Origin of the sequence: Corynebacterium sp. HMSC05D08, assembly GCF_001807215.1 — a bacterium.
Lineage (GTDB): Bacteria > Actinomycetota > Actinomycetes > Mycobacteriales > Mycobacteriaceae > Corynebacterium > Corynebacterium striatum.
This window is the reverse complement of the sequence record NZ_KV788294.1, coordinates 55,043-98,941: the sequence shown is the minus strand read 5'-3', so window position 1 is coordinate 98,941 and position 43,899 is coordinate 55,043. Positions and strand designations below refer to the sequence as shown.

Sequence of the window (43,899 nt, the reverse complement as noted above, 5' to 3'; positions counted from 1 at the left end):
TACTCAAACGGAACAAAACCTGGGGCACTTCATACGGATTTTTTCCAACGCAGCCATTTCGCTTGTCAGGCGCCCGGCGTTGTTGTTATGGACGTCGACTTCAGCTTGCTTGCTTTCAGAGAGTTTACGGTAGTCGCCTGAATCGTCGAGGACGATAGCGTCACGTTCGATGCCGACGACTCCCAGCTACACACCAACGTCGATGACATTCCTAATTTCCTACCTCAGTGTTGCGGCAGACGACTAAGGTCGTTGTGCTCGTACAGTGGGGACCCGGGAATTGCCTTTGATCCATGTCGCGGCGCGAGGATCAATGAAACTCGCCACCATGTGGATGGCGTTGTCAACGGCGTTGAGATGTGCGACTTCACGGGGGATATTGCGTTGGTGGACGATTGATTCGTGGTGAGAGCACCTGTTTCTCATGTTGTAGACAATGACTACAAGATCTTCGAACTGTTGTCTGCTGGTGGGCTTTTTCTTCAAGGCCTTCTGGACCTGGCCCCCGTTAGGTAGACACCTGATATCCAGCCCGGTTGGGTTGGGAAGAAAGGTAATCTACCATCATGTCCAGGTACTCCGAACAGTTCAGACGCGATGCTGTGGCTCTCTATGAGAACGACTGCTTGGTTGCTGTGGCATTCCGGCCGCATGGCGGACATTCAGCTCGCTGCCCTGATTGGTGAGCCCGAGGCATGGGAGCGCTTTGACATCGCGCTGCCGGATTCAATGGGCTATGGGCAGATCCCGGAGGAGGCGCGGGCGACTATTGCGCCACGCTTTCCGACGCTGCTCTCGACGACATCGTCGACACCAACTGGACTCCGCACGTGAGTAGGGGAGTGCGCTTGGTTTCCATCATCGATGATGCCGTGCAGCACCTTGGCGCAGCCAACCACTTGGCAGGCGTGCCACGAGGGTAGACTAGTCAACCATGACTGAGCAGAACATCTCCCGCGTACTTTCCGGTATTCAACCCACGGCAGATTCCTACCACCTGGGAAACTACTTGGGAGCGCTCAAGCAGTGGATTGATCTGCAGAACGATTATGACGCGTTTTACTTCATCCCGGACCTGCACGCCATCACCGTGGAGCAGAACCCAGAGGAGCTGCGCAACCGTACCGTTGCTGGTGCCGCACAGCTCATCGCACTGGGCATTGACCCTGAGAAGTCCACGCTGTTCGTGCAGTCCCACGTCCCGGCCCACACTGAGTTGACCTGGGTCCTGCAGTGCCTGACCGGCTTTGGTGAGGCCTCCCGCATGACGCAGTTCAAGGACAAGTCCGCTAAACAGGGTACTGACCGCACCACTGTTGGTCTGTTTACTTACCCGATGCTCATGGCGGCGGATATCCTCTTGTACTCCCCGCATTACGTGCCGGTGGGTGAGGACCAGCGTCAGCACTTGGAGCTGACCCGCAACCTCGCGGAGCGTTTCAACAATAAGTACGGCGAGACGTTCCGCGTTCCGGAGCCGTTCATTCCGGAGGACTCGGCCAAGATTTATGACCTGCAGGAGCCGACTGCCAAGATGTCGAAGTCGGGCGCCAACCCGAAGGGCATCATCAACCTGCTCGATGAGCCGAAGACCTCGGCCAAGCGCATCAAGTCCGCTGTGACCGATGACCTTGGTGTGGTGGCTTTCGACCGCGAGACACAGCCGGGCGTGTCCAACCTTTTGGCCATCCAGTCCGCGCTGACGGGTGAGAAGATCGACGACGTTGTGGCCAAGTACGAGGGCAAGGGCTACGGCCACCTGAAGGTGGACACCGCCGATGCTCTGGAGGCCTTCACCGCGCCGCTCAAGGCACGCTATGACGAGCTCATGGCTGACCGCGGTGAGCTGGAGCGACTGCTTGCGCAGGGCGCTGAGCGAGCTTCTGAGGTTGCGGAACCGCTCGTGGAAAAGGTCTACAAGGCGGTTGGTTTCCTCCCCCGCCTGCGTAAGTAATCTGCACGGTGGTGCGTAGTCACGCTAACCTGGGTAGTCCGAACTTATTAGTGACTTATTAGTGAAATTTTGTAAAGGACCGACTGCCCGTGGCTACCTCCACTCAGACAGATCAATCAAAAACGGACGATTACGGCATCGAGCGCGCACACGCCGATGATCCGGGTCCTGTGGACAAGGTGAGAGAGAGATCCCCCTTCGTTGACCACATCATGCGCATGCTGGGGCGCTATGGCGAGCAGGGCGGCAACCAGTTTTCCGCCGGCATTACCTACTTCTCAGTGCTGGCAATCTTCCCACTGTTTATGCTTGCGGTCGCCGGTGCGGCCACGGTTTTGGCCACCCGCCCGGACCTCATGCAGCAAGTGCAGGACCAGATCGCGAACTCCGTGTCCGGCGACTTGGGCGACACCCTCAATGAGCTCCTTGAGACCGCCATCGCCCAGCGCGGCGCTATGTACGGCATCGGTGGTTTGACCACCCTGTGGTCCGGCCTGGGCTGGATGAATAACCTGCGCATCGGCATCTCCGCGATGTGGGATAAGGACCCAAACGAGACCCAGGGCAACTTCTTTACGCAGAAGCTCAGCGACCTGCTGGCCCTCATCGGCCTGCTGGTGGCGCTGCTCATCGCCTTCGGTGTGACCGCTGCGGGTTCCTCTGGACTAACTCAGAAGGTCTTCGAGTGGGTCGGCATTGAGTCCTTCCCTGGGATGGATGCAGTGCTGGTCTTGGCCGGCATCGTGATCGGCTTGGTGGCCAACTTCCTGGTGTTCTGGTGGATGATTGTCTTCCTGCCGCGCACCGACGTGCCGACCAAGTCAGGACTGAAGGGCGCAGCTATCGGCGCGGTGGCCTTCGAGGCCATCAAGCAGCTGTCCACCGTTATCATGTCCTCAGCTTCGGGCAACCCGGCCGGTGCGGTATTCGGTCCAGTCATCGTGCTTATGGTCGTGATGTACCTAATCTGGCGCGTTGTTCTGTACGTCTCCGCGTGGACTGCAACCACCGAGGAATCCATGGAGCTTGCTGAGCCGCCAGTGCCGGAGCCGGCCGTCATCCGCGTGCGCAACGAGGTCAAATCTGGCCCGTCCACCGGTGTGACCTTGGGCGCGGGCGCCGTACTTGGTGCAGCCGCCGCGGGCGTTGCTGCGCTGCTGCGCCGTAAGTAGCATTCCCCGTAGTTCAAATAGTTTCCGATCCCTGACTTAGACTGCTTGCCATGACCCCAGATTCCTTTGCCCCAGACCTGTATGAGCACTTCGACCTTGACCGCCGCAGCACCTCCCGTGAGCTGGGAATTTTATTGGCGGCGAAGGATGCACGTCTGGAGCAGATGGGGTTTGAAATCGGCGATGATCGCCGTCAGGAAGCGCAGATTGCGCACACCATTTTGTCTTCGCCAGAGATTCGTGCGACTTATGATCAGGGACTCGAGGATCAGCTGCGCCCAACGTGGCCGCAGCTGAGCGAGCTAGCGGCTTATGGGGAGTGGCCCTTCAATGTTCAGCACAGCTTCCAGCAGCCCAATCAGCAGCAGTACGGATTCGCACCGACTGCACAGGCCAAGCAGTCACCGTTCGATCCCTTCGCACAGCCCAACCAAGCCTCTGTGCCAGCGCCGCTGGCAAGCCCTTATACCCCGGCAGCCTCCGCGCAGGAGCGCCCTTTGGCCAGCACCCGCGCCATCATGGCTATCGCGGACATCTTCGTCTGCAGCATCATCAGCTCGCCGGTGCTGGCTTTCGCCACCGATACCTCGACTTTTTCTGCCTCGTTTTTGATGGGGCTGTGTGCCATTCTCTATTGCGTAGGCTTCGAGGTGGTTCTCGGCGGAACCCCAGTGAAGAAACTTATGGGCTACGAGGTTCGCGATTCCACCACGGGCGAAAAACTCAGCTGGGTTCAGTCGCTGAAGCGTCAGTGGTGGCGCGCCATCACCATCGTTCCGGGTCTGGGCAGTGTGGTGAGCTTCTTCGCCGCTATCTTCTACGCCACCTCTATCAAGCAGGAAAACGGCCTACTTGGCGCGCATGACAAGCTTGCTAACGCCGAAGTAGTGAAAAAGCAGCGCTAACGATAACTAGCAGGGCCACAATTGCGGCCACGGCCCAGCCAGCCCAGCCTTCGATTCCCTCGAGGGCTGATTTTTTATGGGCAGATGCGCTTGGCGACGTCGTCGGTGCAGGCTCTTTTGTCTTCGTCGCGGTAGAGGTGTTGCTAGTGGGGGCGGCGGCGTCGGAAAGCGTGCCCACTCCCTCGCCTGGCTTTACCTTGTAGGCTTCGTCTAGCAGCATCTGTGCCTGCTGCCAGGCGCGGAAGCCGTGCTCGACGGTGGTGTCGAGGATGACTGCCTGAAGGCGGCGGCCGCCGCGGTCGAGTGCGCCGACGAACGTGTGGTGGGCGTCCTCGGTGTAGCCGGTCTTGCCGCCGATGCCGTCTGGATCGTTGAGGAAGAGGCCGTTATCGTTCCACAGCTCGTAACCGGGCAGCTCGCCCCAGCCGGGGAACTCGACGTGTTCTGTGTCCACGATGCGGGCAAAGGTCTTGTTGCGGAATGCAGCGCGGTAAATGATGGAGATATCTTCCGCGGACGTGGACATGCCTGCGGAGTCGAGGCCAGAGTAGCTGGCGGCGCGGGTGGAGCGGGTGCCGAGCTTCTTCGCGAGGGCGTTGACCTTCTTGGACGCTTCCTCGTCGCCGCCAAGCTGGCCCGCAAGGGCGTGTGCGGCGTCGTTGCCGGATGCCATGAGCAGGCCCTGTAGGAGCTGCTCGACGGTGTATTCGCCGTCCGGGCCGATGCCCACGGCGGAGCCTTCGATGGAGGCGTCCTTCATGGTGGCCTTGACCTTCTTGTCGAGCGGAACCTCGTCGATGACCACGAGCGCCAGCAACGCCTTGATGATTGATGCTGGGCGGTAGCGGCCGTTGGGGTCCTTCATCGCGATGATTTCGCCGGTGTCGATGTCGCTGACCATCCACGCGGAGGCGACGACGTCCTTGTTGACCTCAAAGCCATGGGGCGCGGTGACGCCGCAGCTTTCAGATGACTCCACGGCGGGCAGCGGCGTCGGCGTGGGCTGGCCGGGGGCGAGGCGCTCGGAGGTGGACACCGGTTCGGCGGGCCTGAGTGCGTGGGGGCAGTTATCGGTATTGGGCGCTTCCCTACGGATGGAGGAAGACTCTGCCTCCGCGCTCATTTCTGCGGCGTCGCCCGGCGTGGGCTCGGTGTCCTGAGCCAATGCAAGCGGGGTGCTGGCAACGAGGCAGGCCGAGGCGAGGGCAGTAGCGATGAAGTTTTTCATAACATGACACATCTTAAGCCCGTGCCTAGGATGTTCCTTATGCATGACGCACCATTAATTAGCCCAGAAAACAAAGATTCCGTGCCGGAGCTGGTGGCACAGCTGCCCAAGGTCGAGCTCGACGCGGTCTTTGCGCCGCAGCAGGTACCGGCAGATAGCGCTGCCCTGACCGCAGCGATGACCCAGGCGGTGGAGGAGTTGGCCTCTGCAAACGTGGTGTATGCCGAGATTCGCTTCGACCCGCAGGCCTTCGACTTTGGGGCAGAGACTGCCCTCGAGGCAGCCATCGCGGGCCTGGAGGTACCGGGAATTGATGCCCGGCTCCTGCTCACCAGCGCGCCACAGGCAGCCAGCGCCCGCAAGGGCTCTAGGGTCGTGGGCTTTGTGCTCGAGGGCGAGACCGAGCCACACGTAGTGGCTGATCTGCGCGTGAATTTTGTGCCCTTCGTTGTGGACGTGCGAGACCTCGAGTTCGAGGCCGTGGCCGCGGCGGTGCAAGCAGGTGCCACCCGCTTGGCGCACGCGACGCAGCTTCCCGACGACTTCACCGCCGACCTCGATGGCATCCAGCCGGGCACGGTCTCCGCATGGATTCGTGACCGCCACCTGGCTGCTACCTTCGAGCCTTTGTCCTTCGAGGAGATCAGCGATCACCCGCTGCCCCTTCTGCAGCAGCTCGGTTTTACCTGCGCGGTCACAGCAGGTAGCGCTAGCGAGGGCAACCTCAACGTGGTGTTCTTGGCGCTGAACGAGCACTTTGGCTACGGACTCGAAGAGTTCTTCGACCTCACTGTGAAGGCACTGGAGAACTCCTTCAGCACGGAGGAGGAGCGCCAGCACCTGATCGAGACCGTCATCTTGCCGGCTTATGAGGAGTTCTCTGACCCAGAGATGGCCGGGCCGGATACCGAGGAGTCACTGGCTGAGGAAGCAGAGGAGAACTAAATGCGTGCCTGGCGAACCGGAATCGGCTTTGCCATCGGTTTGGCAGCGGGGTGTGCCTATTACGCGTGGAACCGCCACAAAGTCATGAAGGAGGTTTCGCCGGAGCTGCGCCATCCTGCGCTGTACCTGCCCATGCATCTCCTTCCGGACGGAGGATTCGTGGCAATCAGCAAGCTCATTGCTAACCACGACTACATCCGTGCCGTGGAGCGCGACGTCGACGTCCGCGTAATCCATGGCGAGTTCGAAGGGCAGAAGTTCAGCGCCCGTCTGCTGGCCCCGCGCAACCAAAAGCCGGGCGCGCCAGCGCTGCTGTGGACGCACGGCGGTGGCCACCTCATCGGTAGCCCGGGGTTCTACGATCCGCAGAACTCTCGCATCGCGGACGAGCTGGGGGCGGTGGTGTTGGCTCCGAGCTACCGCAAGTCCACCGCGGCACCTTTCCCGGCCGACCATGACGAGTGCTATGCCGCCCTGCGGTGGCTGCAAGAGCATGCGGAAGAGGTGGGCGTCGACAAGCAGCGCATCGCAGTGGCCGGGGACAGTGCGGGCGGTGGGCTGGCGGCGGGCGTCGTCCAGCGCGCACTCGATGAGGGCCACCCCGTGGTGTTCCAGGGACTCGTGTACCCGATGATTGACCACCGCACCCTGCGCGCACAGTCCGGCAGGGGAGAGTTCATTTGGACGCCGAACTCCAACCGTGGCGCATGGTCGAAGTACCTGGGCGCGGACCATCTGGAGGAGGAGATTGCGCCATATGCTTCGCCGGCGACCCGTGCGGATTTGCGGGGGCTGCCGCCGACGTGGATCGGCGTGGGCTCGTTGGATTTGTTCTATGACGAAGCAAAAGCCCACGCGGACGCCCTGCAGGAAGCGGGCGTGCCGGTGGACGTTCAGGTTTATGAGGGCGCGTACCACGGCTTCGACCACATTCGGCCGAAAGCCCGGGCTTCGCGGGCACTTGTTGACGACCTCATCGCCGCCCTTCGCCGCACCCTGGAGGCTCTTTAGAAGCGGGAGAAGCGCTTGATGAGCATCTCCTCCAGGCCCTTCCATGCCTCGGCGTGGTGGTTATAAGGCTTGGAGGGGATGTAGCCAGCGTGCTCGGTGGAGCCCAGCATATAGCCCAGGTAGTCCTGGAAGCGGGGGTTTTCCAGCATGTAGGAGTTGATGGAGTCGTCGCCAGCCCAGTCTGCGGCGTCGGCACACACCTCGTAGCAGCGGCCCATCTGGTCAGCATCGACGGCCTCCGGGCCCTTCTCGATATCGCGCACGATGCCGTTGAAGGTGTACTGGTTGTCTGGGTGAACGCTGGCCTTCAGCTCGCCGGCGTTAGCTGCTGAGACGAGCTCTTCCCAGGTGGAAACGCGGGCGAGATCGTGGTCGTCATTTTCCATGATCCAGCGCACGAGCGTCTTCAGGGAGTTGAAGGTGTAAATCTCGCCCCACTTGCCCAAGAAGACAGGCTTGCCATCGAGGTAGGTGCGCAGGGTGTACACGGACTTCATGTCCGCGGTGATCTTTACTGGGTCGATGCCAGCAGTGGCCCACGGGGAGTTGTCATAAGGGTCGGCGGCAGCGGACGCAGCCTTGCGCTCTTCCTCGGCCTCCTTGCGGGCCTTTTCGGCAGCCGCGGTGGCGGCGGCGATGCGCTCTTCGGCATCCTTGACCTGCGCGGAATCGAACTCGGAGGAGTCGACGACCTTGACCTGCTTGTCGAGGTCCTCAATGACGCCCTTCCAGTTCGCCAGGACCACGCGGCCCACGCCGGACCACTCGCTCATGCCTTGGTCCCCGGCGTAGTGGCTGGCGCCGCGGGTGACGTTGCGCAGGATGGAGTGAGACGCGAAGAAGATTACGGTGTGCTGCGCGCCGGCGACGTTGGCGAGCGCCTCGGCGATCCCCAGGTTGCGGGCAACAGCGGTGACGTTCTCGTGGCTCGGGCGGCCCGCCAGATGGGAAGGCATGCCGACGAGGTCGAAGTGATCCTTTTTTGCTGGCGTGATGCGATCCTCGCCTTGGGCGCGGAAATCGGCCCACTTGGGGTGGTCGACCAAGTCGTGGTGCTTACCGGACTCTAAGAAGCACAGCATTTCTGCTGCGGAGTTGAAAGCGAGGACGGATTCTTCGTCGCCCAAGAATGCCTGCCACTCGGAGCCATTCTGACGCCACTTTGGTGCCCACAGGGTGTAAAAATCGCCCTCGGTCAAGGAGAGCTGGACTGGAATGATTGCGCGGGTGCTCATGGGTAGACAGTCTAACTTACCCATTTATTAAATCCGCATAAGAGCGTGCTAGCCGGTGGGGCGCCAGAACCCCTTGAATGCCATGCCCATGTTGGTGGTGCGCAATGGGCTGGTTTCCACGGGGCTACCAGCCTCGATCATTTCGCCGCCTCCCTTGTACATGGCCACGTGGCCATCCCACACCACGAGGTCACCGGGCTGTAGCTCGTCGGCGCTGACCTGCCTGCCTACGGTCTGGGACTCGGCGGTGCGCGGGATCTCCACTCCGGCCTGGCGCCACGCCCATTGGGTAAGCCCAGAGCAATCGAAGCCGCCATTGCCCGTGCCGCCCCATACATAGGGAGTACCGAGCTTGCTCATCGCGGCGGCCACCGCGGCCCGCCCCTGTGCCGACCCACTGGACTCATCGCCGCCGATGGCCGTGGAGTGTTTCGCTGAAATTGCGTGGGGCTCTGGAGTCTTAGAAGGCGAAAGCTCGTTCCCGGTTCCTTCTGCGCGTCCTTTTACCGTGGGTTCGATGGCGCGCTGCGCGATGGGTAGCAACGGCCTCGCCACAGCGACCAGTTCTGCCAGCAATTGTTTGACGCGGGCAAAAGCGTTGGCCAAGTGTTCTGTAATGAGACCGTGCAGGCGTGCTCGTGCAGCTGCCTGCACTGCTGGGTTTGGAACCAAGAGCCCAAGCGCCAGGGGTGCGGCTTGGGTGAGCAGCTGCAATCCAATACCGATGAGGTCCTGGCCTGTGGCCTGGATGAGCGTGCGGGCCTTGGCCACCGCGGCGTCGATGGTGTGGCGATCAGCGGCGAGGACACCGGCGGCGTCGAGAAGCTTGCTCGGATCGCCGTGTACGATGTCCGCCAAGGGGCCGATGGTGCTCAGATCCGGCAACTGCGGCAGGCCCACCGCTGGGAGCGCGGGCGGTGCCATCTGGGAAATCTGTTTGACCGCTGCCTCAATCACGAGAGCACACCTCCCAATCCGGCCGCTAGGCCAGAATCAGTAGATTCTGCCTCCTGTGCCATGGCGAAAGACGCGTCAGCAACCATTTCCATGTCAGTACGCAGACTCTCCGTCCGCGCCCCGACGTTGCGCAAGGCTGCGCACAAAGCGGAACCAAAAGCGGAAAGCGTTCCCTCTGGAATCTGGGGCAGTGGTGGAGTGGTGCCCTGGGCAGCGTCATAAAGCTCGCGGGCAAGATGGCGGGTGAACTCAGTATCAATCTTAAAAGTTGTCATGCCTTATTGGACTGGGCAAAAGCGCCCGCGGTTCCCTCACCAACGAGAAAAGTATTGCCCATTGCAGGGGCGGGGGAAACGTTTAGATACCAGAACCGGCAGGGGAGGGGATAGAGTAGGAAACCATGGACATCCACGTAGTAGATCACCCCCTTGCCGCCTCCCGCCTGACCATCATGCGCGATGCTCGCAGCAACAACTCTGCCTTCCGCGCCGCCCTCAAGGACCTGGGCACCATGCTCGTTTATGAAGCAGCCCGTGACCTCGCCGTCGAGCACTTCGACTGCGTCACTCCTGTCGATACTGCACAGGGCACCCGCCTTCTGGACCCGCCCATCATCGTCCCCATCATCCGTGCGGGCCTGGGCATGATCGACCCAGCTCTAGCCATGATTCCGGATGCCCAGGTGGGCTTTATCGGCATGGCCCGCAATGAGGAAACCCACCAGCCGGTTCCTTATCTCGAGGCGCTGCCCGAGGATCTCACCGGCCGCACCGTATTCGTCGTGGACCCGATGCTCGCTACCGGCGGCTCCCTCCTGCACTCCTTGAAGCTGCTGGCCGATCGCGGTGCCACCGACATTACTGCAATCTGCATGGTCTGCGCGCAGGAAGGCGTGGGTGCGCTGGCGAATTCCGGCCTGCCGGTCCGCCTGGTTACCGCGGTTATTGACCCGAGCTTGAACGAAGACGCCTACATCGTCCCAGGTTTGGGCGACGCCGGCGATCGCCTCTACGGACCGCGCAACATCGACCTCTAAAGTGCGCTAGGCTTGCCCCCACGAACGTCTGAATGGGGGGGTCAAGACTCGTGTCCATTTCTTTTGGTGGGTGGTCCGCCTTGGGCCACGATTTCGCATCCCGCTTGCGTGAGACGCGCGAGCGGCGGGGCATGTCGCAAAAGGCGCTCGCGGAGATCTCGGGGGTCTCGCGCAGTCAGATTTCCAATCTGGAGCGCACTGACAAAGCGTTGAATCTGCGGGCCGATCCGCAGCTGTCCACGCTGTTCAAGCTGGCTTATGCACTGGAGGTTCCGCCTTCATTGTTGCTGCCGGGCGGGGTCGGAGATGAGGTCGTTGCAGCGCTTGACGACGTCGCCGCCTTCTCAGCCTCCTATATCGATCGCCGTCGCTTCGCTGCGGCCGATATGGTGCTGGATCGATCACGCGCACGCGCGGTTTCCCACGCGGCTATTAGGTCAGCAAAATGACATGCCGCGCTCCGTACCGCTCTGTATATTACAGCGATGAGCTGCGCGACTACCTGTACCGCTTTGTCTAGTTGTAGACTGCACTGAAAGACAACGACCCCGGTTTCGCATGTTCTGCGGGTGGGTGTGCAGGAGGTACGCAATGATTTCGACATTCGTGAACGCGTGGTTTGATAGCCACCGCGCGGAGGTTATCTCGTGGCGCCGTCATATCCATCGCCACCCGGAGACCTCCAACAACGAGGTGGAGACCACCAACTTCATCGCGCGCACCCTCAAGGAGTACGGGCTGCAGCCGCAGCGCTTCCCCGAGACAGGCCTCATGGTGGACATCGGTCCGGACACGGAACTGGGACGCCTCGCTTTCCGCGCCGACATTGACGCACTGCCGGTCACCGAGGTCACCGGATTGGAGTACACCTCAGAGAACCCCGGCACCATGCATGCCTGCGGCCACGACGTGCACACCACCATCGCCTTGGGGCTTGCCTGTGCAATGGCGGACTACCAGCGCGAACACTCCCTCGAGTTGGGGCTGCGCATCATCTTCCAGCCTGCCGAGGAAGTCTGGGTAGGCGGTGCCACCGACGTTATCGAGTGGGGTGCGCTGGAGGGGGTCAACTCGATCTTTGCCGTGCACGTAGAGCCGAAGCTGCGCGTGGGTCGCATCGGTGTGCGTGCAGGTGCTATTACTTCGGCAACGGACGTCGTGGAGCTGGAGGTCAAGGGGCCAGGGGGCCACACCTCGCGTCCGCACCTGTCCGCCGACGTGGTCTATGCGTTGGGCAAGGTCATCACGGAGTTGCCCGCGTTGCTGTCGCGCCGCGTCGATCCGCGCACGGGCACCGTACTGGTCTTTGGCCAAGTCAACTCGGGCTATGCGCCGAATGCGATGCCGGAGTCCGGAACGCTGACCGGCACGATGCGCACCGCGGACATCGCCATCTGGCGCGACATGCAGAACCTGTTTTCCGAGTTGGTGGACCAAGTTCTGGCACCGGTGGGCGTGGAACACGAGCTGACTTATCACCGCGGCGTTCCGCCCGTGCTTAACGACGACGTCTCTACCGCATTGTTGGCCTCCGCCGCACAGGCCATCGACCCGCAGGCCGTGGTGCAGGCACCTCAGTCCTCGGGTGGCGAGGACTTCTCGTGGTACCTCGAGCATGTTCCGGGTTCCATGGCGCGTTTGGGCTGCTGGTCCGGCGAAGGCGAGCAGCATGACCTGCACATGGGGGACCTCAACGTCGATGAGCGCTGCATCGGTGTAGGCGTGAAGCTTTTCGGCTCCGTAGTGGAGCAATTCGCCAACGTGCAGGAATAGGGGCGCAACTACTACACTGTCAAAAGGATTTACCCCATGTCCTTAACAAACTTTATAAAGGAGCAATAGACAGTGACAAAGGAAGCGCTTGACGCAGTAATCGAGGATGCACCGCGCATCGTTATCATCGGTGGCGGCCCAGCAGGCTACGAAGCTGCGACTGCCGGCGCCAAGTACGGAGCGGACATTACCCTGGTAGAGGAGCAGGGTCCCGGTGGCTCCTCCGTCCTGTTGGACTGCGTTCCTTCCAAGTCCTTCATTGCTGGTGCAAACCTGCGCACCGACTTCCGTCGAGCTGAAGCCATGGGGCTCAACGAGCAGCTCGGCTCTATGCAGCTGAAGCTGCAGGCGCTCAACGAGCGTGTGCAGGCGCTGGCTGCAAACCAGTCTGCTGATGTGCGTGCGGGCTTGGAGAAGATCGGCGTCAACGTTATCGACGGCCGCGCGAGCTTCAGCGAGGACCAGCATGGTGTGCAGGGCGCGGCGCACAAGGTCGACGTCGCCAAGAGCGATGGCTCCACCGAAACCCTCGAGGCAGACCTCGTGCTCGTGGCAACCGGTGCCACCCCGCGTATCCTGCCGGGCGCGCAGCCGGACGGCGAGCGCATTCTGACCTGGCAGCAGGTTTATGACCTGAAGGAAGAGCCGGAGCACCTCATCGTGGTCGGTTCCGGTGTGACCGGTGCTGAGTTCGTGTCCGCTTTCGCGGAGATGGGCGTCAAGGTAACCATGGTGGCTTCCCGCGACCGTATTCTGCCGCATGACGACGCCGATGCTGCCGACGTCCTCGAGACCGTGCTGGCTGAGCGCGGTGTGGAGCTGGAGAAGAATTGCCGCGTGGAATCCGTATCCCGCACTGAGGACGGCAATGTTGTGGTCAAGACGCAGGACGGCCGCGAGATTCATGGCTCGCACGTCATCATGTCCATCGGCTCCATCCCGAATACCAAGGACCTGGGCCTAGAGTACGTGGGCGTGGCTACTCAGAAGTCCGGCCACATCAAGGTCGACCGCGTCTCCCGCACCAACGTTGCTGGCATCTACGCAGCCGGTGACTGCTCTGACCTCTTCCCGCTGGCTTCCGTGGCGGCTATGCAGGGCCGCATCGCGATGTACCACGCGCTCGGTGAGGGTGTGTCCCCGCTGCGCCTGAAGACCGTGGCCACCGCGGTGTTCACCCGCCCGGAGATCGCCGCCGTGGGCTTTACCCAGGCTGAGATTGAAGCTGGCGAGGTTTCCGCGCGCACCATCACGATGCCGCTGAACACCAACCCGCGCGCGAAGATGCGCTCCCTGAACCACGGTTTCGTGAAGCTGTTCTGCCGCGCCACCTCCGGCCGCGTTATCGGCGGCGTCATCGTCGCGCCGACCGCGTCCGAGCTGATTCTGCCGGTCGCCGTTGCCGTGACCAACCAGCTGACCGTAAACCAGCTGGCTGATTCCTTCGCGGTCTACCCGTCGCTGTCGGGCACCATCACCGAGGCAGCACGCCGTCTCGTGGCACACGACGACTTGGAGTAGAACCGAGAAGTTCTTCCTACATGCCCAGCTGGTCTACGGCCTGCTGGGCTTCTTCGTAGGTGAACTTCTCGCCGTAGTCGCTGGTGAGCTGGTCAATCAGCGCGGCGCCGGACATGCCCATGGTGTCCTGGTAGTTGCGCGCGGACTCCGCGGCCTCGGCGTTCCAGTCGGCTTCGACGTTGTCTACAGCGTACTGCGCCTGCTCCGCAGTGAACTTCTCGCCGTAGTCACTGGTGAGCTGGTCGTAGAGCTTGGCCTTAGAAAATGCCATGGTCTTGATGTAGTTCTTCGCGGAACCTAGGGCCTCGGCGTTCCAGTCCGCCTCGACGTTATCGATGGCGTACTGCGCAGCATCGGCCGGGAACTTCTCGCCGTACTCACTGGTCAACTGATCGTAGAGCTTGGCCTGGGAGAAGTTCATGGTCTTGATGTACTGGTTGGCCTTGCGCAGTGCGTTGCGGTGCTCTACGGGAGCGTTGGGGTCGCCCTCGTCGCCGCTCATGTTTGCTAGGGCGTCGGAAAGCTTGGCGAGGTCACCCGAGGTATCGGAATCTTGTGCAACGTTGCTTTCGGGGACAACGCTGGTCGGATTGTCTGCCGCGGTGTCTTCCTTGTCGCCGCCAGCGCCGGTAGCGACACCAATGATGACGAGCACGGCCAAGGCGCCAGCGCCCCACTTGAAGCAGCCGCCCTTCTTCTTTTTCTTCGGTTCCTGTGGCGGTACAGCACCTGCGCCGTAGGTACCGTCAGCGGCGGGGAAACCTGGTTGTTGGCCAGGTTGTTGGCTGGGTTGTTGACCGGGCTGCTGCAGAGGGTTTGCGTATGGATTGTTTGAGTTGGTCATGGAAAACCTCCAGAAAGAAACAGTTGAGGAGGATGCCTCCCCAGCGAGAGAAATGCTGGGGTGCAACCTTGGGAACACAAGCAGTTTCGCAAAGGCGCTGGACACGGCTTCCGTGCGTTTCGAACGTACGCGCTATCTGGTTTGGTAAGCGTTCTCTGGAGTGGCGTTGAGCTCGAGCTTTACCGGGCGGCTGGCTAGTGGGAAAGCGCGCTGGGCGCAGTTTTCGCGCGGGCAGGCGCTACATCCGGGGCCAATCGGCGTGGCTGCCGACGCCGTGAGCGTCAAAGCATCCGCGTACACCAAGCGGTCGGCTTGGGAGATGTCGCAGCCGAGGCCCACCACAAACTCCTTACGCGGGGTACCCCAGGCCTTGGCTTGGCCTTGCACGAAACGTGCAATCCACAGATAGGTGTGGTCATCCGGCATGGAGGCCACCTGGCGGGTGATGCGGTTGGGGGTTTCGAAAGCGCGGTGGACTATCCACAGCGGGCAGGAGCCGCCACCGCGGGCGAAGTGGAACGCGGTGGAGGACTGGCGCTTGGAGATATTGCCCGCGCGGTCAGTGCGGATGAACGAGAAGGGGACGCCCTTGTTGCCGGGGCGCTGCAGGGTGGATAGACGCTGCGCGGTGGTCTCAAAACCGGTGCCGAAGGTGCCGGCGATGATGTCGATGTCGTAGCGGGTTTCCTCGGCTGTCTCCAGGAACTGGCTATAGGGCATCGTCACGGCCGCGGCGAAATATTGAGCCAGACCAAGGGTACCGATGCGCTGGGCGTCGCCAAGCGGCAGCTCCGCCACGAGCTTCTCGCACAGCTCAGTGTGTGCCAACAGGCAATACTGCAAAGCCATCTCAAAGACGAGTTGCGACTCCGTCAGTCCCGCACGCAGGTGCAACTCCCTCGTCTGTGGGCGAAACTCACGCCGGGTGACCGGGCTGGAAAAGCGCACGCTCACACCCAACTCCTCCTGCAACTTCGCCGCCAGGCGCCCGCGCCGCAGGACGCGATCGCCCAACTGCAGCGCCAGATCCTCGGCAGCGACGTCGAGTGCGTGGATGTAGTTGTGTGCATCGTAGAAGAAGTCACGCACCGCCTCGAATGGGCCCTCCTGCTGCTGCGGTGCGGCCGCTGCGGCCTCGAGGAAGCGCGGCATCAGCTCTGGGAAACGCGTGACGAGATCGGAAAGCGTGGCCTCGCCGGCGTCGGGAAATAGCCTGCGCAACTCGGTGATGGTGCGCACGTCCTTGTCCGCGGAGAAGTACGTGGGGTCCACCCCAAAGCGTTGGGACAGCTGCATGAGGACGGTGACGGTGAGCGGGCGCTGATCATTTTCCAGCTGGTTGAGGTAGCTCGTGGACAGCTGCAGCTGCTTGGCCATGGCCACTTGAGTGAGTCCTTGTTGCTTGCGAAGCGCGTGGATTCGTGCCCCCGCGTAGTGCTTGCTCATTGTCCAGTCAACCTCTTTATTGCTCTTGAGCAGCTGTTTCCACATGTTTTGCAAAACGGAAAGATAGCTACAACAGATTTACACATTTTACACATGTGGCGCTCGACACGTTCTGGAAATTAATGTGATTTTGCAAACGCAGCACCGTGAGGCGAGAAACCTCACGTTGAAGTCAAGGCACCTCACGTTGAAATGTCCCAAAGGAGCACCTGTGATCAACCACGAAGTCCGCACTCACAAGTCCGCCGAGAATTTCCCTATCGAAGAGCACCTGGCCTACAAGATCGCCAAGGTCGCCGCCGACCCAGTTGAGGTACCGGAGGAGACCAAGGAGATGATCATCAACCGCATCATCGACAACGCCTCCGTCGCAGTGGCTTCCGTGGCCCGCCGCCCAGTGACCTCCGCACGCGTCATCGCAGAGGGCCACCCACACGCGGCCGACGCCGCACGCACCGGCAAGGGCGCCAAGATTTTCGGCATCGAGGGCGACTACTCCGCTGAGTGGGCTGCGCTGGCCAACGGCACCGCGGTACGCGAGCTCGACTACCACGACACCTTCCTCGCAGCCGAGTACTCCCACCCAGGCGACAATATCCCGCCGATGATTGCCGTGGCACAGCACAAGGGCCTCGATGGCAAGACCCTCCTGCGCGGCATCGCGACCGGCTACGAAATCCAGGTCAACCTCGTTAAGGCCATCTGCCTCCACGAGTGGAAGATTGACCACGTGGCCCACCTCGGCCCATCCGTTGCAGCAGGTATCGGCACCATGCTCGACCTGCCGGTCGAGACCATCTACCAGGCAATCGGCCAGGCTCTGCACACCACCACCGCTACCCGTCAGTCCCGCAAGGGCCTGATTTCCTCCTGGAAGGCCTACGCGCCGGCATTCGCGGGCAAGATGGGCATCGAGGCCGTCGACCGCGCCATGCGCGGTGAGGGTGCACCGGCTCCTATCTGGGAAGGCGAGGACGGCTTCATTGCATGGATGCTCCACTCCCCAGAGCGCACCTACACCGTGCCGCTTCCTGCCGACGGAGAGGAAAAGCGCGCCATCCTGGACACCTACACCAAGGAGCACTCCGCGGAGTACCAGGCACAGGCACCAATCGACTTGGCACGCCGCATGAAGCAGACCATCGCCGATGCGGGCAAGTCCACCAAGGACATCGAGTCCATCGTGCTGCACACCTCGCACCACACCCACTACGTTATCGGCACCGGCGCTAATGACCCACAGAAGATGGACCCAACTGCCTCCCGCGAGACCCTGGACCACTCCATCATGTATATCTTCGCGGTGGCCCTCGAGGACGGCACCTGGCACCACGTTGACTCCTACGCTCCGGAGCGCGCACAGCGCCCAGAGACCGTGGAGCTGTGGCACAAGATCTCCACAGTGGAGGACCCAGAGTGGACCCGCCGCTACCACTCCCTCGACCTCACCGAGAAGGCATTCGGTGGCAAGGCAGTCATCACATTCACCGACGGCACCGTCATCGAGGATGAGGCAGCTGTTGCCGACGCCCACCCGCTTGGCGCCCGCCCATTCGGCCGCGCTGAGTACATCAACAAGTTCAAGACCCTGGCCACCGGCATCGTCTCCGAGGAGGAGCAGGAGCGCTTCCTCGCAGCGGTACAGAACCTGGAAAACTTGACCGACCTGAGCGAGCTCAACGTCGTTGTCACTCCGGAAGCACTCGCTTCCGCACCTAAGACCCCGGAAGGACTGTTCTAAATGGCTGGACTATTCGGTTCCATCAAGACCAACGCACAAAAGCGCGAGGAGTTCCGTGCCGCCCTCGAGGGCCCCGGAATCACCAAGCTGCCGGGCGCATTCAACCCGCTGACCGCGCGCCTGATTCAAGACCTTGGCGGCTTCAACGGCGTCTACGTGTCCGGTGCCGTGCTGGCCAACGACCTGGGCCTGCCGGACATTGGCCTGACCACGCTCACCGAGGTGGCCCAGCGCGCCGGGCACATCGCCCGCGCCACGGATTTGCCGGTGCTTGTCGACGCCGACACAGGTTTCGGTGAGCCCATGTCCGCCGCCCGCACCGTGGCCGCCCTCGAGGATGCCGGCCTGGCTGGCTGCCACCTTGAGGACCAGGTCAACCCGAAGCGTTGTGGTCACCTCGACGGTAAGGAGGTCGTGCCCACCGACCTGATGGTGCGCCGCATCTCCGCTGCGGTCAACGAGCGCCGCGATGAGAACTTCATCATCTGTGCCCGTACCGACGCTGCTGGCATCCACGGCATCGATGACGCCATCGAGCGTGCCAAGGCCTACGCCGATGCAGGTGCGGACCTCATTTTCACAGAGGCTCTCTACTCGCCGGCTGACTTCGAGAAGTTCCGCGCTGCTGTGGACACCCCGCTGCTGGCGAACATGACTGAGTTCGGCAAGACCGAGCTGCTGTCTGCCCAGCAGCTAGAGGACCTGGGCTACAACGCGGTCATCTGGCCGGTGTCCACCCTCCGCGTGGCTATGGGCGCGACCGAGGATTTCCTGCGGGACTTGCAGGAGACCGGCATCCAGACCGACTGGCTTGAGCGCATGCAGCACCGCTCTCGCCTCTACGAGTTGGTTCGCTACAACGAGTACAACGCCTTCGACCAGGCCGTTTTCACCTACTCCAAGGACGCTTACAAGGCCACCTTCGAGTAAACACCTGGTCCGGGCGAGCAAGGCTCGCCCGCTCCGCGGCGTCGTCAAGCGCCGCCCAAGCAAAGAACAATCTTTCCAAGTAAAAGGAGAACATCATGTCCGAGAACACCCCAGAAATCCGCAAGGGCCTTTACGGCGTCGTCGTTGATGAAACCGCAGTCTCCAAGGTGGTCCCAGAGACCAACTCCCTGACCTACCGCGGATACCCAGTCCAGGAGCTGGCCCGCTACTGCTCCTTCGAGGAAGTGGCCTACCTGCTGTGGAACGGCGAGCTGCCGAACCAGGGTGAACTGGTCCGTTTCTCCGCTCGTGAGAAGGCGCTGCGTCACATCGACCGCCACCTCATCGACCTGATTACCTCGATGCCTAAGTCCTGCCACCCGATGGACGTGCTGCGTACCGCCATCTCCTTCATCGGTTCGCAGGACCCGGAAGAGTACACCAAGGACTCCGAGCACATCCGCCGCACCGCTCTCGAGCTGATGGCCAAGATTCCGACCATCATTGCGCTCGACATCCGACGCCGCCGTGGCGAGGGCTACATCGAGCCAGACCGCAAGAAGGGCTTTGCCGAGAACTTCCTGTGGATGGTCTTCGGCGACGAGGAAGGCTCGCCGGCTAACTCCCGCTCCGATATTGAGGCATTCGACAAGTCCCTCATCCTCTACGCTGAGCATTCCTTCAATGCGTCGACCTTCGCGGCTCGCGTGGTCACCTCGACCATGTCGGACACCTACTCCGCAGTGACCGCCGCAATCGGTGCTTTGAAGGGCCCGCTGCACGGTGGCGCAAACGAGGCCGTCATGCACAACTTCTTAGAGGTTGGCGACCCAGCCAAGGCAGAGGAGTGGACCCTCAATAAGCTCAAGAACAAGGAACTGGTGATGGGCTTTGGTCACCGCGTCTACAAGAACGGTGACTCCCGCGTGCCGACCATGGAGGCAGCATTCCGCGAGCTGGCTAAGGACCATGGCCAGGAGCAGTGGGTTGCAATGTACGAGAACATGTCCAAGACCATGTATGAGAACACCTCCATCAAGATCCAGCCGAACCTGGACTTCCCGGCTGGCCCCGCGTACCACATCCTGGGCTTCGACATTGAGTTCTTCACCCCGATCTTCGTGATGGCCCGCATCACCGGTTGGACCGCCCACATCGTGGAGCAAAACGAGAACAACTCCCTGATCCGCCCGCTGTCTGCCTACAACGGCAAGGAGCAGCGCTCCGTTCCGCCGAAGCAGATCTAATGAGCCGCTGTGCTTGACGACGGGCGCTGCACGTAGCGAAGGCATGACATGCCAACGCCACTTGCAGCGCCTAGTGCTATTGCGCCTGCAGCAATAAGAAGTGCCTTCCAATCGATAGCAAAGGTGAGGCCATCTCCCATTGCGTAGACCATTCCGGCAAGCGGGAGGATTCCAGCAATACAGCCAGTAATGATCGCAGTACATGCCAGTGTGGCCGTCGTGAGTACAACGATTCTTAGGTGCCAGGAAGAATCGAGGCCAAGTACTTTGAAGGTGGTCTCGATTGCTTCGGTAGCGCGAGCAAGTTGCCGCGAGAAAACAAAGGTTACGGCTAACGCGCTGAGCAGCGCGGCTGCCAAACTGATGTAGAACGCCCGCGGTGTCGAAGAGGTTTGAACCAGCGGCAGTAGTACGAGCTCGTGGGGGATACGGGCTTGCGCAGCGCTATCAAGAAAGCGCTTTTCTTGGTCTTCCTGGAGACCCGTAAAGACCCATTGTGTCCTACCTGCCGGTGCATCTAGTTTCTGCGCCGTGGATTCGAGGATAATTCCTCCAGCCAGCTTCTCCCAGTGAGGTCCGAAGTCGATACTCACCGCTGGAAGGGTTGTGGGACTGGGATTTCTGCTCGTGCTGATTGAAGCATGGTCATGGTCGATGAATCTGTTATCGCGGACCAATGCTCCGGTCGCAAGGACATCTTTTTCCGAGGCAGTAAGCTCTCGGTCTAAGAGCCGTTCTACGTCATGAACGGATTCGACGCCCAGTACACCAAAAGTCCCCGACATCTCCGTGGGCATTTCCAGCGTGGCTTGGACATAAGAAATACGAACTGGGGCGGGCACACCCAACGCAGTGGCGACGTGCTGAACGGAATCAGCGTTTGTAGCTAGGCCATCATCTGTCTTCTTTAAAACGTGTGCCTGGTTTGGGGCGATTGTTGACGTCAAGCTGTCGTTCTCACTGGCTGTAAAACTGGCTGACATCGAACTACTGAACACCGCGGTTCCCATGCACAGGACCAACAACACCAGACCCGTACCAATGAGTTGACGGTGTTTTTCGGCAAATCTCAGGGCCACGCCTGCTGGAGTGTAGGGCCGGCTGGTTCGCGGACAGCGTGCGAGAAGAAGAGAAAAGACGATGCACATCGCCACGGTTGGCGCTGGCGCCCATGTTTCGAATACGTCGGGCCCCAGCAGTGCTGCAGCGAACGTGAAGAGGACAGCGACAAGGACAATAACGACTGCACCCCAGCGTAAGAATGATGCCGATGGGGTCGGTGTCGGGAAGTCCTTCCAGAACGGATGAGGTTGAGCCGACGGCGCGGTGGCAATAGCACCAATCAGGAGTGCTGCTAGCGAGCTAGCGAGAAGAAGCACTAACCATTTCCATGGAATCAGGACTCCAGGATCAGGCAAACCTCCAAGTCCAGAAATGAAAGGGCGCGCACATTGTGCCAGACCTGCACCCAATACGAGTCCTGCGACGGAGTACATCAAGGCTGAACGAAGCAGGATGAATGCGCTGGACTTCCACAATAGGAAGGGCGAGATTCCTAGCTCGAAAAACCGCTGGCTCAACGGGCGAAGTACCTGGTAGGTAATCCGCCACAGGAAGAAGATCAAAGCGCATGGGATGACAACGGCGAACAGGCCGAAGAAGAAGGAATAGCTATCGGCGAATCCTGAAGGCGGCGTTGCGAGCAAGCTTTCTCGGGTGAGAAGCGATGCCGAGAAGGCGTCGTCAAGCGCTGCACGATCGACGAGGTCTGCATCCCCGATCTGACTCCTAATGAACTCGGTGAGGGCTGCAGGAGTCTTTCCTTCGGAACCGAAAACAATTGGCCGGACCGAAGCGGAGGTCATGGAATAAGCGTCAGCGTCGATGGTGTTCCACGTTCCCGACGCGCCGTACACAGCTTCTTCATGCTTGTGGAAGGAATTCGATGCAACGCCAACGATACGGAGAGGTAGCGTGCCGTTGAATGCAGTTGTGTTCTCTCCAAGACTAAGGTTCACGTCCTCGGTGACTACTACCTCGCCAGGAGCGCTAGGCCAATGGCCCTGAACCAATGCCAACCCAAAATCGGGAGCTTGATCTTCCCAGTGAGACTCCTTGTAGACAAGGGAATTTGAAGGATCGCTATCGACATAGAGATCGTAAGTCTCGAGCTGGGCAGTAAATCCCCGCTCTGGGGAATCAAGTTGTGGCAGCGTCTGCTCAACCACGCCCGCCCGCGTGTACACAGGCACGTCCACGCGCACGGCGTTGTTTCCCAATTCTGACTGCGCCTTCTGCTGCGGGGACAACGTCATGAAGAGATCGGCCGAGACAGCAAATGCGAATAATCCTAAGCACACTGCGATTGCCGCTGCGCCGAAGCGGTACCGTTTCGAAGAATGCACGACTTTCGTAATCAGTTCATTGAGCATGCGGGGCTGCTTTCCCGATCTGGCCGTCGATCAGCGTGTAGGCCGTGCTGCAATAGTCGAGCATGATGGGATCGTGGCTGGTTGCTATCACGGTTGTGCCAGTTGATGCGAGCTTTTTGAAGAGTCGAAAAATGCCATGGGAGTTCTCGGAATCGAGCGCAGCAGACGGCTCATCAGCCAAGAGAATTCGCCGGTTCCCAGACAGTGCTCGGGCGATTCCGACTCTTTGACACTGGCCGCGCGACATCTCTGCGGGAAATCGTTGAGCAAGTTCTGCTAGTCCTACCTGGGCTAATGCCTCGGAAGCCTTGTTGTGTGCCGCCGTTTCATCGACACCCGCTGCGGCAAGCACAAGCATGACATTTTCGAGCGCGGTGAGTTCATTCATTAATAAGTCGTCTTGATGGACGAAACCGATTGTGTTGCGGCGCAAGGCGAGTAGTTCCTTGGGAGCAGCGGTGGATACACAGGTATCGAAGACCGAGATTGAGCCTTCATCGATAGGTAGAAGACCTGCAACCGCGCGCAGGAGAGTGGTTTTGCCGGAGCCGCTCTTTCCTGAAATTCCGAGAAACTCACCTTCATCAACCTCTAGGCTTGTGCCTTTGAGAACATGCGTGCGCTGGGCGCCTTCGCCTAAATACTTGTGGACGTTAGAAATGGTGACTGAATTCATGAGCTCTTTGCAGCAGAGAGGCTCGCGTCAAGGTCGTTGACCGAGGCTTGAGCGGGAACAGAATGGCTGGTGGCGAGACCTCAGCTTAAAGCTGGTATCCGTCTTCATTATGAATCCTTCAGAAGTGAAAGACGAAGTTGGTTTGTTAACTTTATCGAAGAATAGCAACCCTGAAGAATGTATGTCACGAGGTTTATATCTTTGCGGCAGAGGGGTAGGTTCCGCCCGCTTTGATTCTGAAACGATATGGGTTGGGGTGTTTAGAGGTATGCATGGTGAGTTTAGTGAGAAACTGAACAATTTCTGTTGAGCTATATGTCGAATTTCGCCCGCGTTGTCGCCTCGGACACTATCCTTGTCTTCGTATTGTTCCTATCTGAAAGGACCACTCCTAGTGTCTGATACCGCCCACAAGCCCTTCTCCAAGATCTTGGTGGCCAACCGCGGTGAGATTGCCGTGCGTGCTTTCCGCGCGGCCTTTGAGGTTGGTGCCAAGACGGTCGCCATTTACCCCAAGGAAGACCGCAACTCCTTCCACCGCGCGTTCGCTAATGAGGCAGTGCGCATTGGTACCGAAGGCCAGCCGGTCAAGGCTTACTTGGACATCAATGAGGTGATTCGCGCCGCCAAGAAGTCCGGTGCGGATGCCATTTACCCAGGCTATGGCTTCCTCTCTGAGCGTGCGGATCTGGCCCGAGCCTGCCGTGACAACGGCATCAAGTTCATCGGCCCCACGGCTGAGACCCTCGACCTGACCGGCGACAAGGCTGCCGCTGTGGCTGCAGCTGAGGAAGCAGGGCTGCCGACTCTGAAGGACTCGAAGCCCTCGACGGACGTCGACGAGCTGGCGGAATACTCCAAGGACTTCGAGTTCCCCGTCTTCGTAAAGGCAGTTGCCGGCGGTGGCGGCCGCGGTATGCGCTTCATTGAGAACGAAGCAGAACTGAAGACCAAGTGTGCGGAGGCATCCCGCGAGGCGGAGGCCGCCTTCGGTGACGGCCACGTCTACCTTGAGACCGCGGTGATTCGCCCGCAGCACATTGAGGTGCAGATTCTGGCTGACTCCCAGGGCAACGTCATGCACCTGTACGAGCGCGACTGCTCCGTGCAGCGTCGCCACCAGAAGGTCGTCGAGATCGCCCCGGCGCCGACCCTGGACCCGGAGCTGCGTGACCGCATCTGTGCGGACGCCGTAAAGTTCTGTGAGCACATTAACTATGAAGGCGCCGGTACCGTCGAGTTCCTCGTCGATGAGAAGGGCAACCACGTCTTCATCGAGATGAATCCGCGTGTGCAGGTTGAGCACACCGTGACCGAGGAGGTCACGGGGGTGGACATCGTGAAGTCCCAGATGCAGATTGCCGCGGGCCTCTCCCTGGAGGAGCTGGGCCTGAAGCAGGAGGATATCCACATCACCGGCGCAGCGCTGCAGTGCCGTATTACCACCGAGGATCCCTCCAACGGCTTCCGCCCGGATACCGGCACGCTGACCCAGTACCGCTCGCCGGGCGGCGCGGGCGTGCGTCTCGACGGCGCAACGGCCGTCGGCGCGGAGATCTCGCCGAACTTTGACTCCCTGCTGGTGAAGATGACCTGCCGCGGTGTCAACTTTGAACAAGCCGTGGCACGTGCGCAGCGAGCGCTCAATGAGTTCACCGTGGCCGGCGTGGCCACCAACATCGGCTTCCTGCGTGCTCTGCTGCGCGAGCCGGACTTCGTCAACACCCGCGTGGACACCAGCTTCATTCCGGAGCACCCGGATCTGCTCAAAGCTCCGCCGGCCGTGGACGAGTCCGGCCGCATCATCGACTACATCGCTGACGTGACCGTTAATAAGCCGAACGGCGAGCGTCCGACCATCCTGCGCCCCTTCGATAAGCTGCCGGATTTGGACTTTAACTCCGAGTTGCCGCGCGGTTCCCGCGACGACTTGCTGGAGCTGGGCCCGAAGAAGTGGGCAGAAAAGATCCGCAAGCAGGATGCCCTGGCCGTCACCGATACCACCTTCCGTGACGCCCACCAGTCCCTGCTGGCCACCCGCGTGCGCGGTACCGACTTGGTCACCGCTGCTGAGGCTGTCGCGCGCATGACCCCGGAGCTCTTCTCCGTCGAGGCGTGGGGCGGCGCAACGTACGACGTCGCCATGCGCTTCCTCAAGGAGGACCCGTGGGTCCGCCTGGATCTGCTGCGTGAGGCAATGCCGAACCAGAACATCCAGATGCTGCTGCGTGGCCGCAACACCGTGGGCTATTCGCCGTACTCCAACGATGTGTGCACCAGCTTCGTGCAGGAGGCCGCCAAGTCCGGCGTGGATGTCTTCCGCATCTTTGACGCGCTGAACGACGTCACCCAGATGCGCCCGGCTATCGACGCCGTCCTGGAGACCAACACCACCGTGGCCGAGGTTGCCATGGCCTACTCGGGCGACATGTGCTCGCCGGGGGAGAAGCTCTACACGCTGGACTACTACCTGAAGCTGGCTGAGGAAATCGTGAACACCGGTGCACACGTGCTGGCCATTAAGGATATGGCTGGCCTGCTGCGTCCGGAGTCCGCTTCCAAGCTGGTCATGGCGCTGCGCAAGGAATTCGACCTGCCGGTCCACGTCCACACTCACGACACCGCGGGCGGCCAGCTGGCTACCTACTACGCTGCGGCGCTCTCTGGCGCGGACGTCGTCGACGGTGCTTCCGCACCGCTGGCTGGCACCACCTCGCAGCCTTCGCTGTCCGCCATCATCGCGGCGTTCTCCAACTCTTCGCGCGACACCGGCATCGAACTGCAGGCCGTCTCCGATCTCGAGCCTTACTGGGAGGCTGTCCGCCAGCTCTATCGTCCGTTTGAGAAGGGCATTCCTGGCCCGACCGGCCGTGTCTACCGCCACGAGATTCCGGGCGGCCAGCTGTCTAACCTGCGGGCGCAGGCTACCGCGCTTGGCTTGGAGGACCGTTTCGAGGTCATCGAGGACACCTATGCCGCCGTCAATGAGATGCTGGGCCGTCCGACCAAGGTGACCCCGTCCTCCAAGGTTGTTGGTGACTTGGCTCTGCACCTCGTGGGTGCGGGCGTGGACCCAGCCGACTTTGAAGCCAACCCCACCAAGTACGACATCCCGGATTCCGTCATCGCGTTCCTCCGCGGTGAGCTCGGTAACCCTCCGGGTGGCTGGCCACCGCTGCGCGACAAGGTCCTTGAGGGCCGCGCGCCTGGCGACGTCTCCGTCAAGCCAGTACCGGAAGAGGAGAAAGCTCACCTGGTCTCCGACAACTCTGACGAGCGCCGTGCGTCCCTGAACCGACTGCTCTTCCCGAAGCAGTTCGAGGAGTTCAATGAGTTCCGCCGCACCTTTGGCAACACTGAGGCGCTCACGGACACCGTCTTCCTCTACGGCTTGGAAGAGGGCAACGACTACATCGTCCACTACTTCCCGGAGGGCTCTAACGACCGTGCGGATCTCAAGACGATCACGCTTCGTCTCGACGCCCTCGGCGAGCCGGATGAGAAGGGCATGCGCAACGTTGTGCTCAACGTCAATGGCCAGATTCGCCCGATGAAGGTCCGCGACAACAACGTGGAGTCCTCCGTGGCCACCGTGGAGAAGGCCGACCCGTCCAACGACGGCCACGTGGCCGCGCCGTTCGCGGGCGTGGTCAACGCCACCGTGAAGGCTGGCGACGAGGTCAAGGCCGGCGACCAAGTCGCCGTCATCGAGGCCATGAAGATGGAAGCCTCCATCTCCGCAACCAAGGACGGCAAGGTCGAGCGCGTAGCCATCGGCCAGGCCACCAAGGTCGAAGGTGGCGACCTCATCGTGGTCATTAACTAATCGGCTATAAGCTGTCAACAGAAGAGCGCCCCTCCCGCTGACCTTTGAAGCGTCGGCGGGAAGGGCGCTCTATTCTGCGCGGTTGCAACCTAGTGGGCGAAGTACTTGACCATGGTGGGCGCCTCCGAATTACCGGGGACGGTGATGTCTTCGAAGCCTTCGGATTCGTAGAGCTTGCGGGCGCCAGGGTTCTTGGGGTCGACCCACAGTGCAATCGCGGGGGCCTCTTGGGCCGCAGCGAGGTCGCAAATGTTGCGCAGCAGGCGGCGGCCTACGCCTAAGCCACGGTAGCGGTATTCCACCGCGATGAATAGCTCGGGGATTTCCTCTGGGTCAAAACGGGTTGCCCACTGGGATTCGTCGAAAGGCTCTGCTTCCGGGTTACCCAGGTACGCCGCACCTTTGCGCGCACCGGTGTAGTAGCGCAGCCACGCACCGCCCATCGGTACGTTATGACTGGAAACGGCGATGCAGCCGCCGTCGACAAGCGGCGACCATTCGTCGATGTACAGGCCCACGTCTGCCGTGTGGAAGTCAGGGACGGCAGCCTCTTCGTCACCCAAAACATCAGCGAGGAAGAGCAGACGGGACAGGTAGGTCCGGTCTGGCTCCTTGGCCAGCCGGACCCCATAAGCAGAGTCGTTGGCAGTCATTCCACCGACTCTAGTGAGCTATTTGATCTCCAGCAATGGGGTGCCCTTGTTGATCTGGGCGCCCTGCTCCACAGCGAGGCCGGTCACGGTGCCGGACTTGTGGGCCTTGACTGGGTTTTCCATCTTCATGGCCTCGAGGATGAGCACGACGTCGCCTTCTGCGACCTCCTGGCCCTCCTCGACGTTGACCTTGATGACGGTGCCCTGCATTGGTGCCACGACGGCGTCGCCAGACGCAGCGGCCTTGGCGCCGCCACCGCGACGCTTCTTGGACTTCTTGCGCGGAGAACCGCCACCGAAGATGAGGTTGGACGGCAGCGCAATCTCAATGCGGCGGCCAGCGACCTCAACCACGAACTTCTGGGCTGGGTCTGCATCGTCCTCAGCCGGAGCATCTGGGTCGACGTACGCAGGCAGCTCGCCCACCCACTCTTCTTCAATCCACTTGGTGTAGACATCGAAGGACCCGTTCTCAGCGGTAAACGCAGGGTCGCTCACGATGGCCTGGTGGAAAGGAATGACGGTCGGAAGGCCCTCGACGGTGTACTCCGACAGGGCGCGGCGTGCGCGCTGCAGCGCGGTCTCGCGGTCTTGACCCCAGACGATGAGCTTGGCCAGCATGGAGTCGAACTGGCCACCGATGACGGAGCCTTCACGCACGCCGGAATCCACACGCACGCCTGGGCCTGCTGGCTCTGCATACTTGACGACGTTGCCCGGTGCCGGCATGAAGCCAGCCGCAGCGTCCTCGCCGTTGATGCGGAACTCGAATGCGTGGCCGCGCGGGGTTGGGTCCTCGGTGAAGGAAAGCTTGCCACCCTCTGCGATGTTGAACTGCTCGCGCACGAGGTCGAGGCCGGTGGTCTCCTCGGAAACCGGGTGCTCGACCTGCAGACGGGTATTGACCTCAAGGAAGGAGATGAGACCGTCGGAGCCAACGAGGTACTCGACGGTACCTGCGCCGTAGTAGCCTGCCTCGCGGCAAATGCGCTTAGCGGACTCGTGGATGGAAGCGCGCTGCTCGTCGGTGAGGAACGGCGCTGGTGCTTCCTCCACTAACTTCTGGAAGCGGCGCTGCAGGGAGCAGTCGCGGGTGCCCACGACGACGACGTTGCCGTGCTGGTCAGCTAGGACCTGGGCCTCAACGTGGCGAGCCTTGTCGAGGTAGCGCTCGACGAAGCATTCGCCGCGGCCGAATGCTGCGGTGGCCTCACGGGTAGCGGAGTCGAAGAGCTCTGCGACCTCGTCGCGGTTGTAGGCAACCTTCATACCGCGTCCGCCGCCGCCGAAGGCAGCCTTGATAGCGATGGGCAGGCCATGCTCGTCGGCGAAGGCCTCAACCTCGGCGGCATCCTTGACCGGGTCTGGGGTGCCTGGCGCCATTGGGGCGTCGGCGCGCTCGGCGATGTGGCGGGCAGTGACCTTGTCGCCCAAGTCGCGGATGGACTGTGGGGAAGGGCCGATCCAGATGAGGCCTGCGTCGATGACAGCCTGGGCGAAGTCGGCGTTCTCAGACAAGAAGCCGTAGCCCGGGTGAATGGCGTTGGCGCCGGATTTTGCTGCGGCGTCGAGAATCTTGTCAAAGACAAGGTAGGACTCGGCGGAATTTTGGCCGCCGAGGGCGAAAGCCTCGTCTGCCAAAGCTACGAAAGGCGCGTCGGCGTCTGGCTCTGCATACACAGCGACGGAGGCGATGCCAGCGTCGCGCGCGGCGCGGATCACGCGGACTGCAATCTCACCGCGGTTAGCAACTAGCAGCTTGGTGATCTTCTTGGTTTCAACTGCCACGGCAGGAACCCTCCTGATAAAACTCGAATTGGACTGTCCACTATTCTTGCACACAAAAACATGAGAAAACCGTCAGGTTCCGGTTTTGTTTCCAAAAATATTCCCGCACCAGCGTCGATGCGGGAAAATGCGGCGTGTTGAGTGCTTAAGTATGATGCTTCTCGCTATTGATTAACCTTCGATAGGCATGCGGATCATGTTGCCCCATTCGGCCCAGGAGCCGTCGTAGACCTTGGCGTCCTTGAACCCAAGGAGGAAGGTCAAGACAAACCAGGTGTGCGCAGCCTGTGCGCCGACGTGGGAGTAGAGGACGGTCTCGGAAGCGGGTTCCAGCTCGCCGTAGTTTACGTTGAGCTCGGAAAGCGCGCGGAAGCAGCCGTTGGGGTAGACCGCGCGGTCCCACTCTAGGTTCACGGCGCCTGGGATGTGGCCGTGGCGCATGGTGGTGCCGTATGCGGAGTCGCCGTTGGGGGACTCGTGGGTGGCCTCGCCAAAGAACTCCTCCGGCGTGCGGGTGTCTACGAGTTTTGCGGTCGTGCCGCGAACTTGGTCCACAAAGATGCGGTAAGTCTCGTCGTTGCGCTCTACCTCTGGGTAATCAGACTCTGGGAAGTCGGGAACCATAAAAGAGGTGTCGCGCTCTTCGGTAACCCAAGCATCTCGGCCACCGTCGAGGAGACGGACGTCCGGGTGGCCGTAAAGCTCAAATACCCACAGGGCGTAGGCGGCCCACCAGTTGGCTTTGTCGCCGTAGATAACCACAGTGTCATCACGCTTGATTCCTTTGTCGCGCATGAGCTGCGCGAAGCCTTCCGCGCTGACGATGTCGCGGGTAACGGGGTCCAGTAGCTCCGTCTGGAAGTTGATGCGGGAGGCGGTGGGTACGTGGCCGATGTCGTAGAGGAGGGAGTCCTCGTCAACCTCGATTACGCGTAGGCCTTTAATGCCTAGGCGGGCCGATAGCCAGGGTGCAGATACGAGACGCTCTGGGTGTGCATACTCTTGGAACGGAGGATTGGGATCGAACTCGGCCATGGTTCGCCTACCTTTCTATGAAGGGGATTTTGGTTAGGCATGTTTAGTCAAATCAACTTTAACGCGAAAACCTCTAGATTGGTCACCCAGCGTCCCTACTGTGTTGTTGGATACATTTTTGGTCTACTGTGCATAAGTTGAAACTGCTGGTTATAACAAGTGTGCAGGTCAAGCCCTAAAACGATTTCTGAGCGGCGAAAATGACCGGGGTTAAGGCGGGGTTAGCAAGCGAGCGCAGGGGCAAAGACTGCGATATTTTTAAAACGTGGTGCGGTGCAGAACGCTGCATATTCACTCTCTAATTCTCGTTAAATATGGCGGGCCAGAGCAGTAGTGGCCCTGTGTGCCGGACCAATACCCACAAACCCCAAACGAAAGGGAATTGCTGTGCATAAGGCAATCGTCGTCTTCGAGGTCGAGGGCGGATCTGACAAGCAGCTCAACGGTCACCGCAAGGACACCATGCCTATCGTCGACTCCATCAAGGAAGCCGGCTGGCACTCCGAGGTCGTGTTCTTCCGCCCAGAGTGGTCCGAGCGCATCTTCGAGTACGTCTCTGAGAACTTTGACGCTTACATCTCCCGCGTGAACCCAGGCAACATCCCGGGTGGCGAGAAGGGCTATTTCGACCTGTTGACCAAGCTCTCTGAGGCTGGCCTGGTAGGCATGTCCACTCCTTACGAGATGATGGCATATGGCGCAAAGGATGCGCTGGTCAAGCTCAACGACACTGAACTAGTCCCGGCTGACACCGCGGCTTATTACGACGTTGAGTCTTTCCACAACACCTTCCCGACCTCCATCTCCTACGGTGAGCGCGTTCTTAAGCAGAACCGCGGCTCGACCGGTGAGGGCATCTGGCGCGTCCAGATTGAGGACAAGTCCCTTGAAGTAACTCCGGGCACCGTGCTTCCGCTGGACACCAAGCTCAAGTGCACCGAGGCTGTGGACAACCACACCGAGGTTCGCGAGCTCGGCGAGTTCATGGACTTCTGCGACCAGTACATTATCGGTGACAACGGCATGCTCGTCGATATGCGCTTCATGCCGCGCATCGTTGAGGGCGAGATCCGCATTCTTCTCGTTGGTCCGGATCCAGTATTCGTGGTCCACAAGAAGCCAGCTGAAGGCGGCGATAACTTCTCCGCTACCTTGTTCTCCGGTGCGAAGTACACCTACGACAAGCCAGAGGCTTGGCAGAGCTTGGTTGACATGTTCGCAGAGGTTCGCCCTGTCATCGCTGAGAAGCTCGGCGGCGACAACATTCCGCTTATCTGGACTGCTGACTTCATGCTTGCCGACGGCGAGAATGGCGAGGACACCTATGTTCTCGGCGAGATTAACTGCTCCTGCGTTGGCTTCACCTCTGAGCTCGACATGGGCATCCAGGAGAAGGTTGCAGCTGAGGCAATCAAGCGCGTCGAAGCAAAGCACGCTTAAGGTATAGCCATAAATCAGCTTTATCTTCAATAACTCCGTAGTCTCCAACAGGGAGGGTACGGGGTTATTTTTGTACTCATAACAAGGGGAGTGGTCCCCATTGGGCTGCCGATTGGTTTTATCTGTTGTATTTTCAAGTGTGCGTGATTTAAGACGCAGTTAAGTAATCGAAAGGAAAATCTCGCTTATGGCCAATCCAGACCAGTACGGAGAAAAGAACTCCGAGCAGAACCCGCAGCATGCCGCCGAGGACTCATTTGGTTCCTCCTCCTTCGGCAATTCTGACTTTGGTAGCTCCGACTTAGGGCAGTCTGATTTTGGTGGTTCTTCCTTCGGAGCAGCTAGCTCTTTCGATTCTTCCGAAGCTTCCGGCGTGCACCACGCAGAAGGCGAAGAGACCGTAAACTTTGGAGAAAATTCCGTGGCTAACCATGCTTCTGATTCGGACTTTGGTGCTTCGGACTTCCGCGGTTCGGACTTTGGCAGCAACGACTTCGGTAACAATGACTTCGGCCAGTCGGTCCCGCCTGCAGGCAACTTCAAACAGGGCGGCTTTAACCAGCAGTTCCAGAGCCAGCAGCCACAGCAGGGCTTTGGCGGATTCCCGCAGCAGGGGCAGCCGCAGCCAGGTCAGCCAGGCCAGCAGGCTTTTGGCGGCTATCCACAGCAGAACCACGGCGGCTTCAACCAGCCAGCACAGCAGGGCTTTGGCCCGTACCCACAGGGCCTGCAGCAGGCACAGCCGCAGAAGGATAGCTTCTTCAAGTCCCTATTCGACTTCAAGTTCTCCAGCTTCATCACCGTGAAGTTCGCTTCCGTCATCTACATCATCGCGATGATAGTCGGTGTCCTGTGGTGGCTCGGTGGCTTGCTCTTCGCAGTCATGGGCGGCTCCCTCGGCGGCCTCGCTGGCTCGTTGTCCGGCAGCTCCTTCGGTGGCGGCATGGCAGTGATGATGATCTTCGGACACCTCATTTTCGGCACCCTGGGCTTGGTCCTTTACCTTATCCAGGTTCGCCTCGTTCTGGAGTTCTTCGTGGCAAACATCCAGACCACTGAGAACACCAAGAAGCTCGTTGAAAACGCTGAGGCGGACAAGTAAGGCTCTTTTGAGTAACGAACACCAGAGTTCGTTGGTTTTCCACCTTCCCCCGGTTCTTCCTGAATAGGAACGAACCGGGGTTTGCTGTTTGGGCGTGCTTGGCAGCCAAGTTTGTATATCCTGCTTGGGATAACGGTGGTTACCGAATTGGAAAACCGAGGCTCCCATGACTGACTTTGAATCGATAGCCGGCGTCGGCAAGCGCGGGCTCGAGCGCCTGAATGCGGCGTTGCAGGAGCAGGGGATGGACCTTCACGGAGCACCAGCCCCGGAGGACCGCAGCGCGACCTTCACTCGCGGACACACAGGCAAAAACTCCGAGGATATGGCAGGGGCCAAGATTTCTCTTTATGGGCTACCGCACGATGAGGATCTGCTGGAACGACTCGTTAAGCACACCGTGAGCAAGTCCTGTCTGTACATTAACAAGCCAGAAGACGTAGACCTTAAGGTGCTCGAGGAGCTCATTCGGCGCGGCTGGGAATCCGCGCCCGCCGGCTGCTAGAAAGTTACTTTAGTCAAGGAGACGGGCGACGGAGTCTGGGTCGGCGTCGGAAAGCATCTGGCGGAGACGGTCGTACTCGTCCTCCTCACCAATGGCCTGCGCCGCGTGCGCGAGGGCAGCAATGGCGCGCAGGACGCCCTGGTTCGGCTCGTGCTCGAAAGGAACCGGACCCCAGCCCTTCCAGCCGTTGCCGCGCAGGCGGTCAAGGCTGCGGTGGTAGCCCGTGCGGGCATAGGCATAAGCGGTGATGTAGGCAGTAGGCATGGCCTCATCCTCGCGCAAGCGCGTGAGCTCCTGCTCGGCGAGCAAAGCCCACAGCAGCGGGGAGTTGGGGTATTCTACAATGCCAGCCTGCAGGTCAGCGGTGGAATCAGCGCCGGGATCAGCAGGCAGCTTGATGGGGGCGGGTGCGAGCATGTCTTTCATTTCCATGCCCGCTAGACTACCGCGCCCGCCGGACAATGGCAGCGGCCACGTCTTAAGGCTGGGCCCAGAAGTCTGAGACGCAGAGGTCAAAGGAGTACAAGGCACGGCGGACCACCGGCAGCGATAGCCCGATGACCGAGGAAGGATCGCCCTCGATACGGTCAATGAACCAACCGCCGATTGCCTCCAAGGTGAAGGCGCCGGCGCATTCCAAAGGTTCACCAGTCGCGGCATAGGCGGCGATGTCGCGCTCGTTTGCCGCGGCGAAAAAGACGCTGGTGCGCGAGGTTTCAACGTGGCGCTTGTCGCCCTGGATGATGCAGTGTCCGGTGAGCAGCTCTGCACGGCGGCCAGCCTGGGCGCGCCAGCGTTCAATCGTGGCGTCGACAGTGTGTGGCTTGCCTTGGAGTACGCCGTCGAGAAGCAGCATGGAATCGCCCCCGATGACGACGTCCTGCGGGTACTCGGGCGCGATCTTTTCCGCTTTTGCGGTGGCCAATGCTGCGACGATATCGGCAGGAGCTGCGCCGCTTAGCGACGTCTCGATAGCATCCTCATCCACGTGCGCGGGCGCCAAAACGGGCTCAACCCCGGCCCCACGCAGAATGGAAGCGCGGGACGGGGATTGAGAAGCGAGGACGATTCGCATCCTTCAAGCAGCCTTTAGTAGTAACGCACGTTGCGGAAGGCGGACGGGTTGAAGACGTCCTGTGCGCCGTATGCGTCGAAACGCTCGTCGAGGCGGCCCCACAGGTTGCGCTCGCCGGCGTCAGAACCGGCCTGCTTTGCGCGGGCATCAGCACTGAGCTGCGCTAGGACTGCGGTAAGTGCGGCAACCTCATCGTCGGAGGGGTTGCCCTTGAGTACACGAAATGTTGGTGCGGTCATGGATTCTCCTTTTAGAGGGTGATGTTACCGTGCTTCTTCGGGGCCTGGGCGACGATCTTGCGTTCCAGAAGTCGCAGGCCTTCGACGAGGTAGCCGCGGGTTGCGGAGGGTTCGATGACATTATCAACCAAACCGCGCTCGGCAGCGGCATAGGGGTGCAGGATCTGCTCGGCGAGCTCTGTTTCCTGCTCCGGGGTAGCTTCCTCGCCATAGATGGCCAGCGCAGCCTGGGATGCCTGGGTGACGGCGATTTCAGCGGTAGGCCATGCGTAGGCCAAGTCTGCGCCTAAGTCCTTGGAACCCATGAATACATAAGCCGGGCCGATTGCCTTGCGGGTGATAACGGTCAGCTTGCCCACGGTTGCCTCTGCGTAAGCGAAGGAAAGCTTCGAAGCGCGGCGCAACAGGCCGGACTTCTCTTCTTCCGGAGTAGGGACGAAGCCAGGGGAATCGACGAACTCGATGACCGGGGTATTGAAGGCATCGCAGGCGCGGATGAAGCGGGCAGCCTTTTCGGAACCTGCTGAATCCAGTGCACCTGCTAGGGCTAGCGGCTGGTTAGCCACGATGCCGACTGGGCGGCCTTCGATGTATGCAAAGCCGGTGATGATGTTTTCGGCGGCGTCGGCCGCGAGCTCGAAGAAGGTGTCTTCGTCAACGACGGTGTTAATGACGTCGTGCATGTCGTAGGCCTCGGCAGCGGTATCCGGGATGATGGTGTCGAGCTTGTGGTCGCGGTCGCTGACGTTGTCCGCAATGGAGCCAGAGCTAATCTCAGCGGCAACGCGTGGGGCTTCGGCACGGTTGTTGGCCGGCAGGAATGCGAGCACGTCGCGGGCAAGGGCTACGGCCTCGGCGTCGGACTGCGCGACGAGGTGAGCGGTGCCAGCTGCAGCGTGCACGGCGGCGCCGCCGAAGGTCTCTGCTTCCGCGCCAGCGATGTGCGGCGCTGCCTGGTGGAGGGTAGCTCCCTGGGTGATGATGAGGACGTCGGAAAGCGTCGGCGCAAAAGCAGCGATGCCCTCGGTGTTACCTACAACGACACCGATCTGCGGAATGAGGCCGGAGGCCTGGGTTACGCGTGCCATGATGCGGGCGTAGCCAGCCAGAGTGACGATGCCTTCTTGGACGCGCGGACCGGTGGAGTCATACAGGCCGATGATTGGGACACCGGTCTTGAGTGCAAGGTCGTAGACCTTGGTGAGCTTTTCTGCGTACGCCTCGCCGAGGGTGCCGTCGAATACAGTGGGGTCCTGGCTGAAGATGCAAACCTTGCGGCCGTCGACGGTGCCATAGCCGGTGACGACGCCGTCGGTGTACGGACGATCGTGCTCACGGCCGAAGTCGGTGGAGCGGTGGCGGGCGAGGGCATCGGTCTCGACGAAAGAACCCTCGTCGAGCAGCTTCTCGATGCGCTCGCGTGCGCTCAAGTTTCCTGCGGCATGGATTGCCTCGAGGGTCTCGGCGCCCATGGGGATGCGCGACTCGCTGAGGCGGTTGTTGAGATCCTCGATCTTGCCAGCAGTGGTTTTCAGATCAGTCATAGGGACTAATTCTACAACCCGTCTTCTTAGAGCGGGATGTTGCCGTGCTTGCGTGCAGGGCGTGCCACATTCTTGTCGGCGTAGAGGCGCAAGTTCTTGGTGATGGCGCTGCGGGTCTCGGAGGGGAGAATCACGGCGTCGATAAGCCCGCGCTCAGCAGCCTTATATGGGTTGAGCATGTGGTCCTCGTACTCGCGCTCGAAGGACTTTGCCAATTCCTGCACGTCCAGGCCCTTCTCGTGGGCCTGCTTGAGCTCCTTGCGGTAGATAAAGCCCACGGCGCCGGCTGCGCCCATGACGGCAATCTGGGCGGTTGGCCACGCGAGGTTGACGTCTGCACCCAAGCCCTTGGAGCCCATGACGCAGTAGGCGCCGCCGTAGGCCTTGCGCATGGTCACCGTAATCTTCGGGACAGTGGCCTCACCGTAGGCGTAGAGCAGCTTGGCGCCGCGACGCAGAATGCCGTTGTGCTCCTGGGAAGCGCCCGGCAGGAAGCCTGGGACGTCGACAAGCATGACGATCGGAATGTTGAACGCGTCGCAAGTGCGCACGAAGCGTGCGGCCTTCTCAGAAGAGTCGATGTCGAGGCAGCCTGCGTAGACCTGTGGCTGGTTAGCCACGAAGCCAACCGTTTGGCCTTCGATGCGTCCGAATGCGATGACCACGTTCTCGGCGCGCTCAGCCTGGATCTCGAGGTACTCGCCGTCATCGGTGAGCGCTGCGATGACATCCTTTACATCATAAGGCTGGGTAGGGGAGTCAGGGATGATCTCGTCGAGCATGAGGTCGTCAGCGGTTTCCTCGCCGAGCTCTTCGAAAGGCTCAAAAGGAGCGCGCTGACGGTTGTTTGACGGGAGGTATCCCACGAGGTCGTGGACCCAGTCGAGGGCCTCTTCGTCGGAGGATGCGGTGTAGTGCGAGTTGCCGGCCGCGAGCATGTGGACGGACGCGCCACCGAGCTCTTCTTGGGTGATTTCCTCGCCGGTGACGGTCTTGATGACGTCGGGTCCGGTAACGAACATCTTGGACTTCTTGTCCACCATGACCACGAAGTCGGTGAGCGCCGGAGAATAGGCGTTGCCGCCTGCGCAGGCGCCCATGATGACGGAGATCTGTGGGACCACGCCGGAGGCCTTGATGTTTTGGTAGAAGGTCTTGGCGATCCAGTCCAGGGACACGGCACCGTCTTGGATGCGGGCGCCTGCGCCCTCGTAGAGGCCGATGAGCGGGCGCCCGGTGGTGATGGCCAGCTCCATGATCTTGATCATCTTCTCGCCGTAGACCTCACCGAGGGCACCACCGAAGACAGTGCCGTCTTGGGAGAAGATGCAAACCTCGCGGCCGTCGATGGTTCCCCAGCCGGTGACGATTCCGTCGGTCACGGGCTTCTTGGCGGCCATACCGAAGTCGGTGGTGCGGTGTACTGCGAGCATGTCAGTTTCGACGAAGGAGCCTTCGTCGAGGAGGTAGTCCAGGCGGTCGCGTGCGGTGAGGCGGCCCTGATCGCGGACTTTCTGGTGGGCTTTTTCGCCCATGGGCGCAGCAGCTTGCTCGCGCCGGCGCTTTAGCTCAGCAATCTTGCCGGCCGTGGTGGTCGCGTTCATAGAATCAAGATCCGACAAATGTGAGGAAATAGTCATGTTTGGGGAGTTTAGGCAATTTTGCTTGAGTTTTACACCCTGACGCGCCGGTGATTTCCCTCACAAAACTAGTTTGTGCAGGTGAGAGGCTTGCAGAATATGAGGAAACTCTCGTATTTGGCATTTTAACCCTTTGCTGGGCGGGGCGTTTGCCTGGGGTGGTCTCAAATTCTTTAGGGCACTACAAAAAGAAACGTGCCCTTTCTCCCGTGGGGAGTAGGGCACGTTAACGCTCAATGGAAAGGGGGTGCTGTCTTAGGCTGCGAGGCCGAAATCCATCAGGAATAGCTCAACTTCGTACAGCTCCTCCTCGCGAGGGGAGCGGTTATTTACCGCATTGAATGCGGCAACGATATTGCCGGTTGTTGCCGGGGTGGTTCCGCGGTCAACGAGCTCCTCGGTGACGAGCGCTTCCATTGGGGTTGCATCCAATGCGTCAAGGCCTGTGCCGGTGGCACTCTTGAATGTTGTAGTGAACGAGGAAATCAGTCCGTTAATAGTATTCATTGATGCTCACCTTCTTTCAGTCCATGCAATGAATCAACGGCCGCTTACGGTTGGTATAGAAAATGGTGGCCGAGCTGATGTTTCTGACATGGTACGCTCGGTCCGCTAAGTAATCAACCTGGAGTTACGCGTTTGTTAACTTTTTGTTAACTTAAGGCGTGGAGTGAAGCAGGCCCTAGTGCTTGCTGGACAAGCCGGGGAACAGCTCCAATCCGAAGTAGTGGTTGATGGAATCCTTGGCAATCCAGGAGATGGCAACCAGGATGATGACGCCCAGTACGGCGTACACGGTCCATCCCAAGACCTTCATCTGAGCGGAAGCTTCGGTATCGCCTACGATAACGCCCTCGCTGTTGCGAATCGGGTCACCGGTCATGCAACGCATGCCCAGAGCGAAAAGGAGCGGGATACCAGCGCCGAAGGCGAGTGCCAAACCAGCGACGCGAGAAATAGCGACGAGAATTTCCATGGCGGTCATGGCGTTGTCCTACTTTCCTTCAATAGTGGTGGTGTGAGCGGCGCTGGAGGCATCGTTGATCACGCCGTGTGCGGCAGTGGCAGCACCTGGTGCGTTGCCAGTGGTGACACCTGCGGCGACCTTCTCGTGTGCTTGCAAGGAGGAGTCGACGGTCTCTGCGTCAGCGCCCCAATCGTCGTTGACATTGGAAGCGTCAACCGGGTTGCGGCGAGCACGCATCAGGATGACGGCGACCATGGCCAGCAGGATGATGGCGTCGACGATAGCGCCGGTGAGAGTGTTGGTAGCACCACTAACGAGGTGGGCAATCCACCAGGTGACGAAGCCAACCGCCGCGGCACAGGGGAGGGTGATGAGCCATGCAGCAACCATGCGCATTGCGACGCCCCAGCGAACCTGAGCGCCCTTCTTGCCCAGGCCGGTACCGAGGATGGAACCGGTGGAAACGTGGGTGGTGGACAGTGCCATACCGCCAGCGGCGGAGGTGAGGATGATGGCTGCGGAGGAAGCCTCAGCTGCCATGCCCTGTGGGGACTCAATCTCAACGAGGCCCTTGCCCAGGGTACGGATGACGCGCCAGCCGCCGGACAAGGTGCCGGCTGCGATGGCCACAGCACAAGCAACGATGACCCAGGTCGGGATGCGCTGGTCGGAGGTTGCCTCACCGGCTGCAACGAGGGCGAGGAAGATGACACCCATGGTCTTCTGGGCGTCGCCAGCGCCGTGTGCCAGGGAAACCAGGCAGGCGGTGACAATCTGGCCGTGGCGGAAGTGTCCGTTCTTTACGCGCTCCGGAATGGTGTTGGTGACCCAGTAGACCAAGGCGGTACCGCAGGCGGAAACCATGGCTGCGATGAAAGGCGAGGCGATAGCCGGGATGATGATCTTGCCGGCGATGGAGGACCAAGCGACGCCGCCGGTTCCCAGCGCTGCGAAAGCGGCACCGATGAGGCCGCCGAACAGTGCGTGGGAGGAAGAGGACGGCATGCCCAAAAGCCAGGTGAACAGGTTCCAGAAGATGCCGCCGATGAGGCCGGTGAAAACGACCATGAGGAGGGCTTCGCCGTCGGCGCCTACGGAGAGGTCGTAGGAGTCGAGGTTCACGATACCCTTGGCCACGGTTGCGGCCACGTGGACCGAAAGGAATGCGCCGATGAGGTTGAGAGCTGCGGAGATTGCAACTGCGGTGAAGGGCTTCAGCGCACCGGTGGCGATGGAGGTTGCCATTGCGTTGGCGGTGTCGTGGAAACCGTTGGTGAAGTCAAAGGCGAGGGCAGTGACGACCACGATTGCCAAGATGATCAGTGTCGCTGTCACAGTCGCGACCCCTTTCAAGATTCTGTTGAGGGATTTGAGACGGGTTAAGACTTTGCTTTGAAAATTAAGCAGTGTCGCAACCACAAATCGAGCTACCAAGGGTCTAGCGTAGACCCCTTGCAATTCTCTTCCTAATCTTGGGGTTTAGTCGTGAACTGGGGTTTTGTGTTTTATGTGCGCTAACTAATTCATTAACCCAATTACCTTTAGTGAAGATTTCCGCGGTATACGCCTCGCGTTAACCTGCCGTTAACCAAAGGGGTGGAGCGAGGACTCCACCCCAACTGACCTTTCCTAATTAGGACTCTGGTTAAGCCTCAATAGGCAACCACGCGTAGCCGTATGGGCCTAACTCGACCGGACCCAGATCCACGGATTCCTCAGTGAAGTTGTGCAGGCACAACAAGCTGCCACGCTGGAACGCAAGAATGCCGGCCTCGCCGGTCTCGACAGCCTCGAAGGGCGCGGTGGCCAACTCCGGGAAAGCCTTGCGCTGTGCAATGAGTTCGCGAACGGTGTTGAGCAAGGAGGTTGGGTCATCCTTTTGCTCCGCCACGTTAACCTTCGTGCCGCCCACGATGGGGCGCCGCGGGTGCGGGGCAGTGGTGAACCCGGCGCCGTCGCCAGGTTCCCATTGCATAGGGGTGCGCACTGCGTCGCGGTCTGGCAGGGCAGGCGAATCGCCCATGCCAATCTCATCCCCGTAGTAGAGGAAAGGCGAGCCCGGCATGGTCAGCAACAGGGAGTAAAACAGCTCAATCTTGCTGCGGTCATTTCCCAGCAACGGAGCCAAGCGCCTAGCGATGCCCACGTGCGCGCGCATCTCGTCATCCGGCAGGTAATGGTGGTACATCAACTCGCGACGCGACTCGTTCACCATTTCCAGCGTGAGCTCGTCATGGTTGCGCAGGAAGGTGCCCCACTGGCAGCCCTCGGGCAGCTCCGGTATCTCCTCCATGATGTTGTAAATGGGGGTGGCGTCGCCAAGCGCAAGCGCCTCGTACAAACGCGGCATCAGCGGGAAGTTGAACACCATGTGCACGCGGTTGCCCTTGCCGAAGAACTCCATGGTCTCCGCCGGAGGCTGGTTGGCCTCGGCGATCATGACAGCCTCGGGATAGTTCTCGTCAACGAAAGTGCGCAGCTTCTCAATGAACTCGAGGGTTTCGGGCAGCGATTCGCCGCCCGCTCCGTCGCGCTCGTAGAGGTATGGGATTGCGTCCAAGCGGAAGCCGTCCAGGCCCTTGTCCATCCAGAAGCGCACGATGTTGAAGACTTCCTCGTGCACCGCGGGGTTGTCGTAGTTGAGATCCGGCTGGTGCGAGTAGAAGCGGTGGAAGTAGTACTGCTGGCGCACCTCATCCCAGGCCCACGTAGAATCTTCCACGTCGGTGAAGATGATGCGGATTTCGGGATAGCGGTCTGGATCGTCGCCCCACACGTAGTAGTCACCGTATGGGCCTTCGGGATCGCGGCGGGAGGCCTGGAACCACTCGTGCTCGGAGGAAGTGTGGTTGAGCGCGAGGTCAGTCATGAGCCGCATGCCGCGGCTGTGGACCTCAGAGATGAGCTGCTCGAAGTCCTCCATGGTGCCGTAATCGGGATGGATGGAGTAGTAGTCCGCGATGTCGTAGCCGTCATCTTTGAGCGGGGAGGCATAGAAAGGCGAAAGCCAGAGACAATCGACGCCGAGCCACTTTAGATAGTCAAGCTTTTCGATGACGCCTTGGAGCGTGCCCACGCCCTTGCCACCGGCTGCCGCGGGATTCCCGGTGGCGCCGGAGTCTTTGAAAGAGCCAACGAGGGCTTGGTAGAAGATGGCGTTCTGGTACCAACTCATCTGAGGTCCTTTCTTTTGGCGCGCCACAGGAGGTATTCAATACCGCAGAGCACAGCGGCGAGAATCCCCGGCCAGATGGCGGGCTCGGGTTGGAAGAGATTGAGAATTGCTTGCGCGATGGCGAGAAAGGCGAAAAAGCCGACGAATCCTAGGGCAGTGTCCCACAAAAGTGCGTGGCGCATTAGCTGATTTTGAGGTTAAAAGCGGTTCCGTCCGAGAGCTTCACGCTGGTCACGCCCTTCTTGAGAGCGGCAAACCCGGCGTTGAACTCCGTGGCACCGTCGGTACGGGCGGGGGTAAATTCGGCGACCTCAGGATTGCTGACTTCTGCGGTGAGCCCGTTGGATTCGGCGATGACGAGGTTTTCGCCGAGCTTTAGATCGATGGTCTGCCCCGAAAGCTCCGCGGGTCTCAAGATGACGGGGGCGGGTGCGCCGACGGCTTCGCTTCGTTCCACTGCGGTGCTTTTCTCCTCTTGAGATGGTGTGCACGCAGTGCCGGCCAATGCCATGCTTGCAGCCGCTGCGATAACTCCCAGGTGCTTCAGCATTAGGCCTTGACACCTCCGGCGGTCAGGCCGGCCACGATGCGGTGTTGGAAGATGAGAACCATGATGATGAGCGGAATGGTCACGAGTGCACCCGCTGCCATGGTGGCGGCGTACGGGTACTCGAAGGCCGAGGGGCCGGAGAAGCGTGCGATGGCCACGGTTACTGGTTCAGTGGAGTCGTTGGAGAGCTGACGAGCCAACATGAACTCATTCCACGTGGTGATGAATGCGATGATGGCGGTGGTAAACAGCGCCGGGGCAGCGAGCGGCAACAGTACGAGACGGAAGGCCTGGCCGCGCGAGGCGCCGTCGACGCGAGCGGCTTCCTCCAGTTCCCATGGAAGCTGACGGAAGAAGCTCAGTAGCGTGTAGACCGTCAACGGCAGTGCAAAGGAGATGTTCGGGATGATCATGGCGCGGTAGGTGCCGATCCAGTCCAGGTTGCCGAACATCTGGAACAGCGGGGTGACCAATGCGATGGCAGGGAACATCGAAGCCGCCAGGATGATGCCGGTGACGATTCCCTTGCCAGGGAAGTTGTAGCGGGCCAGCGCGTAGGCGGTGAAGACACCCACTGCTACGGCGATGGCGGTGGTGGCCAACGAGATGGCCAGCGAGTTGCCGAGTGCCGCCAAGAAGTTGTTGCCCTTGTCAGTGGCCAGTGCGTCCTGGAAGTTTTCCATGGTGACGTGGGTCGGCCACGGGGTGGTGTCGAAGGTGTGGTCCTTGTGCCGCAGTGCCGTTACGACCATCCAGTAGAAGGGAGCCAAGCCCCAGAACATGATGAAGATGATGCCGGCGTAGTATCCGAACTTTTTCATTACTGGACCGCCTTCCTATTCGAGCGCCGCTCATTGCCGGAGACATCAGCTCCCAGGAAGCGAACCAGGATGAAGGCAACGAGGAAGATGAGCAAGAAGATGAGAGTCGATAGTGCCGAGGCAGAATTGAAGTTGCCTTGGCGCATATCCTCAACCACCAGCTGGGAGATGGTGGCAGTGGGCGCGTTAGACGACGCCGAGATCATGATGACCGGAAGGTCGTACATGCGCAGTGCGTCGAGGGTACGGAACAAGATAGCCACCATGAGGGCGGGGCGCACCAGTGGCAACGTGATCTTGAAGAAGGTCTGGATGCGGCTCGCGCCGTCGACACGCGCGGCGTCATACACGTCCCGCGGAATCATTTGCAGGCCAGCCAAGATGAGCAGGGCCATGAATGGGGCGGTCTTCCACACGTCCGCGATGATGACGGCAAGACGGGCGTAGAACGGGTCCGTGGTCCAAGAAATATGGGTTCCCAGCAGG

At 60.5% G+C, this 43,899-nt stretch carries 41 protein-coding genes (1 of these 41 running past the window's edge); 17 read left to right on the top strand and 24 right to left on the bottom strand.

The window, feature by feature from the left end:
- Nucleotides 1–612 precede the first annotated feature (612 nt).
- The 4 genes from HMPREF3148_RS13020 to HMPREF3148_RS02005 all read left to right on the top strand — a co-directional run bounded on the left by HMPREF3148_RS13020 (nucleotide 613) and on the right by HMPREF3148_RS02005 (nucleotide 4,031).
- Complete coding sequence (locus HMPREF3148_RS13020; protein ID WP_236081487.1) at nucleotides 613–834, top strand: hypothetical protein; 222 nt, start codon at nucleotides 613–615, stop codon at nucleotides 832–834.
- Nucleotides 835–934: 100 nt separating this feature from the next.
- Nucleotides 935–1,954, top strand: coding sequence for a tryptophan--tRNA ligase (gene trpS / locus HMPREF3148_RS02015; protein ID WP_049147302.1), 1,020 nt, complete (start codon nucleotides 935–937; stop codon nucleotides 1,952–1,954).
- An 89-nt stretch (nucleotides 1,955–2,043) separates the two neighbouring features.
- On the top strand, nucleotides 2,044–3,126 hold the full coding sequence (locus HMPREF3148_RS02010; protein WP_049147304.1) for a YhjD/YihY/BrkB family envelope integrity protein: 1,083 nt from the start codon (nucleotides 2,044–2,046) through the stop codon (nucleotides 3,124–3,126).
- A 50-nt stretch (nucleotides 3,127–3,176) separates the two neighbouring features.
- Nucleotides 3,177–4,031 carry an RDD family protein gene (locus HMPREF3148_RS02005; protein WP_049147306.1) on the top strand — a complete coding sequence of 285 codons (855 nt, stop codon included), beginning with the start codon at nucleotides 3,177–3,179 and terminating at the stop codon, nucleotides 4,029–4,031.
- On the opposite strand, the gene HMPREF3148_RS02000 is transcribed toward HMPREF3148_RS02005, so the two are convergent.
- On the bottom strand, nucleotides 4,000–5,259 hold the full coding sequence (locus HMPREF3148_RS02000; protein ID WP_049147308.1) for a D-alanyl-D-alanine carboxypeptidase family protein: 1,260 nt from the start codon (nucleotides 5,257–5,259) through the stop codon (nucleotides 4,000–4,002). The genes HMPREF3148_RS02005 and HMPREF3148_RS02000 overlap by 32 nt on opposite strands.
- A 39-nt stretch (nucleotides 5,260–5,298) precedes the next feature.
- Between HMPREF3148_RS02000 and HMPREF3148_RS01995 the strand changes: the two genes are divergently transcribed.
- Complete coding sequence (locus tag HMPREF3148_RS01995) at nucleotides 5,299–6,204, top strand: amidohydrolase family protein (RefSeq protein ID WP_306496866.1); 906 nt, start codon at nucleotides 5,299–5,301, stop codon at nucleotides 6,202–6,204.
- Nucleotides 6,205–7,215 (top strand): alpha/beta hydrolase, encoded by a 1,011-nt coding sequence (locus HMPREF3148_RS01990; protein ID WP_070508607.1) that lies wholly within the window; start codon nucleotides 6,205–6,207, stop codon nucleotides 7,213–7,215.
- Here HMPREF3148_RS01990 and HMPREF3148_RS01985 read toward each other — a convergent pair.
- From HMPREF3148_RS01985 to HMPREF3148_RS01975, 3 genes are read right to left on the bottom strand one after another with little or no spacing between them, the layout of a single operon-like run.
- Nucleotides 7,212–8,450 carry a hypothetical protein gene (locus tag HMPREF3148_RS01985; RefSeq protein WP_049147314.1) on the bottom strand — a complete coding sequence of 413 codons (1,239 nt, stop codon included), beginning with the start codon at nucleotides 8,448–8,450 and terminating at the stop codon, nucleotides 7,212–7,214. The two genes, HMPREF3148_RS01990 and HMPREF3148_RS01985, sit on opposite strands and share 4 nt — an antisense overlap.
- A gap of 48 nt (nucleotides 8,451–8,498) precedes the next feature.
- The gene (locus HMPREF3148_RS01980) at nucleotides 8,499–9,407 is read right to left on the bottom strand and encodes a C40 family peptidase (protein ID WP_049064159.1); all 909 of its coding nucleotides are present in this window, start codon (nucleotides 9,405–9,407) and stop codon (nucleotides 8,499–8,501) included.
- Complete coding sequence (locus HMPREF3148_RS01975; protein WP_005527987.1) at nucleotides 9,404–9,682, bottom strand: hypothetical protein; 279 nt, start codon at nucleotides 9,680–9,682, stop codon at nucleotides 9,404–9,406. The genes HMPREF3148_RS01980 and HMPREF3148_RS01975 overlap by 4 nt, the downstream gene beginning before the upstream one ends.
- A 125-nt stretch (nucleotides 9,683–9,807) precedes the next feature.
- On the opposite strand from HMPREF3148_RS01975, the gene upp reads away from it, so the two are divergent.
- From upp to HMPREF3148_RS01955, 4 genes are all read left to right on the top strand, one after another.
- The gene (gene upp / locus HMPREF3148_RS01970) at nucleotides 9,808–10,443 is read left to right on the top strand and encodes a uracil phosphoribosyltransferase (protein WP_049147316.1); all 636 of its coding nucleotides are present in this window, start codon (nucleotides 9,808–9,810) and stop codon (nucleotides 10,441–10,443) included.
- 50 nt (nucleotides 10,444–10,493) lie between these two features.
- Entirely contained in the window at nucleotides 10,494–10,892 is a 399-nt protein-coding gene (locus HMPREF3148_RS01965) for a helix-turn-helix domain-containing protein (RefSeq protein WP_065429169.1), read from the top strand.
- A gap of 142 nt (nucleotides 10,893–11,034) precedes the next feature.
- On the top strand, nucleotides 11,035–12,216 hold the full coding sequence (locus HMPREF3148_RS01960; protein ID WP_046646543.1) for an amidohydrolase: 1,182 nt from the start codon (nucleotides 11,035–11,037) through the stop codon (nucleotides 12,214–12,216).
- 72 nt (nucleotides 12,217–12,288) lie between these two features.
- The gene (locus tag HMPREF3148_RS01955; protein WP_236592667.1) at nucleotides 12,289–13,737 is read left to right on the top strand and encodes an NAD(P)H-quinone dehydrogenase; all 1,449 of its coding nucleotides are present in this window, start codon (nucleotides 12,289–12,291) and stop codon (nucleotides 13,735–13,737) included.
- A 16-nt stretch (nucleotides 13,738–13,753) separates the two neighbouring features.
- On the opposite strand, the gene HMPREF3148_RS01950 is transcribed toward HMPREF3148_RS01955, so the two are convergent.
- Nucleotides 13,754–14,581 (bottom strand): Ltp family lipoprotein, encoded by an 828-nt coding sequence (locus tag HMPREF3148_RS01950; RefSeq protein ID WP_005527997.1) that lies wholly within the window; start codon nucleotides 14,579–14,581, stop codon nucleotides 13,754–13,756.
- A 132-nt stretch (nucleotides 14,582–14,713) separates the two neighbouring features.
- Nucleotides 14,714–16,027 (bottom strand): short-chain fatty acyl-CoA regulator family protein, encoded by a 1,314-nt coding sequence (locus HMPREF3148_RS01945; protein WP_049147320.1) that lies wholly within the window; start codon nucleotides 16,025–16,027, stop codon nucleotides 14,714–14,716.
- Nucleotides 16,028–16,238: 211 nt separating this feature from the next.
- On the opposite strand from HMPREF3148_RS01945, the gene prpD reads away from it, so the two are divergent.
- From prpD to HMPREF3148_RS01930, 3 genes are all read left to right on the top strand, one after another.
- Complete coding sequence (prpD, locus tag HMPREF3148_RS01940) at nucleotides 16,239–17,768, top strand: 2-methylcitrate dehydratase PrpD (RefSeq protein ID WP_049147322.1); 1,530 nt, start codon at nucleotides 16,239–16,241, stop codon at nucleotides 17,766–17,768.
- Nucleotides 17,769–18,698: a methylisocitrate lyase gene (prpB, locus tag HMPREF3148_RS01935; RefSeq protein WP_005528003.1), complete on the top strand. Its 930-nt coding sequence runs from the start codon at nucleotides 17,769–17,771 to the stop codon at nucleotides 18,696–18,698.
- Between the two features lie 95 nt (nucleotides 18,699–18,793).
- Nucleotides 18,794–19,945 carry a bifunctional 2-methylcitrate synthase/citrate synthase gene (locus HMPREF3148_RS01930; protein WP_049064154.1) on the top strand — a complete coding sequence of 384 codons (1,152 nt, stop codon included), beginning with the start codon at nucleotides 18,794–18,796 and terminating at the stop codon, nucleotides 19,943–19,945.
- Here HMPREF3148_RS01930 and HMPREF3148_RS01925 read toward each other — a convergent pair.
- Together HMPREF3148_RS01925 and HMPREF3148_RS01920 are read right to left on the bottom strand one after the other, a co-directional pair.
- Nucleotides 19,942–22,377, bottom strand: a complete 2,436-nt coding sequence (locus tag HMPREF3148_RS01925; RefSeq protein ID WP_049147324.1) for a hypothetical protein — start codon at nucleotides 22,375–22,377, stop codon at nucleotides 19,942–19,944. The genes HMPREF3148_RS01930 and HMPREF3148_RS01925 overlap by 4 nt on opposite strands.
- Nucleotides 22,367–23,053, bottom strand: coding sequence for an ABC transporter ATP-binding protein (locus HMPREF3148_RS01920; protein WP_049147326.1), 687 nt, complete (start codon nucleotides 23,051–23,053; stop codon nucleotides 22,367–22,369). Before HMPREF3148_RS01920 ends, HMPREF3148_RS01925 begins: the two co-directional genes overlap by 11 nt.
- 394 nt (nucleotides 23,054–23,447) lie before the next feature.
- Here HMPREF3148_RS01920 and HMPREF3148_RS01915 point away from each other — a divergent pair, with 394 nt between their 5' ends.
- Nucleotides 23,448–26,879 carry a pyruvate carboxylase gene (locus HMPREF3148_RS01915; protein WP_070508606.1) on the top strand — a complete coding sequence of 1,144 codons (3,432 nt, stop codon included), beginning with the start codon at nucleotides 23,448–23,450 and terminating at the stop codon, nucleotides 26,877–26,879.
- An 89-nt stretch (nucleotides 26,880–26,968) separates the two neighbouring features.
- Here HMPREF3148_RS01915 and HMPREF3148_RS01910 read toward each other — a convergent pair whose 3' ends face one another.
- The 3 genes from HMPREF3148_RS01910 to HMPREF3148_RS01900 all read right to left on the bottom strand — a co-directional run bounded on the left by HMPREF3148_RS01910 (nucleotide 26,969) and on the right by HMPREF3148_RS01900 (nucleotide 30,355).
- On the bottom strand, nucleotides 26,969–27,532 hold the full coding sequence (locus HMPREF3148_RS01910; RefSeq protein ID WP_005528010.1) for a GNAT family N-acetyltransferase: 564 nt from the start codon (nucleotides 27,530–27,532) through the stop codon (nucleotides 26,969–26,971).
- An 18-nt stretch (nucleotides 27,533–27,550) separates the two neighbouring features.
- Nucleotides 27,551–29,320, bottom strand: coding sequence for an acetyl/propionyl/methylcrotonyl-CoA carboxylase subunit alpha (locus HMPREF3148_RS01905; RefSeq protein ID WP_049147330.1), 1,770 nt, complete (start codon nucleotides 29,318–29,320; stop codon nucleotides 27,551–27,553).
- Between the two features lie 171 nt (nucleotides 29,321–29,491).
- Nucleotides 29,492–30,355, bottom strand: a complete 864-nt coding sequence (locus HMPREF3148_RS01900) for a sulfurtransferase (RefSeq protein WP_005528012.1) — start codon at nucleotides 30,353–30,355, stop codon at nucleotides 29,492–29,494.
- A gap of 387 nt (nucleotides 30,356–30,742) precedes the next feature.
- Here HMPREF3148_RS01900 and HMPREF3148_RS01895 point away from each other — a divergent pair, with 387 nt between their 5' ends.
- The 3 genes from HMPREF3148_RS01895 to HMPREF3148_RS01885 all read left to right on the top strand — a co-directional run bounded on the left by HMPREF3148_RS01895 (nucleotide 30,743) and on the right by HMPREF3148_RS01885 (nucleotide 33,402).
- Nucleotides 30,743–31,795, top strand: a complete 1,053-nt coding sequence (locus HMPREF3148_RS01895; protein WP_049147333.1) for a Cj0069 family protein — start codon at nucleotides 30,743–30,745, stop codon at nucleotides 31,793–31,795.
- A gap of 187 nt (nucleotides 31,796–31,982) precedes the next feature.
- The gene (locus HMPREF3148_RS01890; protein WP_049147335.1) at nucleotides 31,983–32,897 is read left to right on the top strand and encodes a DUF4282 domain-containing protein; all 915 of its coding nucleotides are present in this window, start codon (nucleotides 31,983–31,985) and stop codon (nucleotides 32,895–32,897) included.
- A gap of 166 nt (nucleotides 32,898–33,063) precedes the next feature.
- Complete coding sequence (locus HMPREF3148_RS01885) at nucleotides 33,064–33,402, top strand: DUF1801 domain-containing protein (RefSeq protein ID WP_005528016.1); 339 nt, start codon at nucleotides 33,064–33,066, stop codon at nucleotides 33,400–33,402.
- A gap of 9 nt (nucleotides 33,403–33,411) precedes the next feature.
- Here the strand turns inward: HMPREF3148_RS01885 and HMPREF3148_RS01880 are convergent, their stop codons facing one another.
- From HMPREF3148_RS01880 to HMPREF3148_RS01820, 13 genes are all read right to left on the bottom strand, one after another.
- Complete coding sequence (locus tag HMPREF3148_RS01880) at nucleotides 33,412–33,834, bottom strand: DUF3151 domain-containing protein (RefSeq protein ID WP_005528018.1); 423 nt, start codon at nucleotides 33,832–33,834, stop codon at nucleotides 33,412–33,414.
- A gap of 46 nt (nucleotides 33,835–33,880) precedes the next feature.
- Complete coding sequence (locus HMPREF3148_RS01875) at nucleotides 33,881–34,477, bottom strand: Maf family protein (RefSeq protein ID WP_049064141.1); 597 nt, start codon at nucleotides 34,475–34,477, stop codon at nucleotides 33,881–33,883.
- A gap of 14 nt (nucleotides 34,478–34,491) precedes the next feature.
- Entirely contained in the window at nucleotides 34,492–34,716 is a 225-nt protein-coding gene (locus HMPREF3148_RS01870) for an acyl-CoA carboxylase subunit epsilon (RefSeq protein WP_005528020.1), read from the bottom strand.
- A gap of 11 nt (nucleotides 34,717–34,727) precedes the next feature.
- A complete protein-coding gene (locus tag HMPREF3148_RS01865; protein WP_049147337.1) occupies nucleotides 34,728–36,260 on the bottom strand; it encodes an acyl-CoA carboxylase subunit beta in 1,533 nt (510 codons plus the stop codon).
- 26 nt (nucleotides 36,261–36,286) lie between these two features.
- Nucleotides 36,287–37,900 (bottom strand): acyl-CoA carboxylase subunit beta, encoded by a 1,614-nt coding sequence (locus HMPREF3148_RS01860; protein WP_049064137.1) that lies wholly within the window; start codon nucleotides 37,898–37,900, stop codon nucleotides 36,287–36,289.
- Nucleotides 37,901–38,155: 255 nt separating this feature from the next.
- The gene (locus HMPREF3148_RS01855; RefSeq protein ID WP_005528026.1) at nucleotides 38,156–38,407 is read right to left on the bottom strand and encodes a hypothetical protein; all 252 of its coding nucleotides are present in this window, start codon (nucleotides 38,405–38,407) and stop codon (nucleotides 38,156–38,158) included.
- A 175-nt stretch (nucleotides 38,408–38,582) separates the two neighbouring features.
- The gene (locus tag HMPREF3148_RS01850; protein ID WP_005528027.1) at nucleotides 38,583–38,885 is read right to left on the bottom strand and encodes a hypothetical protein; all 303 of its coding nucleotides are present in this window, start codon (nucleotides 38,883–38,885) and stop codon (nucleotides 38,583–38,585) included.
- A 9-nt stretch (nucleotides 38,886–38,894) separates the two neighbouring features.
- Complete coding sequence (locus tag HMPREF3148_RS01845) at nucleotides 38,895–40,202, bottom strand: inorganic phosphate transporter (RefSeq protein ID WP_049192301.1); 1,308 nt, start codon at nucleotides 40,200–40,202, stop codon at nucleotides 38,895–38,897.
- Between the two features lie 310 nt (nucleotides 40,203–40,512).
- Nucleotides 40,513–42,042: a maltose alpha-D-glucosyltransferase gene (treS, locus tag HMPREF3148_RS01840; protein ID WP_005528029.1), complete on the bottom strand. Its 1,530-nt coding sequence runs from the start codon at nucleotides 42,040–42,042 to the stop codon at nucleotides 40,513–40,515.
- Nucleotides 42,039–42,224 (bottom strand): hypothetical protein, encoded by a 186-nt coding sequence (locus tag HMPREF3148_RS01835; protein ID WP_005528030.1) that lies wholly within the window; start codon nucleotides 42,222–42,224, stop codon nucleotides 42,039–42,041. Before HMPREF3148_RS01835 ends, treS begins: the two co-directional genes overlap by 4 nt.
- The gene (locus HMPREF3148_RS01830; protein ID WP_049064133.1) at nucleotides 42,224–42,592 is read right to left on the bottom strand and encodes a hypothetical protein; all 369 of its coding nucleotides are present in this window, start codon (nucleotides 42,590–42,592) and stop codon (nucleotides 42,224–42,226) included. Before HMPREF3148_RS01830 ends, HMPREF3148_RS01835 begins: the two co-directional genes overlap by 1 nt.
- Nucleotides 42,592–43,413, bottom strand: coding sequence for a carbohydrate ABC transporter permease (locus tag HMPREF3148_RS01825; protein WP_049151950.1), 822 nt, complete (start codon nucleotides 43,411–43,413; stop codon nucleotides 42,592–42,594). The genes HMPREF3148_RS01830 and HMPREF3148_RS01825 overlap by 1 nt, the downstream gene beginning before the upstream one ends.
- Nucleotides 43,413–43,899, bottom strand: the 3' portion of a protein-coding gene (locus HMPREF3148_RS01820) for a carbohydrate ABC transporter permease (protein ID WP_034656551.1). It continues 470 nt past the right edge of the window; 487 of the gene's 957 nt are visible here — the last part of the coding sequence; the start codon falls outside the window, past its right edge; its stop codon occupies nucleotides 43,413–43,415. The genes HMPREF3148_RS01825 and HMPREF3148_RS01820 overlap by 1 nt, the downstream gene beginning before the upstream one ends.

Bases quoted from the DNA above. Each gene is read 5' to 3' on its own strand.
- HMPREF3148_RS13020 (WP_236081487.1), top strand. From the start codon at position 613: ATGAGAACGACTGCTTGGTTGCTGTGGCATTCCGGCCGCATGGCGGAC.
- trpS (WP_049147302.1), top strand. From the start codon at position 935: ATGACTGAGCAGAACATCTCCCGCGTACTTTCCGGTATTCAACCCACG.
- HMPREF3148_RS02005 (WP_049147306.1), top strand. From the start codon at position 3,177: ATGACCCCAGATTCCTTTGCCCCAGACCTGTATGAGCACTTCGACCTT.
- HMPREF3148_RS02000 (WP_049147308.1), bottom strand. From the start codon at position 5,259: ATGAAAAACTTCATCGCTACTGCCCTCGCCTCGGCCTGCCTCGTTGCC.
- HMPREF3148_RS01995 (WP_306496866.1), top strand. From the start codon at position 5,299: ATGCATGACGCACCATTAATTAGCCCAGAAAACAAAGATTCCGTGCCG.
- HMPREF3148_RS01990 (WP_070508607.1), top strand. From the start codon at position 6,205: ATGCGTGCCTGGCGAACCGGAATCGGCTTTGCCATCGGTTTGGCAGCG.
- HMPREF3148_RS01985 (WP_049147314.1), bottom strand. From the start codon at position 8,450: ATGAGCACCCGCGCAATCATTCCAGTCCAGCTCTCCTTGACCGAGGGC.
- HMPREF3148_RS01975 (WP_005527987.1), bottom strand. From the start codon at position 9,682: ATGACAACTTTTAAGATTGATACTGAGTTCACCCGCCATCTTGCCCGC.
- upp (WP_049147316.1), top strand. From the start codon at position 9,808: ATGGACATCCACGTAGTAGATCACCCCCTTGCCGCCTCCCGCCTGACC.
- HMPREF3148_RS01960 (WP_046646543.1), top strand. From the start codon at position 11,035: ATGATTTCGACATTCGTGAACGCGTGGTTTGATAGCCACCGCGCGGAG.
- HMPREF3148_RS01950 (WP_005527997.1), bottom strand. From the start codon at position 14,581: ATGACCAACTCAAACAATCCATACGCAAACCCTCTGCAGCAGCCCGGT.
- HMPREF3148_RS01945 (WP_049147320.1), bottom strand. From the start codon at position 16,027: ATGAGCAAGCACTACGCGGGGGCACGAATCCACGCGCTTCGCAAGCAA.
- prpB (WP_005528003.1), top strand. From the start codon at position 17,769: ATGGCTGGACTATTCGGTTCCATCAAGACCAACGCACAAAAGCGCGAG.
- HMPREF3148_RS01930 (WP_049064154.1), top strand. From the start codon at position 18,794: ATGTCCGAGAACACCCCAGAAATCCGCAAGGGCCTTTACGGCGTCGTC.
- HMPREF3148_RS01925 (WP_049147324.1), bottom strand. From the start codon at position 22,377: ATGCTCAATGAACTGATTACGAAAGTCGTGCATTCTTCGAAACGGTAC.
- HMPREF3148_RS01920 (WP_049147326.1), bottom strand. From the start codon at position 23,053: ATGAATTCAGTCACCATTTCTAACGTCCACAAGTATTTAGGCGAAGGC.
- HMPREF3148_RS01910 (WP_005528010.1), bottom strand. From the start codon at position 27,532: ATGACTGCCAACGACTCTGCTTATGGGGTCCGGCTGGCCAAGGAGCCA.
- HMPREF3148_RS01900 (WP_005528012.1), bottom strand. From the start codon at position 30,355: ATGGCCGAGTTCGATCCCAATCCTCCGTTCCAAGAGTATGCACACCCA.
- HMPREF3148_RS01890 (WP_049147335.1), top strand. From the start codon at position 31,983: ATGGCCAATCCAGACCAGTACGGAGAAAAGAACTCCGAGCAGAACCCG.
- HMPREF3148_RS01885 (WP_005528016.1), top strand. From the start codon at position 33,064: ATGACTGACTTTGAATCGATAGCCGGCGTCGGCAAGCGCGGGCTCGAG.
- HMPREF3148_RS01880 (WP_005528018.1), bottom strand. From the start codon at position 33,834: ATGGAAATGAAAGACATGCTCGCACCCGCCCCCATCAAGCTGCCTGCT.
- HMPREF3148_RS01875 (WP_049064141.1), bottom strand. From the start codon at position 34,477: ATGCGAATCGTCCTCGCTTCTCAATCCCCGTCCCGCGCTTCCATTCTG.
- HMPREF3148_RS01870 (WP_005528020.1), bottom strand. From the start codon at position 34,716: ATGACCGCACCAACATTTCGTGTACTCAAGGGCAACCCCTCCGACGAT.
- HMPREF3148_RS01865 (WP_049147337.1), bottom strand. From the start codon at position 36,260: ATGACTGATCTGAAAACCACTGCTGGCAAGATCGAGGATCTCAACAAC.
- HMPREF3148_RS01860 (WP_049064137.1), bottom strand. From the start codon at position 37,900: ATGACTATTTCCTCACATTTGTCGGATCTTGATTCTATGAACGCGACC.
- HMPREF3148_RS01855 (WP_005528026.1), bottom strand. From the start codon at position 38,407: ATGAATACTATTAACGGACTGATTTCCTCGTTCACTACAACATTCAAG.
- HMPREF3148_RS01850 (WP_005528027.1), bottom strand. From the start codon at position 38,885: ATGACCGCCATGGAAATTCTCGTCGCTATTTCTCGCGTCGCTGGTTTG.
- treS (WP_005528029.1), bottom strand. From the start codon at position 42,042: ATGAGTTGGTACCAGAACGCCATCTTCTACCAAGCCCTCGTTGGCTCT.
- HMPREF3148_RS01835 (WP_005528030.1), bottom strand. From the start codon at position 42,224: ATGCGCCACGCACTTTTGTGGGACACTGCCCTAGGATTCGTCGGCTTT.
- HMPREF3148_RS01830 (WP_049064133.1), bottom strand. From the start codon at position 42,592: ATGCTGAAGCACCTGGGAGTTATCGCAGCGGCTGCAAGCATGGCATTG.
- HMPREF3148_RS01825 (WP_049151950.1), bottom strand. From the start codon at position 43,413: ATGAAAAAGTTCGGATACTACGCCGGCATCATCTTCATCATGTTCTGG.